This is a genomic window from Flammeovirga sp. AWQ4_249 (assembly GCF_056161045.1).
In genome coordinates this window covers 115,344-173,014 of record NZ_JBSWYJ010000008.1, presented here as the reverse complement: position 1 = coordinate 173,014, position 57,671 = coordinate 115,344, and the positions used below count along the sequence as shown (strand labels likewise).

Below are 57,671 nucleotides of genomic sequence, written 5' to 3'. Positions count from 1 at the left end.
TAAAGTGGCTGAAAATACGCCAAACGACCCTGAAAAATTACACTGGCATTTACATAATAAAAAAGTAAATGATGGAAAAAATAACAATGAGGACGTTCATTTCTTCAAAGAAATCATTGCTGAAATCAAAGACTTTAGTGGTTTAGTAATTGCTTCTCATGGTAAAGGTAAAGCAAATGAGGGTGAAGTATTCAAAAAATACTTAGAAACTCATCGTAAAGATCTTCATAATATCATCATTAGTGAAGTAGAAACTGACGAGCATGAGTCTGAAAAGCAAATGCTTGCTAAAGTTGATCATGCAGCTTTACTTACTCACTTAGGGTAATCTGTTTTAGCACACAACTAGTTTTCAATATATATAGATTTGTAGCGTACAGACGTGTTAACCAAATCGACTGTATTAAGCAATGCACAAAAAAAGCTCATACATCTTCGGATCTATGAGCTTTTTGTTTTTATCTAATCGAGTATCACTTCTTTGCCTTCGATATTGACAAAGACTTTTTTTCCATCCTTAATCATATTAAATAGATAGTTGTGGCCGCTTACTCTGCTAAACCCTGCCAAGTCATCGTATTGAAAATCAGCAATCATTTCTCCTTCAAGAGAAATTAGTCCCCACTTATTTTTCATTTTAAGTGGTAAGATTCCTTCAATGACACCTCTTGGCCAAGTACTTATTTCATCAAATTCAAAGTCCGTAATCATTGTACCATCATTTTTCATGATGGCCCATTTTCCACCTTCAGCCGTATCCTTATCATATGTACGTTTGAATTTGCCTCCTTTATTAGCAAATACGATATCGGTATCTTCTATCACACGGATAAATGAGTATTCCATTGGAAATAGTTCCTTTCCTGTAATATCAATAACTGTCCAAAGATTATTTTGAGAAACAGCTGTGCGATAACCTGACAAAGTATACCCTTCATCATACTTGCAAGGTGCAATGACTTCTCCTTTATAATTGATGTAACCGATTTTCTTATCTTTTTCAACAATACTAACACCAGTTTCATAAAAAGGTCCCATTGTTTCGAATTGAGGTTGGAATACCATTTTATTTTCCAAAGTAATAGCACCCCAAAGGTTCTCTACTTTTACTGGAATAAGCATTTTAGTATGTAAAGGATTGAAAAATTCAATATCATCATATTTCAAAGGAACCACTATTTTTCCATCCATGGCAAGAATACCCCATTTCTCTTCCTTTTCGACAAGAATGTATTGGTTTTCTTGATGTACTTCTAATGTAGAATATTCTGGTAAGATGATTTCCTTTCCTTCACTATTAATTAAACCAAAAGCATTATTTTGTTTTACTTTTTCAAATCCATTTTCAAAAAGGTCTATCGTAAATTGGTCACCAATTTCATCGTAATTAGCTTTCACAACAACGTTATTGTTTTGATCTTTAATGCCTTTTTTATCCTTTTCGGTAAAGATTTTATATTTCGAATTTTCGTTATCACTTCCCCAATCATCATCCTGCGCAAAAGTCATTTGGCAGATGAGTAGTAGCATAGAGAATGTCAATTTAGATAGTCTAGTCATCTTAATTAGAATAATTTATAAAAATGATGAAATGTAAATGTATCCTAATTAATTGAAATTCCAAATTGTTTATGAAATATCGCTAATAAAAAATGAATTAGTATTCAAAATTATACTAATTCATTGTTATAGATCTCTAATTAATTGGTTTATAATGTACTAGGTCTAGGGAAATTAAGGTCTGCAATTTCACCTTTTGGGTCAAATAACAAATAGCGAGGAATTGTCTCAATCTGGTATTGTTTATAACGTTGTGATGTATAACGATTGAGTATTCTAAATTGAGGAATGATAGATTTTTTTACTTTTTCATTGGATTTCCAAGCTTCAACATCATCTTCGATGGATAAGGCGATGACTTGTACGTTTTGCTTATTTTCATTCTGGTACTTCTGTAAGTAAGGAATCTCTTTAATACAAGGAGCACACCATGTCGCCCAAAAATCTATCAATACTTTTTTACCTTTATATTGCTTTAAAACTTCTGCTAATGTAAAAATACTGCCTTCTTGATTTTCTATATATAAATGCTGACTATTCATCGTCAAATTATATTTGATCGTTTGTTCCTTTACATAAATTGAATCTTTTGTGTAAGCTTCATATAAAGCCAAGTACTCTTCTACACCATCCAATTGGTTGGAAAACATGGATTTAAAGGTGTTTCTTAATAACAATCTTTTTGATCTTGGTGGTATATTTTTATTCTTTAAAATATTATCAAAAGTAGTTCTAGGATCTAAAGTACTTCCTTGTTTGAAACGTAATAAAGCTACATTTTCCCTTCTTGATTCGATGGTATTCAAAACACCAACAAAATTTTGATAGCTTTGAAAGTTGATTTCCTCATCATTCATCAAAGAATAAACCATCTCTTCATCAATGCTGATATCCTTTTTAAAATAACTTGCATTATTAGCATTTAAGATATTCTGATAAGTCAACAAGTTTGTGTAATAGTCTTTATAAGCTTTGATATCTTTGGCTAGTTTTGGATCTGTTTCCACGAATTTATCAAATTGTAAAAGAGCATTTTTATAAGTAATTTGATACGCTTTCATTTCCTCTTGTAAAGTATCTAACGGTATAAATTCCTCCTCTTTAAAAACAGCCTTAAAATCGTTAGGATCTTGTGCATAGAGTTCGTTCTTTGTGATATTCCATCCATCGTATAACAATGTTGATACACTAAAACCATCCTCTCCATTTTTACTAATTCTACTAGGAATATTTCCTATAAAATTAATGTACGGATTCAATGCAGGGAATTGTCTACTAGTCATCTTTGGGTATTCTTTATCATCCAAATTTATATCCAAAGTATCCCCTTTTTTAACAAGAAAATAAACGTTTTCAAGGACTTTGTAATGATAATTAATGTCTACATAGTCTCTTCCATTGGCAGGAATTATCAAAGTATCAATTTTTCCTGTTGGCATAAAAGGAATTTTATTTAGTATACTATCAGTGTAATGTAAAACACCATTTACATTTTCATCTGTTGTAGTTCTTCTACCTGATGCGTACTCGTACCAACCTGTGTAATTTATGTGGTGAAGAATCAATACGATATGATCGGGTCGTTGAGGCTCAACATTCTGAGATTCTTGTGTCTCCTCCATTTTAGGCTGACAGCTGAAGCAATAAAGGCAAGTCAGTAACAGTAAAGTTTTTGATATTAATTTAAGCATTTTGGTAATAGTTAATGTAGATTGAAAAGTTCAGCTAATAGACCGATAATAAATGAGTTAGAACATATAAATTAACGGTATTTAAATTTTAAAGACACCTTTTTTTTATTATTAACAAAAAACAAGCACTGAATACTATCCAATGCTTGTTCAACTTAATCACGTAGAACTTGCGCTTAGTTACGCAATAACCAATTCAAAATTATTGACTGCTGTCTTAATAATATCTATACATTTTAGAAGTTGACTTTTATTGATGACTAATGGAGGTGCAAAGCGAATGATATTACCATGAGTTGGTTTTGCTAACAATCCATTATGCATTAATTCATAACATAGTTTTGTGGCTAAAGACCCTTCCTCTGTATCATTGACCAAAAGTGCATTTAATAGACCTTTTCCTCTTACCCCTATTAATAGGTCTGACTGATCACACAATTCCTGCATTTTATCTCTGAAAAGTTGACCTAATTCATAGGCATTTTCTGTAAGCCTTTCATCCACTAAAACATCCAACGCTTCCATCATTACTGCACAGGCTAATGGATTACCACCATACGTTGAACCATGTTGCCCAGGTTGGAAGACATCCATCACTTCAGAAGAAGTGAGTACAGCAGAAACAGGGTAAAATCCACCTGAAATAGCCTTTCCTAAAATAACCATATCAGGTTTGAAACCTTCATAATCGGAAGCTAACAATTTACCAGTTCTACCTACACCTGTCTGTACTTCATCAACCATAAATAACACATTATGTCGAGTACATAATTCTTGGGCTTTTCGAAGGTATCCTTCATCGGGCAAATAAACTCCTGCTTCACCTTGAATTGGTTCCATCCATAGCCCTGCCACATTTGGATTTTGAAGGGCAATTTCCAATGCCGATAAATCATTGTAAGGTACAATTTCAAAACCTGGCATATAAGGACCGAAATTTGTTGTTGCTACCGGGTCTGTTGAAGCAGAAATAATTGTTGTTGTTCGACCATGAAAGTTTTTTTCAACACCAATAATGATCGCTTCATTTTGAGGAATACCTTTTCTTTCGTACCCCCATTTTCTTGCTAATTTGATTGCAGTTTCATTTCCTTCCGCACCCGTATTCATTAGAATAGCACGTTCAAAACCAAAAAGATCACATAACTTCTGCTCAGCAATACCCAATTGATCTGAATAAAAAGCTCTTGATGTTAATGTCAATTTTGAGGCTTGTTTGATCATTTTATCTAAAATTCTCGGGTGAACATGCCCTTGATTGACAGCACTGTAAGCGGATAAAAAATCAAAATATTTTTTTCCCTCAACATCCCAAACATACACTCCTTCGCCTTTTTCTAAGACAACAGGTAGTGGAGCATAATTATTGGCTCCATATTTTTTTTCTAGTTCAATAGCTTCAGATGAACTCATTTTTACAACATTATTCATGAGGTCAAATTAATTTTATATGTGAAAAATAGGACTAAATATATGGGGAAAAGCTTTCTCTAAAGTTGAGATAAAAGTGAAGGGAAACCTCACAAAAGTAAGGTTTCGCTCTACGTTATCGCTTCACCACTTTTTGAATGGATTTTTGATCTCCATCTATAATTTCAATAAAATAAACTCCGTTTTGGAGTGCAGTAAGGTCTACATTATTCTTTTTTACTTTAAGCAGCTTATTTCCTAAAGTATTGTAGACTGTAATTTGTACTTCTTTGGAGTGAGAGGGGTAATAAATATTCCCTTGAGTTGGATTCGGATAGAGTATATTTTCCATCAAATCACTAGCTAATGATCCCGCAGCTTTTCTTCCTGATGAACCTGAAGAAATAACAACTGTATAATCTTCAACTTCACCATATTCAAATACATCACAAGGATAAGTATATCCATCATCGCTGTATTGCATAGATATTCTCATTCGAGTTGTTCCTAACTTTGCTGTACTCGGAACCGTAAAATTTGACGTAAAAGATCTTCTTGATTGACGATAGAATACTTCTTCCGTTGAAGCATCAAAAACTCCATCTTGATTATAATCAATCCAAACTTCAAACTTCTCTCTTGAACTTGTATTTGGATCTATAAAAATACTGTGTGAACTACCTCTTGTTAAATCAAAGGTGACGTTAGTATAATCTCCATATCCATTATTATCTCCAGAAAAGTTATAGTTTCCATCAATACCCACCTCATCTATAAATTCATAACGAGTGGAAGTTGCATAAGAATCACAATATTCTAATGCTTCAGCATTGGTTGTGACCGTCTGAATCGGAGAATAATTACTCTGTTCGCTTCCACATACACTTCTTACTCTGAAGTCATAGGTAGTAGTAGTTTCTAATCCGTTGATTGTATAATTCGTAGAAGAAACGGTCACTGTAGTCCATGAGGAAGAACCCGTTACTCTATGTCTCACTTTATATGCATCTGCTCCTGTTCCATTCCATGATACTGTAAAAGAAGAAGCTGTAGTTTCAATTACTTGTGGAGATGGAATTGAACAAACATTGGGAGGAGGTGTTTCACCACAATTAGGGGCTGATGCTCCAACAGTGGCACCTGATCCATTGATAAAATTAAATCCATTGTAACCATTTGTTGTATAAAGGTCCATCCAACCTCCTCCTGAAGCCGTTGTCCAATCCACTAAACTAAATGAATTACCATTTCCGTTTACTGAACCTTGAATGACGTAAGCTTTTACTGCGGCATTATTATTATTAAATACTAAACCCTGACCACTTGTTATCGTTTCTGGTGTAGCACAATTTCCGACCATAAAATAAGCTTTTGTGGGATATTGTGTATTGCCTCCATCTCCATATACTTTTGCGATTCCATTGTCATTAATACAGACAAAAACAGCTTCATCACAAGCTATTGCATAGCGATTTTGATCATTTTGATCTGCTATTGTTCTTGCTAATAAGCCAAATGCTCTACCATATCTGTTTTCATCATTAGTACCATGAACTCTATCCAAATGTGTATCTGTAATTACATTAGTAAGCCATGGGTTTTCTAAAAAGTCATTATAGAATAATGAATTGGAAGTAAATGGATGGTAGGGATCATTCAAAATTTCAGAAGATAAAATACCTGAAGATGCAGGAGCATAGTAAGCTCCTCCCATTATTGCCATCCCTGCAGAAGTACCACCAATAGGCACTTTTTTTACATTAATCAAATAGTTTAATGCTTCTTCTACAGCTGTTCCTTTCCAAAGATCCATGTATTCTCTTTGATCACCGCCAGCTATAAACAATGCTTCTGCATCTCGAATATATTGTGCAACTGTAGCATTATTTGCCGCATTTCTTGTCGTCACAGAAAGTTCTGCTGCAGCGCTCAAATCACTGCCAAAATTACTCCACACCCATGAGGCTTGTCCTCCTGTGCCATCGGTTCTTAAAACCAGATAATCTCCACCATCCGATTGGTCTACAAACCATTGGGTAGCATTGACCTCTCCATCTCCTCCTACTTCTGCTCCACCAACCAACATCGTTCCTCCAAGAGGTGTTACATTTCCATGACTATTCCATGTCCCTCCTTCTAATGAGAAAGTAAAACCTTGAGCCATTAAATTTGTCGTACAAAATGATAGTAAAATCAATAGAAAAATTTTTTCTAAATGGTAATAATCGTTTTTCATAATAGTTAAAGTTTAAGTAAAATGAATACATTTAGAGTTTTGGGATGTCATTCTAAAAGAAAGATGTGAGCTGGTAATTAAGTAATAATAAATGAATGACATAATTTAATTCTAAAATGTAAATTAATTTATCTGTAAATGTTTAATGTCTTTTGAAATAGAGAAATAGTTTTTTCGTCATTATAAAACGTTAAAGTAAAGGGGACCAATTAATAGAATACCTGCAGTAGACATTAGAATTAAAAGTAGTGGAGCCATCCATTTCACCCATATATTATATGGTATTTTTGCTATTGATAAAACGCCCATTGTTACCCCACTAGTGGGAATAATTAGATTTGTCAGTCCATCACCAAATTGGAATGCTAATACCGCTACTTGTCGAGAAATTCCTAATAAATCACTCATTGGAGCAGTGATTGGCATTGTGAGTGCAGCCTGTCCAGATCCAGAAGGTAAAACTGTATTTAATGCACTTTGGAATAAAAACATGGCTTCTGCTGCTGCATAACTTGGCATTCCGTCCATTAAATTTGTGATGGAATAAAGTACGGTATCAATGATCTTCCCTTCTGTTGCTATAATTAAAATACCTTTGCAAAAAGCAATCACCATTGCAGCAGTCATCATCTCTTTTGCTCCTTTGATAAAACTTTCACTCATTTCATTCGCATTAATCCCCGCGATGACACAAGAAATAAAGCCTATCACAAAGAATAGGGCTCCTATCTCTGTCATGTACCATTGATATTTAGAGACACCAATGACCAAAGTGATGATTCCTAAGAGAAATAAAGTAAGGATAACCGCTCTTTTTGCATTGAAAGTAACGGATAAAGTACCCTTATCTTCCTCTATTAATTTCGAAGAGGTTGAAAACTGAGAGGTTGGATTATTTTCAATTTTTCGGATGTAAAACATAATGTAAGCCACTCCGATAAAAGTGAAAATAAACCATATAAATAAGCGGTATTCCCAACCACTAAAGAGTGGTACTTCTGCAATTGCTTGTGCAATACCTATAGTAAAGGGATTACTGATCGCACCTGCAAAACCAACTCCTGCACCAACAAATGGAATTGCGACCCCAACTATTGGATCGAGTTTCAATGCTTTTGCCATTGGAATCGTAATCAATATAAAAATGAGAACTTCTTCTGACATTCCGAAAGTGGCTCCAGCAATTGAAAAACAAACGATAATGAAAGGGATAAGTATCTTTTTATAGGTCGTATTTTTATTACTCCAGAATACTAATTTCTCTAACCCCGCTTCTATCGCTTGTGTTTTTGTCAACATACCAAATGCACCACCTACAATAAATATAAAAGCAATGATTTCTGCTGCTGAAACAAATCCTTTTATGGGTGCTGTGAAAAAAGAAATAATATTTTGTGGCTGACTTTCTACCTCATGATAGGTATTTGGTACCAAAAGCGTTCTGCCACCCACAACCTCTCGTTGGAATTCACCAGCAGAAATCACCCATGTCAAGACAATGAAAAAGAGTAAAATACATGAAGTGATGACAAGTGTATCAGGTAGTTTTTTCATACCACAAAATGTTTATTTCTGAATATTAATTTTCTATGTATAGTTATACTATTACTTGAAAATGGCAACGTTTAGTTTTTCATCACCGTCGGTTGTCCACCCTCTATACATTCCTTCTGAATTAAAAGAAAGCTCTATATTTCCATCTTTATCGACAGCAATCACACCACCTTCACCTTGCATTTTGACAAGCTTATCGTGCACCACTTTATCTGTTGCCTCTTTCAATGAGTTATTAGCAAATTCCATATAAGCAGCAATATCTCTTGCCACTGTTGCTTTCAAGAAAAATTCACCATAACCTGTACATGAAATGGCACAACTTTCATTGCTTGCATAAGTGCCTGAACCAATTACAGAACTATCTCCCAATCGTCCATATCTTTTGTTGACCAGACCTCCTGTAGAAGTTGCAGCTGCGAGATTTCCATCTTGATCCAATGCTACGGCACCAACAGTTCCGAACTTTCTTTCACCATCATGGTCCACCAACATTTGATTGGTTTCTCTCGCCATCAGCCATTGTTTATGTCGAGACTCTGTAAAGAAATATTCATCTTCAACTTCTTCTAATTGGTGTTCTCTGGCAAAATCTAACGCACCAGCACCATGCATATACACAAAGTCTTCGTTGTCATGAATTTTTCTTGCTAATGCAATTGGGTTTTTGATATGACGAATTCCAGCTACTGCACCTGCTTCTAAATCTTTACCAGACATAATAGAAGCCTCCATTTCAAATGTTCCATCATTGGCAATAACAGCTCCTTTGCCTGCATTAAACAAAGGGCAGTTTTCTAAAGCAACAACTGCAATTTCAACGGCTTCTAAAGCAGAACCTCCATCACTTAGGCATTTTCTTGCCGCATATAATACACCTTGTAATGCCTCATTAATTTCTTTTTCTTTTTGTGGAGTAATTTCTGAAGGCAGTAACGTTCCAGCACCCCCGTGAATAGCAAGGGCAAATTTATTTTTTGTATGTTCCAATTTCTTATAGTTTTATTTTTTCACCGCTACTTAAAATACTGATTGACATTTTCTGAGCTGATATCTTGGTTTTAGTAGTTTGTATTTTTTTTGGTTGCTCAACAAGTATCACCTGACTTTCCCCGATAACTGTTGCTATTTTTCCTTCAACAAGAATAGCGGTAGATTCATCTATCCCAATACCTTTTAAATGAGGATGTTCAATCACAGCTGTAAATAGTCGATTATAACGACTTCTTTGAATAAAATGTTGATCGATCAAAACAGAAGTCAGTAAACCTAATCCAGTACTATAGATTAAATTATCTCTCTCAATTGTTCTTCCTGTATCATCATACTCTGGATAATTCTTTTCATCACCCGTAATCATCACTTTACTCATCACCGCTGCTCCAGCACTTGTTCCAGCAATCATCCCACCGTTTTTATAGCATTGATGAATCGCGTCATAAATTCCAGTTCCATCGATACGTTGCATAAAACGATTTTGATCACCACCAGTAATATAGATCAAAGAGGCCTTTTGAAGAGAGTCTAAAGCCGTCTTAGAAAGTGGGTTTTCAGAAGAATAAAATGAATAAGTGACATTGTCAAATCCTAATTTTTTAAATTGTTGGACTCCATAATACCCTGAAGTATCTGGCTCTGCACTTGACATCGTCAGTACGATTCCATATCCCTCTTTTAATTTTGCTTCATCAGCCAACCTTTGTACTAATGCAGGTGGTCGCTTGCCTCCTCCAATAATAAAGAGTTTACCTTGTCCAAAAAGTGATGTGGATAATAAACTTATGAGTATAAAAAGTCCTAGATTTTTCTTATTCATCATTATTTGTTTTTTTCCCTCCCTTCATTGCTGAAGGGAGGTTTTTTCAAATTATTCTTATTAAAATGACTTAGTATAAACCTAACCCTAAAGCGTAAGGTCTTAATGTTTTTGCTTCACCAACTGTGGGTGCATTATTGATGTCTAATACCACTTTTGGTTCTGTCCCATCTAGGTTTGCACACCAGATTTTACCATCAGTTCCATCATCGTTTGCTCCTCTATCTGTCCAGTAAATTTTCTTTGTAATTGGATCAGCAATTGTACCCCAAACAAATTTTTCAGGATAATCTACAAATTCATTTTTAGCTCCAGATTCGATATCATAAATAGTACCTTTATATGTTGCATAATCAAAATAGTACAATTTACCATCAAGGAATGAAATATCACCTGCATCAACACCTTCTACGATTTCTGTTAAACCTGAACCATCTAAATTAACTTGGTAAATACCTCCACTAAAGTCATAAGCATCATTAGCAAAGTAGATCACTTGATTTTCTTCATCATAAGTAATACCAAGAGGTAAAGAGCCTTCTAAGTAGCCAGTATTTGTACTGAAAGTTACTAATTCTTTTAAGTCTGTACCATCCAATGCAGAAGTATAAATTCCTCCATCAGCACCCCAGTATAAACGTCCTTCGATAACTTTCACACCTGCTGGGTAATACATCATATGTTCTTTATCTCCTAAGTCTGCAACATTCAGTAAAATTGATTTTTCACCATTTGCTAATGCATTGTATTGATACATTAATTCGTCTGCTTGATCTACGACATAAAGATTTTCATTATCCAAATCAGCGACAATACCGTATGGTTTGTTATGATTTTCACCGAATGAAAGAATAGTAGGAGTTTCCGCACCATCCAAAACAATCATATGAATTTGACCTGTTGCTCTATCCGTATAGTACAATGTAGGTTTCTTACCACCTAGTGGGTCTTTAATGATAACTTGTTGTACTAAAGTATCTGCACGATCATCATCAGATCTTGCAATTAATGTAACATCATATGTACCAAATTCTTCGTACGTAAACTCAGGATTCATGTCTGTTGATGTTGCGCCATCATACCCAAAATCCCAAACATAAGATGTTGCCGCAATTGATGTATTTGTAAAGTTTACAGTCGAAGGTGCAACACCTTCATTGGATAATTCATAAGAGAAGTTAGCGACTACACTTGCCAATGCAGGCAATTCTTCTTCTTCAGTACAACTTGTTGTTAGCCCTAAAAATGATATTGGTAAAAATGCTACCAATAATTTTAAAATTAAATTCGAATACTTTTTCATTATTATAGAAGTAAATTTAGATAAGTGATTAGATTGTATTTTTTATATAGTATTTTAGTAACCAGGATTTTGGTCTGATACTGAAATATTTGTGTTCGTTTGAATTTCTACCAAAGGAATTGGATAAAGGGTTGCATTTTGAGAAATACCCAATGTTGAAGATGCTTTGTTTGTTCTCACAAGATCTGACCATCGGTGTCCCTCGAAGCAAAGTTCCCATCTTCTTTCCTCTAAAATTGTCGCAATCGGATCACTACCAAGTGCCGTTAACGGTGTAATTGCTCTATTACGAACTGAATTAATCGCGTCTAAGATTTCTGTCTGAGCACCTAAACCATTAATGTTATAAAGACATTCTGCTTTGATTAAATACAATTCAGCTAAACGTAAAATGATGATCGCATCTGCACCACTTGCCGAATCTTGATATTTCGCTACCGTTTTACTTGTTCCTGATCCATCAAGTGTTGGGAAATCTTGGAAAATAAAGGCTGATCTTAAGTCATCTCTTTTGTATGAATTAGCGAGTCCATTGGTATAACTAACTTCTCCTCTACCTCCCAAAGAAACAGGTGATAAATAATAAGACATTCTATTTCTGTCTTGAGAAGAAAAACTTAATTGGAAGATAACTTCTGTATTTTCATCTTGAAGAAAGACGTTACTAAAATCTTCCTCTATGGCAAACTCACCACTTTCAATGATTTGATTGGCATAGTTTAATGCATTCTGAAAATGTGAAGTACCCTCTTGATTTGTATTCTGAAGGTAATTTCCATAATACATTTCTATTCTTGATTGCAATGCAATGACAGCAGCTTGACTTACAAAATAGTTTCCTTTATCTAAGCTAATATTTTCAGCAGCTCTATTTAAATCCTGAAGTACAGCATTGTACACTTCTTCTACAGTGCTTCTTGGTGTATTTACATCATCCATCACACCTTGTGTTGATTTTATTTTTAATGGAACTCCTCCAAAAAGCTTTAATAAATCAAAGTGTGCCAAAGCTCTTAAAAAATAGGCTTCACCCAAAGCATTATTTTTTTGTGCTTCATCCATCTCAATCAATGCCCCTCTTTCGATAATGTTATTGGCATTATTAATCGCACTGTAAGCTTGAGACCAAAGACTCTCAACACTAGCATTATCACTTAAAATTGAATGGTTTTCAAATTGTTGATAATCCAATGATGTTCCTGTTCTTCTCCCATCATTGGCAGAAAGTTCACCTAAGATATATAAGTCTCTGCCATAATAAGCATCAGACTGAAATTCATTGTATAAACCCATCAGTGCTGAGTTCAATCCGCTTGCATCTACGATGGCATCTTCTGCATCAATGGAAGCAACTGGATTTACATCTAAATTACTTTCACATGACATTGAAAATGTCATTAAAAATAAGCCTGCTATATAATTTAATTTTTTCATGAATCTGTTGATTAGAATGACACATTGATACCTGCTGTATAAACTCTAGCATTTGGATAAGTGAAGAAATCTGTTCCCATTCTTACACCATCATCCCCTGCATAATTTACTTCAGGGTCCATTCCAGAGTAGCCTGTTATTGTAAATAGATTTTGTCCTGAAACATAAAGTCTCATTCTCTCTACAAAGATTTTCTTCGTCAAAGCTTTAGGTAAAGTATAGCCTAAAGTGACATTTTTTAATCTGAGATAAGAGCCATCTTCTACAAATCTACTTGACGCTCTATTATTATTATTAGGATCATTAGCTGTTGCTCTTGGAACATCTGTAACATCTCCAGGTTGCTGCCAACGGTCTAAAATGGCTGTGGTCTGATTGTCTTCTCCTTTCATTGATTCTAAATAAACTCTTGTACCATTATAGATATCATTGCCTATTGAGTATTGTAAGAAGATGTTTAAATCAAAGTTTTTGTAGTTGATTGTATTTGTAAATCCACCAAATAAATCTGGATGAGGATTACCAATTTTTGTTCTATCAGCAGTTGTAATTTCTCCATCTTTATTGACATCTTCAAAAACGATATCTCCTGTTGAAGAATCCACACCAAGGGCATTATAGCCATAGAAAATACTAATTGGCTCCCCTTCTTCAATGCGGTTATTTCCTCTACCGATATTATCAATAGGCTGTCCATTGTAAAGCTTCATGACTTCGTTTCTGTACGTTGACATATTTAAAGTTGCTTTCCAATTAAAATCTTCTTTCCTCACTACTTCATAACCGATGAGTAATTCAATCCCTTGGTTTCTCATTTCTCCAATGTTTGAGATTACAGATGAAAAACCTGTTGTTGGTGGAAGTGGTCTGGATAATAACATATCAGAAGTATATTTCTGATAAACTTCAGCAGTTACGGTCATTCTATTGTTCCAGAAGCCTAAGTCGATGCCAAAGTTGGCTTGTTTTACGGTTTCCCATTTCAAATTCTCATTAGGAAGTTGTGATGGGCTAATACCTGGCTGACCATTATAATCAGCGCCAGAACCATATAATGCCTGATATCTAAAGTCGCCGATCGCATCATTACCCGTCAAACCATAACTACCTCTTAATTTAAAATCAGAGAAAGTGGATGAATTTTTCAAGAAGTTTTCTTCAATTACTCTCCATGCTATAGAAGCAGATGGGAATGTTCCATACCTATTGTTGGTACCGAATTTAGAAGAACCATCTCGTCTTACGCTGAAAGCAAAAATATACTTATTGTCGTAGCTGTAATTGGCTTTTGCAAAGAAGGAGTTCAATCCTCTTTCTAAACCATAGCTGTCTGCCTCAATAATTTCAGCGGCTGAAGTGATATATTCAAATTCAGGTCTTGAGAAGTTTTGCCCTCGGATATAGTTGCTTCTATTTTGATAACTTTCTGAACTAAATCCAGCAAGTATATCTATTCTATGTTTATCAAATGACTTTGCATATTGTAATGTCGCATTGACTGTGGTATTGATAGAAGTATTATTGGCACTAAAACCTAAACCATTATAAGAGGCTCCTTGTCTAGTTGTCACTGGATCATAACTATGTTCTACTAAGTTATAATAGTCAAACCCTACTTGTGTCCTGAATGTCAGGTCATTAAGAATTGCTATATCTAAATACGCGTTTCCTAAACCTCTATATGTCATTGCTTTGTTAGTTGCTTCCGTTCCAATAGCTACAGGATTGGCATACGGCCCATCCTCATTGTAAGATCCGTCCTCATTGTAGACTGGAAAAATCGCTGGTAATGAAAGAGCATTTGGTAATGGACCATTTAAAGACTGATCCCCTTCAATTCTATTATTTTCAGACATACCAAATTGTAAACTTGTTCCTAATTTCACACGATCAGAAAAGTGATGATCAATGTTTGCTCTCAAGTTTGTTCTCTGGTAGCCACTACCAATGATGATACCTTCTTGATTGAAATAATTACCTGATAAATAAAAGCTTGTTTTCTCATTTCCTCCTTGTAGCGATAAGTCGTAATTCGTAATTGCGGCTTGACGAAAAATTTGATCTTGCCAATCAGTATCATAGGCATAATTATCTATGTATTCTTGGCTGTATTTGTCAATACCCAATTGATCATTTTTGAATTCAAACCATTGCTGTTTATTCAACATGTCATACTTCTTATAGACTTCTTGAATACCTGCGTAAGCATTAAAATTAATTTTAGTTTTTCCCGTAGATCCTCTTTTGGTTGTAATCAAAACTACACCATTCGCGGCTCTTGAACCATAAATTGCAGCTCCAGCACCATCTTTTAATACGGTTAATGACTCGATATCAGAAGGTGAAAGATCAGATAAGGCACTAATTGTTTGTCCACTAAAACTAACTTGTGAACTATTTTCTGTAATTACTGGAATTCCGTCTATTACATATAAAGGTTGATTGGCTGCATTGACTGAACCAACACCTCTAACTCTCACAGACAATGCACTTCCGGGAGTTCCAGAATTAGAATTTATCTGAACACCCGAAGCTTGTCCTGCTAAAGCAGCATCTAATGTAGCAACTGGTAAATCTTTTAAAACTTCACTATCTACTTTCTGTAAAGAAGAGCTTAAAAGTTTTTTACTTTCAGAAGAATAACCAACGACTGTTACCTCTTCTAACTCTTCCAAATCTGTACTTAAAGTGACATTTAGGATAGAAGCCTCTCCAATAATATGTTCTTGTGAAGTCATACCAATATGGTTAAACATCAACGTTTTTCCTTTATCTGTCTCTTTTAATAGGATCGTGTATTCTCCATCAAGGTTTGTAACAGTACCGTTTGTCGTTCCTTTAATAAAAATAGTAACGCCAGGAATAGGTGTTTTATCTAAATCAGAAATCACCTTTCCTTTCAGTGTAAATTCTTGGGCATATACGTGCTCAAAACTACACAACAATAGAATACTTATTAAAAGTAATTGTATGTATTTCATAATAAATAAAGCTCGGGTGCTTAAATTTTTAGTTTCTTCTTATTTTAAAAGTATGTTGATGACCACTATTTATTTCATGAATTTTAATCAATAATAATGGAGTGTCAACATCTGATAATTTGACCGTAGTATGATTTGTCGTCACATTTTTTAAAAGTCTCCCTTGTAGATCGTAAACGGCGATCATCTTGGGCGTATTTTGATCAAAAAATAGTTTATTATTTCGAAAATCAACACCAAAATCATTCGATGGGAGGTTGGAAATAATATCCTTAAATTCTGGAATATATTCCTTGAAATTCTTAGTACTTAAAATTGTACTATTTTCATAAAGTACATGAGAAATAATTTCTTCATACCCTATGATATTTCGATTACTATTTGCTTCTGAAAAACCACTCGAATTATTTTCAAACAAAAGTGCTGAAGAAGGACCTCTATGTTGAGCAGTATAATGATTTTCAGAAGGAATTAATTCTAATTCAACCCCTTTAGGAATACCAATAGACCAATTTAGTTCTTGTTTTATTAAACCTTCCTGCAATAGAGCCACTGTATTTTCAGTGTAATCCGATTGATCAAATAGTGAAGTAGTTAGTATGGTATTTTCAAGAATATTTAACCCTTCATTATACCTTAGCCTACCTGTATATGCAGCATCACTAACGGTTTTTGCATTTGAAGAATAATAAGATCCAATATAAGAAATAGCGTCACCAAATACATGTACTTTTGTAGCACTGCTTTTCATACTTTCCCATACCCAGTGTAAGGCAGAATCTTCATTTTTAAACTCTGATAGCAAAGCACTCTTAAAAGGTAATAAAACAATTTCTTCAGATTTAATTATCTTATCTTTTAAAGTAACCCAATCTGCATTTTCAAGCTTATTAGTATTGAGTATTGTTATATTTTCTGGCAATTCATCTTCCACTATTGAGGATGTCCCATCTGTCACAACAATCGTATTTGTTGTAATCTCTGCTACTTTTTCTTTGTACTCAGCATGACCATAAAGCACGACATGGTTTTTATATTGATCAATGTTGTCGGCAGTACTTTCATTTTCAAGAGTTAGCTTTTTCTTTTCATTTAGATCGTATTTTTGCCCTTCAATACAACTTACAACGGATGTATTTTGCAATTGTAAAGGCAACGTTGCATCAATGTTATGCGAGTTATTTAATTTTAAAAAGGAAACCGCACCTGTACCGTAAGTTGTTCCTATTTTATCTTGGTCAATACAAAGCGCTGTTTTATCATCCACACCTATTCCTAATAAGTTATCAGGATAATTTCCCAAATCTAAGTAAGCTAACATACTGATCAAGCGTACAAGTCGTCCTCTTTCAGCGAAATGTGTATCTACAACTGTATTAGGTAATACATTTAAAAAATCATCTTTAAATGTAAAATACTTGGCAGACATGTTCGTCAATCCATCTTCAGGATATAAACTTCCTCTTTCTGCAGTATAGACAATAGAAGATAAGATGGCCATTCCTGCAGATGTTCCTCCTAATACAACTCCTTCCTCTATTTTATCAGATAAGAAAGTATGGAAAGCTGAATTCTTATAGTATGTATAATATTTATTTTGATCACCACCTTTAAAGAAAAAGGCGGTATAGTCCTCTAATTCAGCCATTAGCTGTTCATTATCAGACGCTTCACGATCGATTTTAAAGTCCTTTGCATCTACTGCCCCTAAAGAAATAAAATAGTTCTTTAGCCAGTCATCTTCTACATCTGCATAAGAAATAATTGCTACTTTTTTGTTTGAAGACTGATTTACGAACCATTGATAGGGTACGTCAGACCAACCTCCTTTTGCTTCACTTCCTCCTCCCACTAACAGTAATGGAGTCTCTTGTGCAAAAACGGATGTAAAAAAACATGTAGATATAAGGACTAGTAGAACTGTATAGTAATACTGTCTCATGAATCTAAGATGAATTTATGAATAAAAATGAGAGATATTAAAAAAAGTTTGTTGATTTGAATCGATGATCAACAATTAAAAATAGGTTGCAAACCTTGTAAACCTAGATCTTTACAAGTTGAAATGCTGTGCGATATGTTTGCTATGAATTTTCTCATTTTGCTATAAGCTTAACGCAATAAAATAAATAAATATTAACGAAGCAATAATTTATTCTATTTTTTACAGATCATTTAATAAACCCTTTTAAAATTATGAAAATAACAAACAACACACTTTTGGATAGATCATTCGTGAAGTGTCTTCTTTCTATCAATAATTGCATATTTGGAAACTTTTTTTAGCATAAGATCGTCATTGCATATGTAGTACTTAAATATCCAATATCATGGCAACACGAGTTGAACTAATTCAATATGTTATTGATGAATTTCAAAAAACAATCAATGACTTTCATAAAAATAGTGAGGAGTCAATAAAAAACACAATTGATTCTAATGACACAAAATTATATGAAAGTAATACAGAAGATGAAATAAATAGTATCACTATTGCAAATAGTAGTATTGATGCTTTGACAGATAATATTCAATCCTTAAAAAAGAGTTTAGAACAAGAGCATACTGAAGATAAAATTAGAGGAGGTAGTGTCATCGAGACGGATGCTATGTTCCTGATTTTAGGCACTAATTTTCCTCCATTAAAATTTAATGGAAAACAAATAAATGGTGTAGCTCCTGATGCTCCCATTTATAAAACAATGATTGGGAAAACCTCTGGCGATGAAATTACCTTGGGTGCTCAAAAAGTAAAATTTAAGCTGCTCGCTTAAAATGATAAAGCCATTCTAACAGAAATTAGAATGGCTTTATTTATTTAAAGATTTGGTTTATAATCGTCCTGCCAGCTATCTGTATTCAAATCATAATTATAAGATCCTATTACTTTTGCAGTACTCCAACCCGAAAGATCTTGATTAAATGATATTGCTCCTGAAAATATATATTCCAAAAATAAAACGTTAGAAATATCCCATGCACTGATATCGCCATTGAATGAAGTTGCTCCTAAAAACATATCTCTCATAAATACAACACTAGATACATCCCATGCACTGATATCGCCATTGAATGAAGTTGCTCCTGAAAACATACCATCCATTGCCACAACATTAGAGACATCCCATGCACTGATATCGCCATTAAATGAAGTTGCTCCTAAAAACATATCTCTCATAAATACAACATTAGAGACATCCCATACACTGATATCGCCATTGAATGAAGTTGCTCCTGAAAACATACCATCCATTGCCACAACATTAGAAACGTCCCACTGATCTAATGGCTGATTAAAGGCAGTTGCATTTACAAACATTCCGTGCATATTTTCTACATGAGACACATCCCAATTGTTAATATTTTGATTAAAAGAAGATGCATCCAAAAACATATAGTGCATCGATGTAACATTCGAAACATCCCAATCTTCAATTGAGCCATTTATATTGGTAATCCCTTCAAATAAAGTATCCATATTGGTTACATAGGTAGTAATAATCTTTGATACATCTTGATCTGATTGTATGTAATCTCTGATCGTATTATTATCAACCACTAAATAATCTATTCCATCAATATCCACAACATCACCCACTTTATAGCTTATACCAGGTTCTTTTGAATCACAACCAAACAATAAAGTAAATAAGAAAATAAAAAGATAATTATAGTTTTTCATCAGTTTGTTTTTTTAGTTGTTAAAATTAGGCAAATATCGCTCATCAAAAAGACCAACTGAAACAAAGTTATCATATTCTGTCACGTTACTTACATCCCATAAAGAAAGGTCTTGATTGAACAGATCAGCTCCATGAAACATATCAGACATATAAATTGCACTACTTACATCCCATGAAGAAAGGTCTTGATTGAACAGATCAGCATCACGAAACATACCAGACATATAAATTGCACTACTTACATCCCATGAGGAAAGATTTTGATTAAAACTTTTACTGTAAGAAAAAATTCCTGCGAAATTCTCAACTTTGCTAACATCCCATGAAGAAAGATCTTGGTTAAAGTTCTCAGTGCTTGAAAAAGTAGAACCCATACTTTTGATATTTCCTGTTTCCCAGTTTGAAAGATCACCATTAAATGAAATTGCATAATAAAATAATAAATCTAGAGACGTTACTTTTGGAAATTCCCAATCTGACAAATCTTGATCAAAAGATAATGCACTTCCAAACATACCCGTGATATTTTCTAAATTATCCAATTCCCATCCATAGAGTGGTTGGTCGAATGAAGCGGCTCCAAAAAACATATGCTCCATATTTTCTACCTTTCGAACATCCCAATTATTGATATGTTGATCAAATGAAATTGCACCATTAAACATATACCCCATGTCTGTCACATTCGAAACATCCCAATTTTCAATTTCTTGATCAAAACCAACTGAGCCCTTAAACATAGCATGCATAGAAGTTACATTTGAAACATCCCAATTAGATACAGATCCATTAATACTATGATAACTTGCAAAAAGACTATCCATATTGGTTACATGAGTTGTAATCACATATGTTACATCTTTTCCTTCCTCAATGTATTCTCTTAGTAATTCATTATCAACGACTAAATAGCTTTCTCCCTCACGTTGGACTGTATTGCCAACGATAAGATCGTCTCTAATAATGATTTCTTCCTTACAGGAAATGAGTTGAAACAATAGTAGTGCACAAAGCAGTAGTTTAGTAAATTTCATTTTAAATAATAGATTGATTCTTAGTTTAAATGATCAATTTACATTATTTATTTGAGATGTAACAACTCTAATCAATACACTAAACGTCAATTACTATACACTTTCCTAATTCTCAATAACTTATACATACTATGGTCTTTGTAAATACATTTTAAATATGTAATACTAACTTACTTTCTCAGGTTTATCATATTTGATAATAAAATAATTTGCGACTAAGATAAACCCTGCCCCTACTAAAATTGACCATGTAATCGGTTGACCAAAAAAGATATAGGCAAGAAAAGCACCGCAAACAGGTTCTAAAAGTAATATTATTCCTGCATCCACAACAGGCACTTTTTTGACGCCTTCGAGGTATAAAATAGGGCTGATTGTTTGAGTGATTATACCATATAAAAGCATTAATCCCCACAACTCAATAGGGAAATCTACAGAAAGATTTGTCAAAGAGGGGTCAGATGTAAACTGTTTCATCAAGGGTAAAGAAAGTAAAATAAAAACAACGCTAAACAGACTTCCTGAGAAACTAGTATTGATTGGATTATTATTTCTTGCCACAAGATTTCCACCTTGAATCACCCAACCTGAAAGTACTAAACCTCCAAATAATGCGACTAATATTCCTGATATACTTCCAACCGCATGAAGATCCCAAGGGTTGACCAAAAACAGGATACCTATAACTACGATGACACAGGCAATTAATCGAACTTTTGTAATTTTTTCTTTGAAAAAAAGGCGTTCAAAAAGAATAGTCCAAATAGGTTGAGTGTATAATAAAAAACAGACGACAGCAACAGGTGTTCCTAAAATAACAGCTCCAAATTGGGTCAAGTTGATTAAACTTGTAATGAATCCATAGAGAATTAAATGTCCTATATTCTCCTTTTTGAAGCCATATTTTTTATTAATCAATATAAGTGTTCCATAAATAATAATGGTTGGTAAAACGGCAAAAATCGCGATTTGATAGAGCGACAATCCTTTTTGTGAGAAATAGTCACCACCAAAGACCACTAGACCATTAATGATCCCCGAGATGATTTCAAACCCATAATATTTTTTAGTATTCTCTGCCATTCTTAATCCATTTTGTGATTTTCTCTATAATCAGAGGGAGTTTGACCCGATGCATTTTTAAAAAATCGAGTGAAGGATTGTATTTCTTCATATCCACATTGATAAGCTATTTCTGAAATGGTATCGTCTGAAGATGACAAACGCATTTTACTAAAATTAAGGCGGGATTCTAGGATCATTTTGTTCAATGTTTGCCCCATTTCTTTTTTATAGTAATACGAAAGTGATTTCACAGAAACTTTTAACTCATCCGCAATATCTTGTACATTGTATTTGGGATATGCGAAGGCTAATGCTTTGACTTTCCCCATATACTCTTTGTCCATTTCAACAACTGACGCTACTTCTCCTTGATTAATATATTCAACCAAAGCGATATTGATTAGATTGGCATATGAAGAAATTTTCCACACATTCAATGCACTATTATCTTCTTTAATTTTAAACATCAGATTAAAATTATCATCAATAAATCCTCCTTTTGACAATTCAGAAGTAAAAACATTATTGATCGTTGCATTAATCTTTACATCATCAGGATTAATAGTCACATATTCTCTAAAGTTTTTGTATAAGAAAGTATCGATAATATGATACCTCCCTTTTTTTAACCAAATATGCGTTGGCTTAAAAACGTTGGCATGTGTAAATATTGAAAAATGAAATTCTCCTGTTTCTATATTTTTTAATATGAAATATCGTGCTGCACTTTTTTGAGCTTCATCTGTCAATACCACAGGTGTATCTTCCAAAATAACAACATCAATAATTGCCGTTTTATACCATACATTGAGATAAGCGATAACGGCATCCAATGTAAAATTGGTTTGTTCTACTTTTACTTTATTGTAAGGCTCTTTAAAAGGGTCAAACCTTTTGACATCTAGTTTTAACAGTGCTGTGTCTCTCATTTCAATACTTCCTACATGATAGATAATTTAAGGAAGTTTGGAGAGTTATTTCCCCTTCTATCAACACTTTAGCCTTTGTGTATAATTAAAAATTAAAAAGAATCAATTTAGAATAGATGAATCCCAAAGAATCGATGTAAATAATTTTTAAATATTACACTTCATCTTTACTCCAATATCCTTAACTTACTACGGAATTTAAAACAAACTTCATGGAAAACGATATGATCAAAGGACTTGAAGATGCTTTATCCCATAGTCCTAACAATAGTCAACTTCGAAAATTACTAGCTGATGCTTTATTAGAACATAAAAGATATGAGGAAGCATCTCTTCATTACCAAATGATTGTTCCTTACAGCGAACAATTCCCAGACTTATTATATAATTTTTCTACAGTGTATTTCCATTTAGAAAAAATGGATATGGCGATCGTAATGCTAGAGGAATTAATTGGTAAAGAACCTCATAATATCAAGGCATTAATCTTACTTACGAAATGCCTGATCAAGGAAAATTCTATCGCTGATGCGATTACCTATTATACTAAAGTACAAGAAATTGATCCTACTTTTTCTGATGAAGAAATAGATAAACACCTAAAAGTGAGTGATCAAGCAATGGATGAAATTCATTCTATTCTCGAAAATCACACTCCCAAAAGTCAGGTCTCTTTCAAAGATGTTGGTGGAATGGATAAGGTGAAAAAAGAAATTGATCTTAAGATTATAAAACCTATCCAAAATGCTGACTTATATAAGGCTTATGGTAAAAAAGTAGGCGGAGGAATATTATTATATGGACCTCCTGGCTGTGGTAAAACATATATTGCTAAAGCCACTGCAGGTGAAGTCAATGCAACTTTCATGCATATCAGTCTTAATGACGTACTGGATATGTGGATGGGTAATAGTGAAAAAAATCTTCATGAGATATTTGAGACCGCTAGACAACAAACTCCTTGTGTATTGTTCTTTGATGAGATCGATGCTTTAGGTGCAAACCGTTCAAATTTCAAAAATTCTTCTGGTAGAAATATCATTAATCAATTCTTGCAAGAATTAGATGGTGCAGAACACGATAATGATGGCTTATTAATATTGGGGGCTACAAATACACCATGGCATCTTGATCCTGCATTCCGTAGACCTGGTCGATTTGATCGTATTATTTTTATTCCACCGCCAGATGAAGCCGCAAGAGAAGAAATTCTTAAACTAAAATTAGAAAACAAACCTACAGGAGAAATTGATTATCAAAAAGTAGCCAAAAAATCTGCTGAATATACGGGTGCTGATATAGAAGCGGTAATTGATATTGCAATTGAAAGTAAATTAGAACAATCTTTTGAGGTTGGTATACCAAAACCGATTGAAACAAAAGATCTTTTAAATGGTGTCAAAAGCCATTCTCCTACAAGTAAAGAGTGGTTCGTTTCGGCAAGAAATTATGCCCTCTTCTCAAATGCTGCAGGTATTTATGATGATGTATTAGACTATCTAAAAATTAAGAAATAATGGAAGAAACTATTGACAAAGGCATTTATAAAATTCAGACTTTACTCGAACACAATCGCTTTAAAGAAGCTGAAAAAGAGATAGAAGAACAACTAGCGATATACCCTAATTTCTCTATTTTACAAATGTATTACGCTGAGACTTTATTACAGCTTGATAAATTTGAAAGGTGTGAAGAAGTAACAAAACAAGCTTTAGGGAATCATGCAGATAATACACAGTTGATGTATATCTTATCTCGTTGTTATGTGTCAACAGATCGATATGATGATGCTCTTGTGGAGATTGACAGAGCAATAGAAAATGAACCAGAAGGTGCGGACTATCATGCATTCAAAGGTCAGATTTTTCTATTGAAAAAGGAATTTAAAAAAGCCTTAGAAGAGGCCAATATTGCTTTGAGTCTTGATGCACAAATAACATTAGCATTGACAGTAAAATCAACGGCTTCTATCAAATTGGGTCTTGAAGACGAAATGCAACAAAGCATTGAAGACAACTTATACTTCAATCCTGAAGATGCCAACTCACATGCAATGGCGGCTTATAATTTATTGGAAGCCAAAAAATATAAGGAAGCTTTAAAACATGCAGAAGAAGCTATGGCGATTGACCCTAATAATGAGATGGCTCAATATGTAATTTTGGAAGCATTAAAGTGTAGACATTTACCCTACAAATTATTTTTCCAATATATGATGTGGATGTCTAATATGACAGGAGGTAAACAATGGGGTTTTATTATTGGTTTTTATGTTTTAACTCAACTATTAGATGAACAAGCACAAAACTACCCTCAACTATCTTATATCATAGGACCTTTATCTTGGATTTTGGTACTATTTGCATTGTCAACTTGGGTAATGGAACCTCTAAGTAATGCAATGCTTTTGTTGAATAAATACGGTAAATTTTTATTAAAAGAGGAAGCAAAAAAATCAGCTCGACTTGTATTGGTTTGTATTGGAATAGGTATTTCTTTGATATTGGGTGGAAATATTATCGATATAAATTATCTCATTACCGCAGGTATTGTCTCTGTCGCTATGATGATTCCATTTAGTAAATTTATGGATCTCAAAAGTGATGTTCTTTACGTTGCAGGCTTGATTATTACGATAATCATGGGAATATATGTTACTTTTACTTCATTTGTTAGTGGATATACATTTACGACTCATTTTCAATATTTCTCATTCAGTATACTTGGTATGCAATTTTTAATTAATTACTTAATGACTAAGAAATAAGAAAAAGGCCGATCGGAAAATACATCTGATCGGCCTTTACTATATTAAATTGATGACTATATGTTACAATAAGCCTGCTTTTTTCATTTTCATTGCCTTCACTAATTTAGGACTTGGAAGGATGATCATAAGGTTCACTCCTAATTGCCATTTGTTGTTTTCCATTACATCTGGACGAATAGCATTGTAATTACAAACAACACTTGCATTGACAGGTAATTTGCCTCCAACTTTAAACATTTGTCCTACTCCAATCCCAAAAGGAACTACCCAATCTTGATCTCCAGGTAATGTTTCATCATACATAATCACTGGTGAAGAAATAATCTGTGTACCGCTTTTAAAAGTATATGACAACATATATTGAAGCATGGCACTATTGGTAGCATCTCCACCTACTCCCCAAGTTGGTGAAGCATTAAATAATCCCATAAAACCTTTGTTTTTATAGACGCCAAGTAAAGAAACCCCTACTCCCCAATTATCATCTCCATATCTTTTATTTTCATAGGTATTGGTATTCATCAATACAGATGGACCACCACCTAAAATTAACGAACCCTCTCCTATTTTAATTGGTTTTGTTCCTGATAATATCATTTGGTATTGCATATTACCATATGCTGTTGTTCCGTCTCCTCTAGAATCTACTGGTAAGATCACTCTATTGATCATTCTCACTTTATCACCAATCGTCAGTGGAACCATAACGTTATTCATCAAGATATTTGAATTTTGATCTCCGAAATTGGTAATATTTTGAGAAAATATTTTGTAAGCATTTGCCATTGGGTTGTTAGCGATTTGAGCTAAAGCTTGTTTATCAGATGAACTCAATGTTTGTGTTGTATCTTTCACTGTTTGAGCCATAACTAGATTACTGAATAGCAAGAAAAATAATAAATGTAAGCGTTTCATAAGTTTGTGTTTTTGATTGATCGTTTTTGATGATACAAATGTAGTAGGTTATTTTTGTTTGTGGATTAACATTTTTTCAAAACGATTTAACAAAAAGTAAAATGGGTAATTTAAGTTAAATGAGGAGTAATTCTTAAATAAAAAAGGAAATAAATTTTGTTACACTTCTACCATTATTGATTTACAAATAAAAAAGAACCCTAGATTTCAAATTTTCAGAAATCTAGGGTTCAATTATTTTAGTAAAGAAAAACTAAGCCGCTTTCTTTTTGCTTTTCGCTTTCGCTTTTACTTTTTTATCTTTCTTTTTTGCTTTTGCTTTTTTGTCTTCTTTCTTTTTCGCCTTTTTCTTAGCCGCTTTTTTATCAGCTTTCTTTTTGGCTTTTATTTTTTCCTTGACCTTAGCCGCTTTCTTAGCTTCTTTTTTCTTGGCTTTGATTTTAGCCGCCTTCTTTTTGGCTTTTAACTTTGCCTCTTTTTTCTTTTCAGCAAGTTTTTTATTCTTCTTCTTCAAAGCTGATGCTTTCAACTTGACTACTTTGGTCTTTTTCTTTTCTTTCTTCATAATTAAAAAATAAACAATGAAACAAAATAATGAACTACACTTTACTGTGGACTACTAAAAGCATACAGTACTTAACACTGTATTCACACTGAGTTGATTAATTAATATTATGTTAATATACGATTAATATTTTAGAAATGCGATTTCGGTACTGTTAAAATTAGAATAAGGATCAATGGAGTCATTTGTTTCAAAGGTCTATTTTAATTGGATAGACAAAATAAATTTTCGAAATTATTCATTCATCAATCTAACTATTTACAATATGAAACTAGGTGCTTTTTCTATCAGTCTCACCGTTAAAGATTTAATGGCTTCCAAAGAATTCTATGAAAAATTGGGTTTTAAGGTCTTTGGTGGTAGCCAAGAAATGAATTATTTAATTCTCAAAAATGGCAATGCATTAATAGGCCTTTTCCAAGGAATGTTTGATAAGAACATCCTTACATTCAATCCTGGTTGGGATGAAAATGCTCAAAATATTAATGATTTTGATGATGTAAGGGAGATTCAGAATAAATTAATGCAGGAAAATATCTCCTTAATTTCTAAAGTAGAAGAGAATACAGAAGGTCCTGGAAGTATTATGCTGACTGACCCTGATGGTAATCAAATACTTATTGATCAACATCGTTAGCAATTGTAGGGATTACTTAATAATAATATCAAGTAATCGCTTTTCTTGTACATAACGAAGAAATTATTGGAATTAATTTTGCATTTATACTTTATAATAAATGCTTAGTACTGAAAATAGTTATGACCAATAGTCATATTCCCCCTCTATTTTCTATTTTTAATTCTAATTTTTTTAAAGATGAAACGATCATTATTAACGACTGTACTTTTATTCTTATCATTATCTGCATTTACTCAGATAAATTTCAAAGGCTATGTCATTGGAAAAAGTGTACCCCAAGACAAGGTAGCGAGTACTAAAATGTCATTTGCAGGACAATATGGTCACTTCGAAGCACAGGAAAATGCTGATGGTGTTATTTATGCCATCACATTTAGACCTCAAAAAAGTGGTCAGCCTACGTTATTGACCAAGTCTGAAATTCAAAAATTTATCACATCTCTCAAACATTACTTTAGAGTAGATATGAAAAGAGAAAGTGATGGAAAAGATGGCGTTTTTAAGGGTAATCACAATGGATGTAAGTTTGTATTAAATTACAACCACAAACAATTCAACAATGGAACTTATTATCATATAGATCTAAAAATCTATAATCCACAATTTGGTTCTATCTAATTGAGAAAGCCTTCATAAGTTACTATTTGTGAAGGCTTATTTTTTTGTAAAAAAAAGAGGTGCCAAATTAATGACACCTCCCGGAAAGCGTTCTTTCCTTTTTTGCGCATGCGCACTTAGGCAGAATACTTCGATATATTTTGATTAACCAACGATCAAGTTGATTAATGATAATGCTCCGATAACATACATTGCAACAGGCAATTCTTTGGCTTTTCCACCAACGATCATAAGGATGCAATACGATAAGAATCCAAAGGTAATACCCATTGAGATACTATACGTCAAAGGCATCATAATAATTGTTAAGAAAGAGGGAACAGCTGTTAACATGTTGTCAAATTTCACATGTTTGATGTTCATGAACATATATACACCTACCATTAATAACGCTGGTGCTGTAGCATATGAAGGAACAACTGTCACCATTGGCGCAAAGAATAATGCACAAACCATAATCAATGCTGTAAATACAGAAGCTAACCCTGTTCTCGCTCCACTCGCAATACCTGACGCTGATTCGATAAAGATTGTCGTTGTACTTGTTCCTAAAACTGAACCTACAACAGTTGTTGCAGCATCTGCTTCTAAGATTTTCTCTAAGTTAGGTACCGTACCGTCTTCTTTTGTCAAACCTGCTTGATTTGAACAAGCTATGATAGTAGATAAAGAATCAAATAAATCTACAAACATGAATGAGAAGATTGGACCAATGAAAGCTAACTTCATTGCACCCATGATATCTAATTTCATGAATACAGGTTCGATTGATGGTGGTAAACTTACTATGCTACCTGGCATATCAACATAACCAAACAGCATACTTGTAACTGTAATGAATACAATACCAATCAAAATACCACCCGTCACCTTTTTATATTCTAAGAATGCAGTAAGGATAAAACCAATTAAGGCAATAATTAATTGTGGAGTAAATGGCCCTAACGATACTAAAGTCGCAGGATGATCTACAATTAATCCCATGTTTTTCATTCCGATAAAAGTAATGAAAAGTCCTATACCAGCTGTAACGCTTATTCTAAGTGACAATGGAATTGCATTTGCAATTTTTTCTCTAACACCAAGGAATGTCAACAAGACAAATACAATACCCGATATAAATACAATACCTAAAGCTGTTTCCCAAGGTACTTCCGCTCCTTTTACTAAAGTGAATGTAAAAAATGCATTAAGACCCATTCCTGGAGCCATAGCAAATGGCATTTTACCCCAAAAAGCTGCCAATAATGTACCTACGATAGCTGCTAATAAAGTAGCTGTAAAAAGGGCTTCCTTATCCATTCCCGCAATCGATAAAATATCCGGGTTGACAAAGATGATATAAGCCATTGTAAGGAAAGTGGTTAAACCTCCAATAAACTCCTTACTGACTGTTGTATTATGTTCTTTTAGTTTAAAAACTTTGTTTAAGAATTCCATGATGTTAAAATACTGATGCTAAACTGTTTAGTTGGCGAAAGTAAACAGAATTACACTTTGTGTGGAATGATTTAATTGATTTGGGTAAAAGAATTGAATCTTTTCGATTAGAATGATAATCTAACACAAGGTTGAGGAACAAATGCACTCATTTCGTTTTCTTTCAACTGTTTGTTGAAGTGCATGTAAATGTCCACACCAATCTCTAATTTCGAATTCTTGTCGTTTTTGAAAACAGTATTTCTACCTACGTCAAATAAGAAACGAGTTTGTGAGATAAAGTCAGCACCATAGTAAGTTACACCGAACTCACCTTCTTGACTTTTGTGATCAGGAATTAAATCGAAGAAACCTTGCATTCTAAAGCCTAACTTTTTCCAAAGTGGTAAATCGAAAACACCTGTGAATTGCACAGCGTCTTGATTGAAGTTATCTGTACGCCAGTAAGTCGATAACTTTAAGAAACCACCTTTTGGAGCTTTGAATGTAAGACCCACACCGGCTAAACCTGCAAAGTAGTTATTTCCAAAGTTGATTTGACCGTCTAATGACACATCAGCAACTGGACCAAATGAAAAGTCTTTTCCAGTGATACCACCAAGACTTAACCATGGTGAAACCTCTGAATACAAACGATACTGCTCTCTAGCGCCTTCGTCTTCAATTGGGAAATAAAAACCGTTGGAATGGAATCCGTTTGGTGCAGCCATATAGTTTACAAAACCATATACACCACCCCATTTGGTAACAGTAGTGTGATCTAAAGTGATAAGATGCATATCACCACCTTCTGTGTGAGTACCTGTCGCATAATCAGTGTTATTAAAACCGTAAGCGTACTCTAAAAATGTACTCGAAAAGTTTTGTGCTTGTGTTTGTGAAGATGCAAACAAGCAAACCATCATTAAGAAAGGAAGTAAAAGTTTCTTAGAAACCATTGTTATAATAAATAAGACGTTTTTTAAATCACACAGAATTTTTCTGCATGGGCAAGCAGATGGTAATCGCCAATACATCTGTCTTTGCGGTGCAAATATGCATCATTTAAATTCACATTTACAAAGTGTAGTTTTACACTTAAAATAGCATTAACATTTAATAATTGAAGACATTATGAATAAACCTTCAATTAGATACTGATATTGAGACTTTTAGGTAGAAATTAAATGATTTGTAATAAATGTTAAGTGTAGTAACCTTTTTGGATATTACTTAAAATATACCTTGAAATCGGCTTCATAAGACTTAGAAGTGATGAAAATCTTTTGATCTGCCTGATACAACTGATCCACTAAAATCCAGTCAGCAATCGTTTCCCAAGATTGAGAAGATATGATTTTATCTGCTTTGTAGGCTTGATCCACAACATAGACCTTATAATCCGCCTTATACTGTTCCGTTACTATAAAAACTTTAGGTTTGGGTGTAATATTTTCTCCTTCTGAACTAAAGCAACTCATGAAGAATAATGGGATCGTGAAGGCAAATATTACAATACTTTGGGGTAATGAAAATCTCATATCTAAAGGATAATTAACCAGTTAATGTGACAAAAATACAAAATTAGAAAGAGTAAAAATCTTAAAACACAAAAAAGTCTATTCCAAGCAGTGAAATAGACTTTAAAAATTAATTAGTATTTAATGTAAATGTGAATTACACATGCGCATCGTTGGATGTATAATCACTTTTCCATCATCATTTATCTCTACTTTATTTCTATCCATTAGAAATGAAAGTGCTTCTTCTTTTGGAAAAGGTATACCTGAACATGATGAAAAATTGATGTCTTCTCCCCATTTATTAGCGATTGAAAGGACTAAATCATCTGGAGAAAACTTTCCATCATTTTCCTGTACAAGGAATATAACCTCGTGTATATGTGCAGTATTCATCTTCATATCTTTTTTATAATCGTTGACAAAGGTATTAAAAGATAATTTAGTCTTTTATTTGATTTACATATATTAATCATTTTTTCTAAAAATTTTTATGGAATTGAATAAAACTTAAGTATCTACTAATCTGTTAGTTCATTTTAATAGGCAATCTTTGACTTTCTATTTTAAGGATTAGATTTTAACACTATTTTTTATTATTATTAAAATATATATAATTTTGTAATTGTTCAAACAAGCAAATAAACTGTGTGACAGAAATGAAGACTTATTTTTTAATATTATTTTCTTTACTCACTACCGTCTCTTCATTTGCACAAGATATGCTTGTTCCCTACTTAAAAGGAGGTAAATATGGTTATTTATCTTCCTCAACTAAAAAGCTTGTAATCCCTGTACAATTCGATCATGCTGAATTGTTTCATGGTAAATTAGCCTATGTAGAAAAAGATGGGGAATTTGGTTTTATCAATGCGAAAGGAGAAGAAGTAATCCCTATTGGGAAGTATGTAACTACTTATGAAGAAGCACCAAGATTTCATGATGGCCTATTGGCGGTTGTGAGAGATAAGAAGTTTGGTGTAGTCAATGAGGAAGGCGAAGAGGTTATTCCTTTTAAATACGACTATATCGGTAAATTTTCTGAAGGAAAAGCAGCCGTAGGTCTATTGAAAGTATCTACCGATTACAATTTCAGAGTTGAAAACTATAAAACGCTGAACATTGGTCCTATTTCCAAGGAAATGACCTTCACCACAAGAAACTCACTGCACAATACAACAGATGAAAAGTGGGGAGAAAGAGGTGATCTAACTTATGGTTTTATTAATACTAAAGGGGAAGTTGTTGTACCTATCATCTATGGCAAAGTAGGTGATTATTCAGAAGGGTTAGCACTTGTTGTGAAAAATGCTTTTTTTGGTAAGGCAGGCTATTTTAATCATGAAGGAAATATAGAAATCGCAGCTCAATATATTGAAGCACATGATTTTAAACATGGTTATTCGCATGCTAGAAAAACAAACATGTACGACAAAAACTTGATTGCAAGTAACTACGAACATGTCTATGTTTTAAATTCACCAGATGGTATCATTGATAAAAAAGGTAAACTTATCCTTCCAACTATTCCCATTGATCATTTTTTAGGTCAAAATAAAAATGGGTTTATATTAGAAAGCTGGGATGATCGTGTTTGTTTTTCTGATTATCAAGGTAACATTAAAATACCATTTAATGAAGAATATATTCATGGTATTGTCAATGAAGAAGGACCTATTGCCTTTTTAAAACAAGACAGTACGTATGAATTTCATGATCCAAATACTTACGAGATCATTGAAAACGCATTGTTGGTCGACAATCTTCAACCTTGTCAAGACGGTGTATTTATCTATTCAGATCATACCACACATTTGTATGGTGTATTGAGTAAGACACTTACTTCTAAGGTTAAGCCGAAATATGATATTATTCTTCCTTTTGAAAATGGATTTGCAAAAGCATTGCGTTCTAGAGGAAGTAAAAGAATTACTACTAAGTTTTTCTTTATTGATAAGAGTGGTTTCGAATACGTAAACCTCCCTCACAATTAATATTGAGCTAAAAAATAGATATTAGAAAAACACTATTTTATAAAACAATAAAACCCAAGTCTTAAAAAGACCAGGGTTTTATACTCTCTCTGTACTTATCTATAATATGTCTAAATCTTACCTTATTAACACTAGCAGTATAGACTTAGTTCCAAAAGGGCAAAAAGAGTTGTATTTTTTTTATATTTACTGCATATAATGTGTTATTTGAGCCTCTTTTGTGGTATCTCCTCCTCCATTTTTGAAATAATTTCCTGAGGATGCTTATTTATAGCATTAATAGAAATGTTCAATTTACAGAAAATCAATCCACAAAAAACTTCTATACTTATCTTTTGGTATAGAAAAAACCTCTTCTTAGATAAATTATAATTACATCACAAAAAAGACCCTATCGCTGATAGGGCCTTAACAATCAAAACAGTTAAATAAATAAATCTTGATACAAGGTTATCTATTTCTTCAAGTAATACATCATTAAAACGATCTCAATTCATCATATCATTGACACGGACCTCAACCCGTGCCAGGTAGACAGTAGTTTATAGTTGGGTTAAATCAATTTTTTTATTTAACTGGTTTAATTTGTTTACACTCTAACAAACGGATCTTTTTTCTTCATTGATTTCCCAATTCAGACCAAAAAATTCCCAATAATTGACACCTAGATGTTGTTAACCTAAGCAATGTAAATTATTTAAGAGATTTTCACTTAATGTACTTTTAGAAGATCACATCCTTTTAAATACATCCGTTTTAGTCAGCTACAATCTAATATAAAATCCTCTATGAGTATTCATTTCAATGAAATGATGAGCTATTTATCAATTATCAGTCATTGAAAATCAATTATAAGCTGATAAAAGAAATAGAATCTTTTTAATATTGAAGTCTAACATAAGAAATGACATGAATACAAAAAGATTTTTTTTAATAACAACATTACTCCTTTTCTCTGTATTAACTTTTGGCCAGAAAAAGCAAGGAAGAAAACCTCCAGTAGATATCAAGATTCCTCAAGGTCTTGCATACAAAGAGTTCAATTATGTAGAGGGTGACACGACAAGAGCAACTCAAATGTCCGTTACTTATAACCAAAATAGTAAAAAGAAGAAAAGACCTGTTATCGTCTTTATTCATGGTGGCGGTTGGGCCAAAGGAGATAAAAGTGATGTCACTTGGAAAGCTTTTAATGTTGCAAGAAAAGGCTTTGTTGGTGTAGCTATTAATTACCGTTTGATTTCAGAAGCTCCTTTTCCTCAATGTATTGAAGATGTAAAACATGCTATTCGATTTTTGAAGTCTAAGGAAGGTGAATTACCTATTGATGTAGATTGTATTGGGGTGTGGGGATATAGTGCTGGTGCTCACTTAGCTTTGATGATTGGTCTTTCACCTGAGGAAACATTCAAAAATGATGCATATCCAACGTATACTTCTGCTGTGAAAGGTGTAATGGTTGTTTCTGCTCCTACGGATTTTGTGGCTAGAGCAAAACAAGGTTGGGGAAGTAATTTCTTAAGTGCAGAACAGTTAAAAGATCAGCAGTTTTTAGAAAAAATCTCTCCTGCTTATCATGTATCCACATCACAAATTCCTGTTACAATGATTCATGGTACTGCAGACGATATTGTAAAACCTTTTCATTATGAAAATTTTCAACAGGAATGTGATAAAAAAGGCGTGAAGAACTTCAAATTTACCGCTTTTAAGGATGGAAATCATATGTTCGCATTCAAACGAAGAGAAGAGGTAAAACCTATTTATGAAGCCTTTTTAAATTCTATTAAAGGAAAAACTTTATAAGTAACTCACACAAAATTAATGAAGTCCATTTTATGATATAATTTTAATGAAATGGGCTTTTTTTATTACTTCAAGATGCGATAATTTTGGTAGCGAAATGAAATAAATATTTTTTTAAATGAAACGACTAATCATAGGCCTTGTAGCACTTGGCTTTTTTTCTTGTCAACAACAAGAGACAACAAACAAACAATATTCTTCTTTTCACCCGGGTGAAGTTTGGTTGGATAATCAAGGTAAACATATCAATGCCCACGGTGGTGGAATTCTATCGAAAGATGGAAAATACTATTGGTATGGTGAACATAAAATTGAAGGCAAAGCAGGCAACAAAGCACAAGTTGGTGTACATGTCTATTCTTCAGAAGACCTTTACAATTGGAAAGATGAGGGAATTGCATTAAAAGTAGCTACTGATTCTACTTCGGATATTGCTAAAGGTTGTATTTTAGAACGTCCAAAGGTGATTTTCAATGAAAAAACACAAAAATATGTGATGTGGTTTCACTTGGAATTAAAAGGCAATGGCTACAAATCTGCACGTTCAGGTATTGCGATAGCAGATCATGCAACAGGACCTTTCACTTATGTAAAATCTGTTCGACCTAATCAAAGTACATGGCCGTTAAATGCACAGGAATTTCATAAAGAACCTGTAGGCACAGAAATTCAAGAGCATTATTGTGGTGGAATTGGTTGCCTTCCGAATCATGTAGATTCGCTTAATATCCTTGGACGGGATTTTGAAAAAGGACAAATGGCCAGAGATATGAACTTATTTGTAGATACAGATGGAAAGGCCTATCACATTTATTCATCAGAAGAGAATAGTACTACACATATTGCTCAACTGAGTGATGATTACCTTTCTTATTCTGGAAAATTCACAAGAGTTTTCCCTAACAGATATATGGAAGCACCAACAGTCATGAAAACTTCAGATGGAAAATACTATTTCATTGGTTCTGATTGTACGGGTTGGGATCCTAATGCCGCTCGTTCAGCTGTAGCGGATAATATTTTAGGAGAATGGCAAGAATTGGGCAATCCATGTATTGGAGAAGGTGCAGACCTTACGTTTAAGTCTCAATCTACCTATATCATTCCTGTACAAGGCAAAGAAGATGCTTTTATTTATATGGGTGACCGTTGGAATCCAACTAATGCCATTGATGGTCGATATATTTGGCTTCCAATAGCAATAAAAAAGGATAAATCATTAGAAATTTCTTGGAAAGAAGAATGGGATCTTTCTACATTCTAAGAAGTAAAAAACAAAAAAATAGCCTTAGGTCTTTCATCGAACTAAGGCTATTTTTTTATACAATCGAATAGAAAATATTATTTCATTTCGATGATATTATAAATTAAGGCTGTTGCTTCGTCGCTGCAATTACGATTTCTCTAACGTTCACACCTTGTGGTTGATTGTAAGCATACCAAATAGCGTTGGCTATATCATTAGGATGTAATACTCCACCCATTTCTTCTTTCCAAGCATCATAGCCATCTTTGATTTCTTGAGAAGTTGTATGAGATAGTAACTCCGTTTCTACCGCTCCAGGTGCAATAGTCACCATTCTTACATTATCTAATGCCGCTTCTTCTCGAGCATTTTCAGTAATAGCGTGAACACCGAATTTTGTACCACAGTAAGCTGCATGATTAGGGAAAGTCTTACGACCTGCAATAGAACTAACGTTAATAATTGTCCCTGATTTTCTTGCTCTCATCCCTGGCAACACCGCTTGCATGCCATTCAACACACCCATGATATTGACATCAAACATTTGCTTCCATTCTTTTGGATCTTGCGTCGCTAAATCACCTAAAAGCATAACTCCGGCATTATTCACTATCGCATGAGCAGGACCAAATTTACCTTCAGCATCTTTTACCGCAGCTGCAAAAGTTTCTGTTTCCGTAACATCTACTTTCGCACAAATTGTATTCGGCAAACCTAATGCTTCTACCTTTTCAATTCTTCTTGCGATTAATAATAATGGAAATCCCTTCTCAGAGAATAATCTTGCTGTTGCTTCTCCAATTCCTGAACTTGCCCCTGTAATAACTACTAGGCCTTTCTCATTTTGCATGGTTAACTATCAATTGGTTTCTATAAAACACTCTACCAACAACAAAGTGTTATCGGTAAATATAATTATCTATAAAATTATAAAATACAACGATACTATTTCAACCTTGTTACAATATTCTTGAAGCATTAAAATTTATTGTCAATGTATTGCTATTCGTCCATTTCTAATGGATAACTAAAGACTATACCTTATACTTTTTTGGAATAGGGAAAGCATGAGTATTAGGGTAAATTTGTAGCATACATTAAACATAAAGACGAAAGATATGAATTGCTTAACACATGACAAATTGGTTATTATTGGTGGCGGTGGAATGATCGGTTCTAATATGTTACAAACAGCTTTAATGCTCCAACTTACAGACAATATTATGGTTTATGATCCTTATTTACCCGCTTTAGAAGGTGCGGTGGAAGAAATGAATCATAGTGGATTTGAAGAGATTGATATTCAATTTACAAATGATATTGCAGTTGCATTAAAAGATGCAGATTATATTGTTTCTTCAGGTGGTGCAGCCCGTAAAGCGGGTATGACTCGTGAGGATTTACTTAAAGGAAATGCAGAAATCGCAGCACAGTTGGGTAAAGATATCAAAGCCTATTGTCCTGATGTAAAGCATGTAACTATCGTTTTTAATCCAGCGGATATCACTGGTTTAATTACTTTGATATATTCAGGACTAAAACCCTCTCAAGTCAGTACATTGGCGGCCTTAGATTCTACACGTTTGCAAAGCGAATTGGCAAAATTCTTAGGTATTCCTAAGAAAGCTATTCAAAATCCACGTACATTTGGTGGTCACGGTGAGCAAATGGCGGTATTTTCATCGACTTGTAAAGTAGAAGGAGTACCGTTAGATCAGTTGATAAATGCTGGAAGAATTTCTGAAGAAAATTGGAAAGAAATCCAACAAAAAGTAACCCAAGGCGGTAAAAGAATTATCGAATTAAGAGGACGTTCTTCTTTCCAAAGCCCTGCCTATCTTTCTATTAAAATGATCGAAGCAGCTATGGGTGGTAATCCTTTTACATTACCTGCGGGTGCTTATATTAATGAAGGCAACTTCCAACATATTTTAATGGCTTTAGACACTACAATAACAAATAATGGTTTAACAATAAATATCCCTAAAGGTACTACTGCTGAAATGAACGATCTACAAAAAAGTTATGGTCATTTATGTAAACTAAGAGATGAGGTAATCGAAATGGGAATTTTACCTCCTACTGATCTATGGTCTTCTATCAATGGTAATTTATAAAGTTTGAAGCCCGGAATTAATTCTGGGCTTTTTCTTTAAAAATGTTTTTGTGCTTCAGTTTGTAACTCGCTTATGAATGTTTGCATTGGAGCATTTACTTTTTCCAAAGAGTTTAATATAGCTATTCTTGATTTATATTACTCTGGATATAAATTACTAACATCAATCTTAACTTTACGAATTACAGATTATTTCTTTTAAATATTCACATGCTTCTGTTTCATTCTCAAAAGAGACTAAACCTGATTTTTGACCTTTTTCAGAATAGTATACTTCCCACTTGCCCTTTTTAGCTTCTCTAATACAATAGGCTTCATTAGGATATTCATGACTAAAATTGATCATATTAAATGGATAACCTCTATCGATAATGAATTGTTTAAGGTCATTAATGTTCATTGCTTTTATTATTTATTCAAATTAGAATACTCCTATTTTGTTTCTAAAAATTGAAATGCTTATCAGTTTGTAAATTTAACCATATAAGAATTTCTCAATAGTATTAATCCATAATTACCTTTCTAAGGTACTGCATAAGTATATAATACATCCCAATCACAACCACCGGTAAGACAAGAGAGGATAGCCATAAGAGTAAAAATCCTATTTTTCCAAAAGTGCTTAAATCTTGGACAGGGCTTTGTTGAACTATAACTTTCATCATTGTATAACTATTACCATCATCACAAGGTTAGTATATGTTTTATGATTACTTAAGAATATATTTAGTGATAAATAACCTATTAGAATAACCGTTATAAAGATTAATAAATTTTTCTTGGTTTGTTTGTTTTGCTTAATTAGTCACTTTGAAAATGTAAAACACCATAAATGTTGGCAAGTATAGTTGTGTTTAAATATTATAAATTAAGATTAAATCGGTTAAATGATTTCCAATATTTATCCTTGTAAAGGTCATAAACTATCTCTTCAGAATCCTTGTATTTTTCTTGAAAGGCATATGCTATCTTTGAAGATTTTCTAAAATCTTTACAGGCAAAATAAATTTCTCTAAGATTGTCAGCAGATTGTCTACCGATGTATAAATTGCCATCTATTTCTTTTAATTCCTCATGTAACTTATCTTCCATTACGTCAAGCTTTTTATAAGTTTCCTTATCGGGCATACCATTCGTTGATTCACCATTATATTTAATTTCAATGCTTAAAATCCAAGGGTGAGATGCTTTTCTATCCCATTCTAGCAAATCTGTATTAATTGTAGCCGTTAGTTTTCTTCCGTTTTTTAGTGTCGCATTTAAAACTGAAAATATATCCGATTCAGAACTTATTCTTATTCCGTCATATTTCTCAATAAATTCTTTTTGTCTCCAGATGATGTAGTCTTTTAATTTCCTAATCGGAATTAATTCATTTGTAGCATTCTTCTTTGTTTGGAAATCCAAGTTGTCAATAATATCAATGAAATTTAATTCCCCTAAATAATTGTCTAAGAAAATATAAGTCCCGTTAATTATGTCAGATCTGTTTTCATCATCTAAATCAGTATGTACAATAACGATATCAATGTCATCGGGAAATCTTGCATCTTCATTAGGATAAAAACTTAAATTATCTTTGTTGAATTTCAAACCAGCCATTCCAATTTCAACATTTTCAATATCTGAGGCAGGTTTTAAAGCTGTAAACCTCCAATTGTCAAGTTGTGGAGCAGCATCAATAAGTTCTTCTGTGAAGACTACATTTTTAACAGATCCATCAGGTGTAATTATTAATTCAGCAGTATGATCATCATACATTCCTGCTAGAAAGAAAAAATCTTCTTTTAACTCATCAAGTTTTGGTGTTAATTTATTAAAGAATCTTTTCTCAATATCATTATGCAATTTTACAATCTCAAAAAAATCTTCTTCGTATTTCACGAACCAATCCCAAAAATCTGAATTCGTTTCGATAGGTTGTTCTTTTGTTCTAAAAAAATTTTTAATGAACTCCATTCTATTAGCCCTCTTATTATTTTGTTGTAATTAACAATACATCTCCATCAAATCTTCTGCAAAAGGTAGTATTATTATTCATTTTTTCCGAAGAAAGAATTTCTAAAGATTGAATTGAATTTGAATCAATTTTAGTTATCTCTTTTAAATTGTCATTTAAAGGAATACCGTCAATAATTATCAAACCAATTTTCTTTTTATCCTAACTTCTTTGACCAGTGTATAAGCTGTCCAAATTTAAGTTTTTGAGTTCTAAAATTTCAGTCGATTTTCGTTGAGTAATTTTGAGTTCTTTCTTTTGTTTATAAATTCTGACACTTGCAATATTGTCTTTATTAAGATATAACGTCTCTAAATGAACCTTTTCATTAACTACAAATACTTTATAGTCAACTGAATATTCTTTTAATATTTTGTTTCGATCATATTTAATATTCCGATTGGCACAACTGTAAATTAAAGTCAGTGTTAGCACAAAAATAATGTTCTCATTTTAATTATTTTATCAAAAAAAGTGGTTATAATATTCATTGCCTATTTAATGAACAGTTCCTAAACTAAGAAAAATATGAACTCAACAATGCTATAAATTATTTATTTGTTGAATGCTTAAACTACTAATATTCATTATTTTATTTTTATATATTGGTTTTGATCTAAATTTGAAAGCATGATTTCGTGTATCTGTTCCTACATGGTAAATATTAATCCCTTTTTTAACAAAATACGAATATAATTTATTCATACTATTTAGTTTTCCTGTAGTATAAAGTGAGTCAGGGATTATAACATAATACTCATCAGGAATATATACTGTATCTGGAAAAGAGAGTAAATCATGCATACCTAAATTTGAATAATTTTCAATACTATTCTTAATGAATAAGTATTTGTAAGAATCTGATATTGGTACTTTCTTAAACTCATTCATTGCCGAATCTTTACCATATAAAATGGTAAGAAGTTCATATTTATTGAATGGTTTTTGATTAAGAGAATCTGAAATATTCTCTAATAGATATTCATAATGTTTATTCGATGAATCTTGATATCCCATTCTTTCGAGACTCAATACATAAAAAAGATGATAGTAAGATGACTTTGGGATTGACTTTGATAATTTTTGAAAAAGTTGTACCGTTAAACTATCATTTCCATTATTGTATTCAATATTTATTTTACATTTTATTCCATAAATATTAGTAGAATCCATTTCATAAAGTCTATTCACCAATAATTCATAAGTTTTATCATACTGATGATTTGAGGATAAACTATCGATCTTGTGAACAAGAGATTTAATTGTATCTTCTTTATTTGTCGTTTGTTTATTACAGCTAAATACGATAAAAAGTAATGTTGTCAGAAGTGTATAATTCATTTTGGTGAATATCATAAATACTACATTTGATCTAATTCTGTAAATACCATTATGGCATTATTCTCATTAGTAAAAAAATACCTCCAACTTATCATAAAAAATTAGTTTACTAAAGAATAGTTGGAAGACAATGTAAGATAGATATTGTGAAATTGTAATGCAAAATTCAAAAGTTTTTGCAAATCAAATTTAGTGAGGGATATTAAAAAATAATTCAAATAAAGACCTTCCGAGTAATCGAAAAGTCAATCCTAATTTTCTCCTACAAATCTGCATTTCATGGCTACACCGCCATTGTTCACCTAGGGCTTAATTTTTAGATCAAGCCAAACTAAGGCCTAATTATTATCGTTTGGTGAATAATTTATAACATAACTAGTACTACGTCCACCACTTGATTCTTTCAACATGATTCCTTTTTTTATTAAATCTTGTATATCTCTCAAAGCAGTATCTTGAGAACATTTACAAATTTTACCCCACTTTGTGGTCGTTAATTTACCAGTAAACCCATCCAATAATCTATTAACCATTTTTTTCTGTCTTACATTCATAATAGTTTGTGAATGTAACTTCCAGAACTCAGCTTTCTGTAATACTTTATTTAATGAAATATAGGTACTGTCAAATGAATTTTTTAGACAATCTAAAAACCATATTATCCAATCTGTGATATCTGAAGACCCTTTTTGGGTTTTTTCTAAAATCTCATAATACGCATCTCTCTCTTCCTTTATTTGAGCAGACATACTATAAAACCTTTTTACGCTATTATCAGATCTAGCTAAAATCATATCGGTAATAGCTCTAGTAATTCTTCCATTACCATCTTCAAATGGATGTATTGTGACAAACCATAAATGTACAATAGCTGCCATTAAGACCGGATCTGTCTCTTTTTCATTTTCAATCCAGAGGAGAAGTTTATCCATTTCTTTGTTTACTCTATCAGCACTTGGAGCTTCATAATGGATAGTTTCATTTCCGATAGAACCTGATACTACTTGCATTGGACCTCTTGAGTCTTTTCTCCAATCTGCAACTACAATTTTATACATATTACTCCAACCTGTTGGAAATAGAGCGGAATGCCAACCAAATAGTCTTTCTTTTGTTAAAGGTGTATCATATTTTTGGGTTGCATCTAACATCATTTCAACGATTCCATCAATATGCCTTTCAGAGTTTACAGCTCCAGCAATATCAATTCCAAGTCTTCTAGCAATAGATGAACGTACTTGTTGTTGTTCTAATATTTCACCTTCAATCTCAGACGATTTAATAATCTCAAGAGTCAATGTACTTAACATAGCTTCTTTTTGGATATCAAAACCTAGAGATTCCATGCGTCCAAGAAGTTTGCCTTGTAAATTTCTTGTTTCACTAAGTTTAAGTAAAACTTTTTTTGAGTTCCATTTGAAATCAGTCCAATCTTGTCTTTCGTGTATGTACATAACTAAAGTCCGCATAATTTACGGTAAAAATAATAGTTATTCTCCGCAATTAAAATATTCTCATTAATTTATGCGGATTTTAAGGTGATAATCTCCGCATGAGTAAGTTTAATAAGATTGTTGAAATAGACTTTGATGTAAACTTAACGGTTACGGTTAATATATAAAGCGTAGCATCTCGTTAGGGGGCTATGAATTTATATATAATGTTATCACCTTTTTTTAATTTTTCCATTTTCGTCAATTTGGTATTTCGCAATTATCTGTTCGTTTTTTACCAATTCGATGTTCATTCCTTCCAATAATTTCCCTTCATAAAATTCATTATCTTTATCACTCCACTTGGCAAAATTAATCTTAGAAATCATTTCTCCATTTGGCTTGTAGGTTCTGAATTCAAAAACATAATGTCTTCCCCAGTCTCCATATTCTCTTATTCCATATTCAAGTAGAATGTAGTTAGGTTTAACTATTCTTCCATATGCAAAGTATTCTTTGGAACAAATTAAACTGTCTGTTCTCTGTTCACATCTATTTGTAATCAGTTCTTCAAATTCTGTTTTCGGCAGTAGTTTTTTTAAATTCTCTCTTTCAATCGGAACCACATTAGCACTTTCAGTCAAAAATAGAATTGAGTTATAGTCTGAAAAATCACCATTCGTTATTGAAACCGGAAAGCTTGTATAATTGTCAAATAATTTCATAACTGGATATTCGATATTAGTCAAATCTGAGAAGTTAGTATATTCAGCATTTTCAATTTTTGTCCGCTTTTCACCACAGCTAAGTATTAGTAAAAATCCTAAAGGATATATGATGTTTTTTATTTTCATTATTAATTGGTACTAACGGTTATTGTACATTGTGCTTGTATCCCGCAGGGTGCTATGATTTCATATACACTGTTGCGTGGCGTTATTTTCTCATCCAATAAACATTTTTGTCTTCTTTGTATTTCTTCCATTTAAAATCTTTGTAGAATTCCATATCCTGATTGCTCTTCTTATGACATGACATACATGAAATAGAGGAATTAATTAGCATAACATTGTCAACGGAATATTTTTTCCCATTTACTAAAGGCTGTCTAAATTTTGTAACGTTCATTTCAGCATTCTCTATTCGCTTTTCAAGAGTTTCTTTATAGTCCCAGCTTTCATATTGTGGTATTTGCTTGGCTAGGTCATAAATTTGAATGCCCTTTTTCCAATCCCCAGATTTAACTAACATATCTCCCATGTTTAAATAAAAACCTTCAACATTATGCGGGGCAATCCAACTATTCCAACATGCACGTTTTCTTTTTAAGTTTTCTTCACTTTTCTCCATTGGAAGGTATTTCTGAATCTCTGGGTTTTCCCTGTCAAACTTTTCGCAATAACATTCATCAAGTGTTTTCCATTGCCACTCTAGACCTTTTTGAAACTGCCATGTATCCTCATGCAGTTGACTTAAAACATATCCAATCGTAAAATAGTTAAACTCTTTCCATTTATGGATTGACTTTTTTCCATCAAAATAGCCCTGAGTTGAAAGTTTTTTGTCTTGTGAAATATCTGCTACTGTCATTTTTAAATCAGCCAAAAAGCCAAGTACTCTTGGATCATTAGGATTAAGTCTATAAGATTCTCCAAAATACTTTAAAGCAAGGGTTGCATGGTCTACGATAGTTGGAGGAATTGTGTCTAAATTTTGACGTTCGCTTAATGCCCAGATATGAGTAAAGCCAAGGTGAGTGACTGTTTCAAGATTATTTGGGTTTTCACTGTAAGCTGCTCCTAAATAATAGAGGATACTATCAATCTTATGATAATTACCACCATGAAAATTCATCCAAAAATACTGGTTAGCAAAATTAGAAAGTTCGGACTCTTTGTTGAGATTCTGTGAATCTTTTTTCTTGTTGAGTGTTTGCACAGTAATTGTGCATCCGGCAACCACTATAATTAAAATTGAAACAATTATTTTTCTCATATATTTTCATATTTCATGTCACACTACGATCTATGTAAAATACGTTTTAATGCATTTTTACATATTGTTATGTGGTTTTATTCCAATTTGTCTTTCAATTTCCAAATTCATAATTGGAATTATTCTTTCTTTGGGTATTAGTAGATTTTCTATATTCCCAGAATCAATATGCTCTTTTTGTTCTCTCACAAAATCTGTAATATCCTCAATGCAGACAATTTTGTGATTAGCAAAATCTTCAAGCTCTTTTCCCTTTAATCCTAGTTGAATTGCTCTTCTATCTAATTTTTTCCCTAAGTAATCATGGTCTGGATCCCACTGAAGTCTGACGTTTTTTAGTTCTAATTCTTTACGCCACTGTTCTTCGGTTGAATAGATTTCTTTTTTAAATGAAGAGAATACTGATTTTTGCAAAATTTTTTTAAAATCATCTTTTTCTATCCAAATCGCTAGGATCCTTTCTTGATTCTCTTTTTCAGCCCAACCACTCCTATACATCATCCATAAAAAATTTGGCTTAATCCAGCTCATTCTTGTAAAGCTGAATTCTTTTCCTCCAAAAGTTTGATTTTCAACAGCATAATCAGCAATACTTGATTTATAAGCCTGATAAACAACAATATACTCTTCAAATTCTTCTTCTAATTTACCTGTATTATGATTACTCACATATGATCTATGAATAAGTTTATTACCCAAAATTTGTTGTCCGTATTTGGGTAATATTTGTTGTGATATAACATACTTTTCAAGTGGAATATGAAATGCTCTACGAGATACAGCTCTTAACACTTGCCCTTTTCTTTGCAGTTCTTTTTCCCAATTATCTAACCTTTTCTTTGCAAAACTTGAAATTATTTCATTTGCTTTATCTGCAATGTCTTCTAAATACACTTTAGCTTCTTCTGTACCTATATCTGCAAGTGCCCAAGTACACTTTCTTTGAAGTGGGTATTCATCATCCCAACTACAATACTCAAAATTTGAGAAAGCAACTTTATATAATGATTTAGCCGTAATTGGGTTTTTAGAATACTGGAAACTTCTTGCTAGATCCTCATGTCTTGTATGCCAGTCTGATTCAAAAATTTCACACATTAAGGTCAAAATTTCATTATCTCTTGGGTAATCGTAAATGAGACTGTATCCTGATTCTTCTACCGCATTAGAGTCTTTTGCTGAGATTATCCTCTTAATTTCTTGTAAATCAGATTCTCGTTTTTTCATCTTCTTTTCATTGATTGAAAGCATTTTTCCACATAACATTAAATAAACACAATGGTACAATAACATAGATTTTCTCATTATTATGCCATGGCATTTATTCAATAGAATCAAAGTTATCATTTACGTATTAAAATACCTATATGATAAATAATTATTTTTAGTTGTATTACAAATTATCTCATCAACAATTTTAGTACTTACATGAGTATATTATGGTATTGTTTCATCTAATTCAATTTTCTTCTATTTAATAAGTAAAGAGTAATATTTGCTAAACAATTTCACTTATACCTAATAGTAGACGCCAGAAAAATGGGCTAAACACAAAAAAGCTAGCAATTTCTGTGGTCATTGCTAGCTTTTCTTTGAATATATATTTGACTTTTTAAATCTCCGTAAATATAGCTTGAAGGTCTAATGGATCATTCATTTCTTTTTGCAACTTTACAAGTTTCGCAAAAAGCTCTGCTTTTTTTTCTTGGTATTCTGGAAGGTCTGCAAGATTGACCATTTCTTCTTTGTCTTTTTTCAAATCGAACATGTACATCTTTTTAATCTTAGGATAGATCAATAATTTGTAATCATCCGTTCTGATCATTCTTTGTAAATCAGTTAAATAAGCACCATAGATAGCATCATATGACTTTTCTTTTGTACCCTCGATCAATGGCATTAAGCTATTGAATTCTACATACTCTGGCTTTTCATAGTTGGCTAAATCCAATGTTGAAGCCATCACATCTTGTAAATAAACATCCATATCCAATTTTTTATCTTGAGGGATGTTCGGTCCAATCACATATAATGGTACTCGAACGGAATGATCATACAAGTTTTGTTTGCCTAACAAACCATGTTTACCCATCGCTAAACCATGATCTGCAGTGTAGAAGATGTAAGTATTTTCTAATTGGTTTGTTTCTTTTAGATGCTGGATGATACGCCCGATTTGAGCATCCATATGAGAAAGAATCGCGTAGTATTCTTGCTTGTGTACTTTTACAGAATATTCTGTTCTTGGAAAGGGAGCTAACGCTTCGTCTCTAACCGAAGGACCACATCCGATTTCTACTTTGTTTGGATATTCTGGCTGGAAAGATTTTGGAGTAGAAATGTTTTCAACAGGATATATATCTACATACTCTTTGGGTGATTGTCTTGGATCATGCCCTGCATTAAAGGCTAAATACATAAAGTATGGGTTTTCCTTATTTTTTGCAGCATCAATAAACGCAATAGCATCGTCAGCTAAGACTTCACTCCAGTGTTTTCCACCTTCCCAATAGCCGCCTTTTGTTCTGTCCCAAGGCAACCAAGATTTATCGTTTTTATCTTTTGGCCTAGCGTAGCCATTGGGCATTAAATGTTGGAAGTCTTTTCCGGCTGCTACTGCATCTCTGATTTCGTAAGTATGTTTTGTAAATACCCAAGCATCTTTTGGCATACCTGGACGTTCGTGTTGCACATGATTAAAGACTTTTCCAGAAGGAACTTTTACGTGCCATTTTCCAGACATGTAAGTCTCATAGCCGGCATCCTCCATCATCTGCGACCACATCTGTCTGTCTTCTACTAATTGCTTATAATTTTCATCACTCAACTTATTCGCGTTCCAAACAAAACGGCCAGTATTTAGCATCGTTCTACTCGCTTGGCAAACTGCTGAAGTCCATGCGCCCATATTGTAGGCATGTGAAAAATTTACACCACTTTTGGCAAGTTTATCTAAGTGTGGAGTTCTGATTTCTGTATTGCCATTTGCCGCTGTAGTTTCAAAACATTGGTCATCAGCAAATAGGAAAATAATGTTTGGTTTTTTTTGTTGTTCTACCTCTGTGGAAGAAACACTTTGTTTAGTTTTACAAGCCTGAAAAGCTAGTAAGCTAAGAAGAATAAAAAATGATTTTCTCATGGTAAGTATTATTTTTCTGAAGTAAAATTCACTCCAGCATTTCATTTGATACGTTGAATAAAGACGTTCTTAAAAAGGGTAGTCACACACCAATTCAATCTTTATATTACAACCACTTTATTTTTGAGTGCAGTAATTACAGTATCGAAAGTCATTTTTTTTTCATTGAATTCAAACCTATAATAATTCTCCCCCCTGTATTTGCAAAAAATTACCCCTTAGAAAAAAATATTCTTTACTAAAAGGCCTAAAAACAGGGTTTTGAATGATTTTATCAGAAATAGTTATTCATTAATTATCTCTACTTGCAACAAATTAATAGACGTCGAAAATCAATATTTGAGGTGATTTATGGATTAAAATTCCTTTTCTTCTACTGAAAGCGTCTTTGAATACCGACTAAAGTCACTTACCTTTTTTTTCTTCTTTTTAACGGTAAAACCTGCTTTTTTGAAACTTTGAATAATCAATAAAAAATCATCTTCCTGATCATATTCTCCAAAAGAAAGATCTTTGTATTTTAAATCAGTTTTATCATAAATTTTAATGATCAAATTAAACTTTGAAAATTCCTTCATGAAATGCACATCATAAAAATATCGTTCCTGAAACATCACTTCTTTTACATTCTCAAAGGTTACTTTTAAGATGTTATTTCCTGTAAAATCATGAGCAAAGATCACCTCCGTTTCACCAATACAAACTCCTACTACATGTGTATCATCAATGGCTTTTGAAATTACATAAAATAAGGTAGGAAAGAATAAAAAGAAAGCTCCAATAATAAAGGAATATCTATATCCAACAAATAAAGATAAAAGTAAAAACAGGCTATAAATCACTTCTGAAAAATAAGGGAGTTCAATTTTAGTTTTACTTTGTTTGTAGGGGAAAATCAAGTCTTTATTTTTCATGACTAGTCCTCTTTATGTTTTACCACATTTAAAATTTCATGAAACGCATCACTTATGGTTGGATCTTCTGTTAAATTTAATCCTTTCAATTCACATAATTCTTGAAAGGTCTCTTCAGGCGTTATTTCTGCTAATTCTCTTATCTCAGTAGTACGCTCTACCTCTTGTAATGACATCTTATTTTCGACACCAATTTTTAGTACTTCAATGGTTAATTCATCAATAAAATTATAGATATGATAAATCGGATTTTCATCTAGTTTAGCATCTGTAATCAGCACCTCTACCCATGGCGTCAATTGATGCTCTCCCTTACTTATTTTTTCGAGTTCTAAAAGGCAATAATCAAGGTTACCTTTTACTTTCGTAATTGTTCTGTATACAGGAACATCTACCCGATTGATCTTAATTTCTTTTTCTTTGGTGTCAATAATCACCACTTCTTTGTGATGTTTTATCTCACTGAAACTAAGCATATAAGGGGAGCCAGAATATCGAATATGATCATATTTCACTTTTTGTGCTCTATGAAGGTGTCCTAATGCAACATAATCAAATATCTTTGGAAAATCATCTGCACCAATATCACCCAAGCCTCCGGCAAAAACAGAACGCTCACTTTCAGACGTAGATGTCTCTCCTCCAATAGCAAACAAATGTCCTAAACCGATAACAAGTGTCTTATCATCTGACAGTGCTTCACATGCCTCACTTGCTTTTTGATAATGTTCAATTAAAGCCGTTTTATATCGATCTTGAAGATTTTCAAAAGTGGCTCCAGAAGTTGCTTTCCGAATATCTTGATCTCTCAAATAAGGCACAGCGGCGACCACCAATTTTTGTCCATCTATTTCAAAACCAAAAATCTCATCATTGATATCTTCAGAAACCTTTCCGACAACATTGATATTTAGAAATGTCAAAATATCTTTTGGTGCATTTAATCCAGAAGCACTATCATGATTTCCACCTGTAATCACAATATGTTTACAATCCGTCTTAACTAAATCTGTGAGGAATTTATAATACAGTTTTAGGCTAGAACCAGAAGGTTGAGGCGTATCAAACACATCACCTGAAATTAATACTACATCTATTTTTTCTTTATGAATCAAATCAACCATCCAATCAAGTGTTAAACCTTGTTCCTCTATCTGGGACTGTTCGTGAAGGCGATTTCCAATATGTAAGTCTGCTGTATGTAGTATTTTCATGATGCACTTTAATTTATAGTGAATATGAACAAAAAAACGCTCTTAGAAAACTTTTTTTGTCGTTTCTATTCTAATCTTCTCTCACAGTAATAACTTTAGACATTTAAAACTGAAAGATGAACATTTAGCACTCTTTTTCTAAGACTTTTTATAATAAAATAAGCTAGTAACAGTAAAAAAACCGTTACTAGCTTTATTATATTCTTTGGCAATTAAAATCGTTTTTTATGGCTTACGACTTGTTTTACCATTTTAGAAAATGATTTATCTTTTCTTCGTCTTTCTGCCTCAGAACTTGAAAAGTGTTCTTGTTCTCGATTCAATTTATGGTAATTTTCCAAAGCTTCTTCTGAAATAATTCCTTCTTCAACGGCTTCGATGACAGCACAACCTTTTTCATGTTGATGTGTACAATCTCCAAATTTACAATCTTCAGCATATTCTTGAATCAATGGAAATGTATCTTCTAATGCTTCAGATGAAGAAGCAATACCTACCTCTCTCATTCCTGGATTATCGATAAGTATACCTTCATTTGGCAAAAGGATTAATTCACGATGTGTAGTGGTATGTTTCCCTCTATTCGTCCCTGATCCAATCTCTAATGTCAACATTTGTTCCGTACCTAAAAGCAGATTGACTAAAGTAGATTTTCCAACGCCAGAAGATCCTAGGAAACAATATGTTTTTCCTGATTTTATCATGGAACGTAAAAGATGCACACCTTCAGTATCATTCAACTTAGTAACCATCAAATCTAATTCAGGAAATCTTTCTGCTAGAGAAAGTTGATAGTCCTGCAACGTCTCTTGATCTATTAAATCCGCTTTACTTAATATAAGAATAGGCGTAATTCCTGCATCATAACACAAGACTACATACCTTTCTATTCTATTAAGATTAAAATCACGATTGGCTGAAGTCACGATAAAGGCAAAATCAATATTTGAGGCGATATATTGCACCTCTCCACTTCTACCAATTGCTTGACGTTTGATACTGTTATTTCTGTGAAGAACTTCTTGTATTAATGCTTTTTCTTCATCAAAAGGCATAATCTTTACCCAATCTCCTGTCATGGGAAAATCACTTCTTTCTTCAGCCGTAAAACGTAAATGTCCCATGATTTCAGCATCAAAAATGCCCTTTTCATTTTGGACGATATAGCGTTCTTTATGCTCTGTTATCACTCTTGCCCATTCATCTCTAGTAATGTCTGGATGTGCTGATTCAAGTGAAGAATTAAAACCTAATTGTTCTAATGTTATATTTTTCAATGTCTTAATTATTTGTATGATTTTTTGATTTAATGTATCTAATATTCAGATATAGAAAACCGACAGGTACTCTTAGGAAGTACCCAACACAAGTTGTGGTAAGAAAAGTTGTACCTGCCGGTCTATGCCGAGATCAAGTACACCACAGGTAAGCTATATGTGTTTCTTTTTGTCATACTTTACAAATGTGTCATGAATAAAGCAGTAAAACAAATTTCAATAAATTTATTAACATTTAGACTATAAAAAAGAGTTTGCGAATCAATTGATAAGCAAACTCTAAAACTATAGGTGAATATAAGTTAAACGAATGTTAGTGTCTTACAAGTCGACGAGAGAATTGTCGAACTTGTTTTAGTATAGATAAGCACATTTTATGCTCAATGATATATTTTTATTGGAATAATCTATCGTAATATTTATCCCACAATTCTTCTTCTTCTAATGAAGGGAAATTATACCTTGTACTACTTGAAACCATTAAGGAAGTAAAATAATATGTTCCTTCAATAAATTCTTTTTTATCATGTATATCCCCTCTAAAATCTTGACATAAGGAATGAAATAGCTCATGTACAATCAGTTGACATTCCATATGTACAATACCTAACTTCTTGCTCTTAGGATTAATTTTGATGTCACGCATTACATTAGATTGTCCATGTACATGTGTGGCCAATGAACTATCCCACATGATCTTCACTCTTCTATTACGAAAAGTATAATTATGTTTTTCTGCTTCCGCAATAAACCTTTCAACGTGTTGATGAAATATGGAAATCAAATCATCTGAGGCATATTCAACCACTATATTTCGTGGCGACACACTCATGTCTACATATGCACATGCATTCATTAAAAACATGGACACAATGATTGATAGTATATTTATAAATCGGGTCAAAAGTACAGAATTTATTTGTTTAGGCTTAATCAATAATCAAATGTAGTTAGAAGAAAAATGATTAGCAAATATTTAACAATTTAAAGAAACTAGAAAAGTGTTAAATAATTAATCCTTACTTAAAATTGAAATAACTTTTTCCGCCAAAGGAATATCAGCTGGAGCTAATGAATAATCCAATAAATTTTCTACTTGTACCCAACATTGTTCGAGATGTTCGTTTAATTGTAAATTCCCTTTTAAGATTGTTGCAAAATAAGCATGAATGTCTATACAAAAGTCATCATATGTATGTTTATTAGAAGCAATAAAATTACCTATTTCAACCTCTATGGTTAGTTCTTCTATTAATTCTCGACGCAATGAAGTTTGATGTGTTTCCCCTAATTCTACTTTCCCTCCTGGAAATTCCCATAATCCTCCTTGAGATTTGTGTAAAGGACGCTTTGCTATAAATATTTCTTGATCCTTGTTTAAAATCACACCTGCTACAACAGTTAGCATATTCTTTTTAGTTTAATATTAAATTGTAAATAAAAATGCTGAATCGAATAGTATCAATTCAGCATTTCTATTTAAAATATTACTTTTATTCATCTAATAGAGACATTGAAACTTTATAAATTTCATATTTCCCTCTTTTTCCTTCTGGAAGATGAATTTGTGAAGTTGTAAAGAAAATTTCTCGATGTAAATTCTTCGCAAAAGAATCTGCCCAACGTATCCTGTCATCTTTCAAAAGATGGACAAGTTTTCCCTCTTTAGTATAAACATTTATTCCATTAGACTCTAAACCTCCAAGCCATAGGTTTCCTTGTCTATCAAACAACATTCCATCTGTCGCTGGAATTTCTGCTAACTTTTCAACAGCATCTTCTACTTGTTGAGTAGAAAGGTCTTTATTGAGCAGTACGTCTGTTTTAATTCTATATAATGAATGTGACGAAAGAGCAATGTAATATAAATAAGCATTATCAGGTGTTAAAGCAATACCGTCAGAAGCAATTACATTTTCCCATTTGTAGCCATCACATACTAAGTGATCCACTTCAGCATTGACACTTTTATTTCCTGTCAATAAACGACGAGATTCACCATTATCAATATCCAATACAATAATTCCTCCGTGTCCTGAATCAGTGATGTAAGCAATATCTCTTTCGATATCAATTCTCACATCATTGTAATAAGAGTCCTGAAAGAAATTTTCTTCTGGGAAATTATAAGAACGAATTAATTTATTTTCACTCAAATCAAAAGCGTATAAAACGGGACCTCCGTGCTTTACACCTTTAAATTGTTTATTATTCGTATCTAAAACCCAAAGTCTGTTTTTACCATCACAAACTACACTTTGTACAGCGTGAAATGAAGAAGCACCCGTAGACGCGTTCCACATTTCTGAAGGATACGGTACTGCTTTCCCATTTACAATTTCAGCAACAGACATAGGGATTCTATCCGACCAAGCTGGATAATTGACAAATATTCTTTTGTTTTTGCTCACCGCAATACCTGTCCATTGATTTTCAGATGAGGCAATGAGTGTAAGTGGGTCAACATCTTTTTTTTGATTGTCATGAGAAGATTGTGATTGACATCCCCACATCAATGTAGCAGTCAATACAATACTTAGCAGAGTTATTTTATTTTTCATCTATTAAATTTAGTATCGTTTGTGAAAACAAAGCTAAAAAACTAAAAGTAAATCTTAAAATTACCATTTCAGAAATGATATAAGTTTAGAATAATTAATAATTATTTAATCTCGGCAATACTAAAGTATTGAAAAGTACAATACTTAAAAAGTATTATTTTATATACATGTATGATTTCAAAATAAAATATCAAAAAGGCAATTCATCCTCTTTAAAAAATTGAGGATAATCACTTTTTGATGTAATTATATTAATATCACAGACCACACTTTTCTCATTAACATCTTTCGCTCTGCAATATTCTATTATTCCTTCTTTTCCTGAATTGATTAAGAGTACATTTCCTGCATTAATTGGATATTTCAAAGCTGAATCGATAGGTTTTATTATTCCTAGAACTCTTTTTGATCTGGCAAAATAACTAATTACAAAACGAGAATCATCAGAAGGTTTATCCTGAACTAAAATCACTCTATTGGATAAACTTGCCAATACTTTTGAGGCTTCGATGTATTTATATTCATCAAAAATAGTTTCAGGTGGAAAAGGAGAAATAACACATTCTAAATTAGAATGATAGATGTCATTAGAAGGCAAGTATACCTGATCTATGCCTGAAGAAACGACCTCAATTAAAAAGCTATCTTTTACTTCCTTAAATATATTACCTACCCCTTGCTGATGCATGACAGCAGATACAATTTCTTCTTCGTCAGTAAATTCAGCTAGTTTTTGACTGATAATCTGACCATGTTTATCTGGAGTTTTTGAACCAATAATCCCAACAGTATATTCATTTAGTAAAGTCACATTGCCAATAACATATAAAATAGGCCATAACTCACTAACTTCCTTTATTGCTGCAGGATAATTTTCATTTAAAAAAGAAATCGGCTGTATCTCATACTTCTTACAATTTTCTATAATTGTTTCTGCTGAAGCAATTCCTTTTTCAATATCCTCCAACGTCACTTTATTAATTCGTTTCGTCTGTTCAAATATATTTGTTATCGCCTCTCGTACAGTTGTACTCTCCAAACTTTCTTTTTGGATGATTTCTGCAGAACGAAAAAGGAATTTTGGTCCAAATCCTTTGATATTTAATATTGACAAAACAAGATATTCTATCATTTTTCTAAGAATGTTAATTTACTTTCATTAATAATGTAATATTAAGGCGTTTTTTTTACTTTTTTCTATGAACTAATAAAAAAAAGGTATTATATTGCACATGGGTAAAGAATCATAGGTTAGTCACCTATATAAAAAAACTAGTTGGAATTATTTCCGACTAAAAGCATCTCGATCTTCGGGATGCTTTTATTTTTTTGTAAACTCATAGATTTTACCGTCCTCAGTGAAACCTACTTTTCTAAATAAGTTTTCAGAATCTTCTGAGGCTTGTGTTACAACTGTTTCCACTTCCAACATCTTTGCAAAAGTAATTGCTTGTTCAATCAATTTTTGACCGATACCTTGATTTCTATTTTCTATCATGACGGATAAGTTGTAGATACCTGCAGTTTTTGATGAGAAATCCACAAATAACTCAATCACACCCACTACTACTCCATCTTCATGATAATTCAATAGAATTGTATCTTTTCTCTCTAAAATAGTTTGGTGAACATTATTATAATAGTGAAGTACATTCACATCAAAAGGATCCCAATTATTAGCAATGACAAATGCATTATCAATAATATCTTGTCTATTTTTGACTAACGTAATTTCATCATAAGCACCTGAAGTCAATTGATCGATTTTAGCGGTAAAACCTTTATTAACTCCTGCCTCAAGCACTTCTAATGTATTGAAAATGGACTTAACCTCATCTGTCAGATTATTTTCTGCAATCCAAATACATGATTCTCGAAGTCTATTGTCATAAAATTTCAGTGCTTTATCTAAGCCCTCTTTGGTTAACTTTTTGGGATCATCAATATGAATCACATTAAATGTGTCTGCTTTAAGACCACTATCTATGTAGGAAAGGCCTTCTTCTTCTAATACCTGCATAATGTTACAGAAACTTGGAAGATGAGCAGCGTGTAATGAGAAGTTTTTATCTATTTCTTGTATCATTTTCTTTTTTTTCACAATGTTAGCTTTTTCTATGTTGCGAATCAAAAAAGAATAGATTTGTTAGGAGTCAACTTTAAAACATTAAAGGGATTGCATTATCCATACTTTCCATGAAACTATAGATTTTATTTCCTAAGATTGAGCGTTGCACCTCTTTTGATTGTTGCTCAAACTTAGCATAATTAGTTGCATTGGACTTTGTGTAGGCAAAATTTACAGGCCTAGTCATTATTTGGTAAATAAATAGCATAACACCTAAGCTAAACACCAAACTAGTCCACCTAAATTTATGAGGCATCCATTTTTTTGGTAATAGATTAAGTAGTATGTTGATGATTATGACAGATAGAATGATCAATACCAAATCATAATTATTCCACCACCATATATTTCCAAAACCACCAATGTATTGAGTACTTGGAAAAAATAGATTTACGCCACCCCAAGCACTAGCAGGAGTCGGCATATCTTCTAATAAATGCCCTAGATAGCCAAAGAAAAAAGCAAGATAAAATAAAGGAAAAGAAGATTGTTTTTTGAAAAGATAAACTGATTTATTTTTTATCATCCACCCAATACTAAATAGAGTAAGAATCAACAGAGGTGATAGTATAGAATGTAGTGCAGCATGATGAGAATACCAGAATTTTGAAGAATAAATTACTCTACCACTATTTTGTAGATTGAACAACACTCCAAAAGTTGTATCAAACTTAGACCAATAAGAAATTGCATCTAAATCAGGAAGTGCACCTCCAATACTTCCTATCAAAATGATAAGCGTTTTTGTTTTCCAATCACCTTTGGAAACACTTGCAGCGACTGTTCCAACGGCAGTACCTGTAAGTGTATGTGAAATAATATCCATTCCTTTTTAGTTTACTTTTCAGTCTGTAAGTTAAGTAATGAATCTTAGAATATTTCAATATCCACTTATAAAAGAAAAAAAACACAATAGCGTATTGTCTATTGTGTTTTATTTATTATAATGCTTTCGCTTTTTTATCGATTATTTTTTGTTTCGAGAAACAAGATGCAGGCAATCCCGATTCATTGACCAATAGAGGTACTGCCCTACTATTCCATCCAAATCGAACATATTTAGGTTTTTTGATCTTATCTAAATCTAGAATAACTATACCTTTTTCTACTTTAGCGGTAACTGTCTGGAATTCGAGATCCTCTCCACATATTTCAAAATCACCTTGATCGCCGTCTGCAAAATTTAGACCTTCATTATGTTTAAAGTAAACATATACTTTCTTACCATCTTTGATGATACGATCTAATTTAGGAGATTCTACTGTTTCATTTTCGATCACTTTATAGTGTTTCTTTAAAGCTAATTTAGAAAGACGAATACCAATGATATCTTTTATTTCAGCATATAAATCATAAACATCACTA

At 32.7% G+C, this 57,671-nt stretch carries 50 protein-coding genes (2 of these 50 cut by a window edge); 10 read left to right on the top strand and 40 right to left on the bottom strand.

Annotation, left to right across the window (positions count from 1 at the left end):
• On the top strand, nt 1–328 hold the 3' portion of the coding sequence (locus ACXAHM_RS09020; RefSeq protein ID WP_474960101.1) for a hypothetical protein. The gene continues 77 nt to the left of window position 1, outside the view; 328 of the gene's 405 nt are visible here — the last part of the coding sequence; its start codon lies off the left edge, out of view; its stop codon occupies nt 326–328.
• Nucleotides 329–462: 134 nt separating this feature from the next.
• On the opposite strand, the gene ACXAHM_RS09015 is transcribed toward ACXAHM_RS09020, so the two are convergent.
• The 11 genes from ACXAHM_RS09015 to ACXAHM_RS08965 all read right to left on the bottom strand — a co-directional run bounded on the left by ACXAHM_RS09015 (nt 463) and on the right by ACXAHM_RS08965 (nt 17,927).
• Entirely contained in the window at nt 463–1,560 is a 1,098-nt protein-coding gene (locus ACXAHM_RS09015) for a WG repeat-containing protein (RefSeq protein ID WP_474960100.1), read from the bottom strand.
• Between the two features lie 149 nt (nt 1,561–1,709).
• On the bottom strand, nt 1,710–3,182 hold the full coding sequence (locus ACXAHM_RS09010; RefSeq protein ID WP_474960099.1) for a TlpA family protein disulfide reductase: 1,473 nt from the start codon (nt 3,180–3,182) through the stop codon (nt 1,710–1,712).
• Nucleotides 3,183–3,431: 249 nt separating this feature from the next.
• Complete coding sequence (rocD, locus tag ACXAHM_RS09005; protein WP_474960098.1) at nt 3,432–4,682, bottom strand: ornithine--oxo-acid transaminase; 1,251 nt, start codon at nt 4,680–4,682, stop codon at nt 3,432–3,434.
• A 115-nt stretch (nt 4,683–4,797) separates the two neighbouring features.
• The gene (locus ACXAHM_RS09000) at nt 4,798–6,897 is read right to left on the bottom strand and encodes a GEVED domain-containing protein (protein WP_474960097.1); all 2,100 of its coding nucleotides are present in this window, start codon (nt 6,895–6,897) and stop codon (nt 4,798–4,800) included.
• A 180-nt stretch (nt 6,898–7,077) separates the two neighbouring features.
• Complete coding sequence (locus ACXAHM_RS08995) at nt 7,078–8,451, bottom strand: YfcC family protein (protein ID WP_474960096.1); 1,374 nt, start codon at nt 8,449–8,451, stop codon at nt 7,078–7,080.
• Nucleotides 8,452–8,502: 51 nt separating this feature from the next.
• Nucleotides 8,503–9,441, bottom strand: coding sequence for an isoaspartyl peptidase/L-asparaginase family protein (locus ACXAHM_RS08990; RefSeq protein ID WP_474960095.1), 939 nt, complete (start codon nt 9,439–9,441; stop codon nt 8,503–8,505).
• Between the two features lie 4 nt (nt 9,442–9,445).
• On the bottom strand, nt 9,446–10,270 hold the full coding sequence (locus ACXAHM_RS08985) for a cyanophycinase (protein WP_474960094.1): 825 nt from the start codon (nt 10,268–10,270) through the stop codon (nt 9,446–9,448).
• 67 nt (nt 10,271–10,337) lie between these two features.
• Complete coding sequence (locus ACXAHM_RS08980) at nt 10,338–11,570, bottom strand: PKD domain-containing protein (protein WP_474960093.1); 1,233 nt, start codon at nt 11,568–11,570, stop codon at nt 10,338–10,340.
• A gap of 54 nt (nt 11,571–11,624) precedes the next feature.
• Nucleotides 11,625–13,004: a RagB/SusD family nutrient uptake outer membrane protein gene (locus ACXAHM_RS08975; protein WP_474960092.1), complete on the bottom strand. Its 1,380-nt coding sequence runs from the start codon at nt 13,002–13,004 to the stop codon at nt 11,625–11,627.
• An 11-nt stretch (nt 13,005–13,015) separates the two neighbouring features.
• Nucleotides 13,016–15,985, bottom strand: coding sequence for a SusC/RagA family TonB-linked outer membrane protein (locus ACXAHM_RS08970; protein ID WP_474960091.1), 2,970 nt, complete (start codon nt 15,983–15,985; stop codon nt 13,016–13,018).
• A gap of 28 nt (nt 15,986–16,013) precedes the next feature.
• A complete protein-coding gene (locus ACXAHM_RS08965) occupies nt 16,014–17,927 on the bottom strand; it encodes a cyanophycinase (RefSeq protein WP_474960090.1) in 1,914 nt (637 codons plus the stop codon).
• A gap of 388 nt (nt 17,928–18,315) precedes the next feature.
• On the opposite strand from ACXAHM_RS08965, the gene ACXAHM_RS08960 reads away from it, so the two are divergent.
• Nucleotides 18,316–18,759, top strand: a complete 444-nt coding sequence (locus ACXAHM_RS08960) for a hypothetical protein (protein ID WP_474960089.1) — start codon at nt 18,316–18,318, stop codon at nt 18,757–18,759.
• A 44-nt stretch (nt 18,760–18,803) separates the two neighbouring features.
• Here ACXAHM_RS08960 and ACXAHM_RS08955 read toward each other — a convergent pair whose 3' ends face one another.
• From ACXAHM_RS08955 to ACXAHM_RS08940, 4 genes are all read right to left on the bottom strand, one after another.
• Complete coding sequence (locus ACXAHM_RS08955; RefSeq protein WP_474960088.1) at nt 18,804–19,667, bottom strand: BspA family leucine-rich repeat surface protein; 864 nt, start codon at nt 19,665–19,667, stop codon at nt 18,804–18,806.
• A 12-nt stretch (nt 19,668–19,679) separates the two neighbouring features.
• Entirely contained in the window at nt 19,680–20,702 is a 1,023-nt protein-coding gene (locus tag ACXAHM_RS08950) for a BspA family leucine-rich repeat surface protein (protein WP_474960087.1), read from the bottom strand.
• Nucleotides 20,703–20,867: 165 nt separating this feature from the next.
• Entirely contained in the window at nt 20,868–21,785 is a 918-nt protein-coding gene (locus ACXAHM_RS08945; RefSeq protein ID WP_474960086.1) for a DMT family transporter, read from the bottom strand.
• Between the two features lie 2 nt (nt 21,786–21,787).
• On the bottom strand, nt 21,788–22,696 hold the full coding sequence (locus ACXAHM_RS08940; RefSeq protein WP_474960085.1) for a helix-turn-helix domain-containing protein: 909 nt from the start codon (nt 22,694–22,696) through the stop codon (nt 21,788–21,790).
• 212 nt (nt 22,697–22,908) lie between these two features.
• Here ACXAHM_RS08940 and ACXAHM_RS08935 point away from each other — a divergent pair, with 212 nt between their 5' ends.
• The gene (locus ACXAHM_RS08935) at nt 22,909–24,213 is read left to right on the top strand and encodes an AAA family ATPase (RefSeq protein ID WP_474960084.1); all 1,305 of its coding nucleotides are present in this window, start codon (nt 22,909–22,911) and stop codon (nt 24,211–24,213) included.
• Entirely contained in the window at nt 24,213–25,463 is a 1,251-nt protein-coding gene (locus ACXAHM_RS08930; RefSeq protein ID WP_474960083.1) for a tetratricopeptide repeat protein, read from the top strand. Before ACXAHM_RS08935 ends, ACXAHM_RS08930 begins: the two co-directional genes overlap by 1 nt.
• Before the next feature lie 63 nt (nt 25,464–25,526).
• Here ACXAHM_RS08930 and ACXAHM_RS08925 read toward each other — a convergent pair whose 3' ends face one another.
• Together ACXAHM_RS08925 and ACXAHM_RS08920 are read right to left on the bottom strand one after the other, a co-directional pair.
• Nucleotides 25,527–26,381 (bottom strand): hypothetical protein, encoded by an 855-nt coding sequence (locus ACXAHM_RS08925; RefSeq protein WP_474960082.1) that lies wholly within the window; start codon nt 26,379–26,381, stop codon nt 25,527–25,529.
• 253 nt (nt 26,382–26,634) lie between these two features.
• Entirely contained in the window at nt 26,635–26,946 is a 312-nt protein-coding gene (locus ACXAHM_RS08920; protein ID WP_474960081.1) for a hypothetical protein, read from the bottom strand.
• A 265-nt stretch (nt 26,947–27,211) separates the two neighbouring features.
• Here ACXAHM_RS08920 and ACXAHM_RS08915 point away from each other — a divergent pair, with 265 nt between their 5' ends.
• Together ACXAHM_RS08915 and ACXAHM_RS08910 are read left to right on the top strand one after the other, a co-directional pair.
• Nucleotides 27,212–27,583, top strand: a complete 372-nt coding sequence (locus ACXAHM_RS08915; protein WP_474960080.1) for a VOC family protein — start codon at nt 27,212–27,214, stop codon at nt 27,581–27,583.
• A gap of 180 nt (nt 27,584–27,763) precedes the next feature.
• Entirely contained in the window at nt 27,764–28,204 is a 441-nt protein-coding gene (locus ACXAHM_RS08910) for a hypothetical protein (RefSeq protein WP_474960079.1), read from the top strand.
• A gap of 144 nt (nt 28,205–28,348) precedes the next feature.
• Here ACXAHM_RS08910 and ACXAHM_RS08905 read toward each other — a convergent pair whose 3' ends face one another.
• The 4 genes from ACXAHM_RS08905 to ACXAHM_RS08890 all read right to left on the bottom strand — a co-directional run bounded on the left by ACXAHM_RS08905 (nt 28,349) and on the right by ACXAHM_RS08890 (nt 31,539).
• Nucleotides 28,349–29,644: an NCS2 family permease gene (locus ACXAHM_RS08905; RefSeq protein ID WP_474960078.1), complete on the bottom strand. Its 1,296-nt coding sequence runs from the start codon at nt 29,642–29,644 to the stop codon at nt 28,349–28,351.
• Nucleotides 29,645–29,751: 107 nt separating this feature from the next.
• The gene (locus ACXAHM_RS08900) at nt 29,752–30,582 is read right to left on the bottom strand and encodes a hypothetical protein (RefSeq protein WP_474960077.1); all 831 of its coding nucleotides are present in this window, start codon (nt 30,580–30,582) and stop codon (nt 29,752–29,754) included.
• A 270-nt stretch (nt 30,583–30,852) separates the two neighbouring features.
• Complete coding sequence (locus ACXAHM_RS08895; protein WP_474960076.1) at nt 30,853–31,164, bottom strand: 7(1) septoil knot domain-containing protein; 312 nt, start codon at nt 31,162–31,164, stop codon at nt 30,853–30,855.
• Between the two features lie 120 nt (nt 31,165–31,284).
• On the bottom strand, nt 31,285–31,539 hold the full coding sequence (locus tag ACXAHM_RS08890) for a DUF2492 family protein (protein WP_474960075.1): 255 nt from the start codon (nt 31,537–31,539) through the stop codon (nt 31,285–31,287).
• 263 nt (nt 31,540–31,802) lie between these two features.
• On the opposite strand from ACXAHM_RS08890, the gene ACXAHM_RS08885 reads away from it, so the two are divergent.
• The 3 genes from ACXAHM_RS08885 (at nt 31,803) to ACXAHM_RS08875 (ending at nt 36,207) form a co-directional block, all read left to right on the top strand.
• Entirely contained in the window at nt 31,803–33,137 is a 1,335-nt protein-coding gene (locus ACXAHM_RS08885) for a WG repeat-containing protein (protein WP_474960074.1), read from the top strand.
• A gap of 909 nt (nt 33,138–34,046) precedes the next feature.
• Nucleotides 34,047–34,943, top strand: coding sequence for an alpha/beta hydrolase fold domain-containing protein (locus ACXAHM_RS08880; protein ID WP_474960073.1), 897 nt, complete (start codon nt 34,047–34,049; stop codon nt 34,941–34,943).
• A gap of 118 nt (nt 34,944–35,061) precedes the next feature.
• Complete coding sequence (locus ACXAHM_RS08875; protein ID WP_474960072.1) at nt 35,062–36,207, top strand: glycoside hydrolase family 43 protein; 1,146 nt, start codon at nt 35,062–35,064, stop codon at nt 36,205–36,207.
• A 103-nt stretch (nt 36,208–36,310) separates the two neighbouring features.
• Here the strand turns inward: ACXAHM_RS08875 and ACXAHM_RS08870 are convergent, their stop codons facing one another.
• The gene (locus ACXAHM_RS08870; RefSeq protein ID WP_474960071.1) at nt 36,311–37,039 is read right to left on the bottom strand and encodes an SDR family oxidoreductase; all 729 of its coding nucleotides are present in this window, start codon (nt 37,037–37,039) and stop codon (nt 36,311–36,313) included.
• 268 nt (nt 37,040–37,307) lie between these two features.
• On the opposite strand from ACXAHM_RS08870, the gene ACXAHM_RS08865 reads away from it, so the two are divergent.
• Nucleotides 37,308–38,306 (top strand): malate dehydrogenase, encoded by a 999-nt coding sequence (locus tag ACXAHM_RS08865; RefSeq protein ID WP_474960070.1) that lies wholly within the window; start codon nt 37,308–37,310, stop codon nt 38,304–38,306.
• A gap of 174 nt (nt 38,307–38,480) precedes the next feature.
• Here the strand turns inward: ACXAHM_RS08865 and ACXAHM_RS08860 are convergent, their stop codons facing one another.
• The 18 genes from ACXAHM_RS08860 to ACXAHM_RS08775 all read right to left on the bottom strand — a co-directional run.
• The gene (locus ACXAHM_RS08860) at nt 38,481–38,705 is read right to left on the bottom strand and encodes a hypothetical protein (protein ID WP_474960069.1); all 225 of its coding nucleotides are present in this window, start codon (nt 38,703–38,705) and stop codon (nt 38,481–38,483) included.
• Between the two features lie 461 nt (nt 38,706–39,166).
• Nucleotides 39,167–40,264 (bottom strand): DUF695 domain-containing protein, encoded by a 1,098-nt coding sequence (locus tag ACXAHM_RS08855; protein ID WP_474960068.1) that lies wholly within the window; start codon nt 40,262–40,264, stop codon nt 39,167–39,169.
• A 583-nt stretch (nt 40,265–40,847) separates the two neighbouring features.
• Nucleotides 40,848–41,645: a hypothetical protein gene (locus tag ACXAHM_RS08850; protein ID WP_474960067.1), complete on the bottom strand. Its 798-nt coding sequence runs from the start codon at nt 41,643–41,645 to the stop codon at nt 40,848–40,850.
• Between the two features lie 338 nt (nt 41,646–41,983).
• Nucleotides 41,984–43,114, bottom strand: a complete 1,131-nt coding sequence (locus ACXAHM_RS08845) for a Fic family protein (protein ID WP_474960066.1) — start codon at nt 43,112–43,114, stop codon at nt 41,984–41,986.
• Nucleotides 43,115–43,311: 197 nt separating this feature from the next.
• Nucleotides 43,312–43,932, bottom strand: a complete 621-nt coding sequence (locus ACXAHM_RS08840; protein ID WP_474960065.1) for a hypothetical protein — start codon at nt 43,930–43,932, stop codon at nt 43,312–43,314.
• A gap of 82 nt (nt 43,933–44,014) precedes the next feature.
• Nucleotides 44,015–45,073, bottom strand: coding sequence for a hypothetical protein (locus ACXAHM_RS08835; protein ID WP_474960064.1), 1,059 nt, complete (start codon nt 45,071–45,073; stop codon nt 44,015–44,017).
• A 57-nt stretch (nt 45,074–45,130) separates the two neighbouring features.
• On the bottom strand, nt 45,131–46,300 hold the full coding sequence (locus ACXAHM_RS08830; RefSeq protein ID WP_474960063.1) for a DUF4291 domain-containing protein: 1,170 nt from the start codon (nt 46,298–46,300) through the stop codon (nt 45,131–45,133).
• Nucleotides 46,301–46,685: 385 nt separating this feature from the next.
• A complete protein-coding gene (locus ACXAHM_RS08825; protein ID WP_474960062.1) occupies nt 46,686–48,212 on the bottom strand; it encodes a sulfatase family protein in 1,527 nt (508 codons plus the stop codon).
• Nucleotides 48,213–48,568: 356 nt separating this feature from the next.
• The gene (locus tag ACXAHM_RS08820) at nt 48,569–49,126 is read right to left on the bottom strand and encodes a hypothetical protein (protein WP_474960061.1); all 558 of its coding nucleotides are present in this window, start codon (nt 49,124–49,126) and stop codon (nt 48,569–48,571) included.
• 2 nt (nt 49,127–49,128) lie between these two features.
• Nucleotides 49,129–50,340 carry an exonuclease SbcCD subunit D C-terminal domain-containing protein gene (locus tag ACXAHM_RS08815; RefSeq protein ID WP_474960060.1) on the bottom strand — a complete coding sequence of 404 codons (1,212 nt, stop codon included), beginning with the start codon at nt 50,338–50,340 and terminating at the stop codon, nt 49,129–49,131.
• 212 nt (nt 50,341–50,552) lie between these two features.
• Complete coding sequence (gene rsgA / locus ACXAHM_RS08810) at nt 50,553–51,617, bottom strand: ribosome small subunit-dependent GTPase A (RefSeq protein ID WP_474960059.1); 1,065 nt, start codon at nt 51,615–51,617, stop codon at nt 50,553–50,555.
• 394 nt (nt 51,618–52,011) lie between these two features.
• The gene (locus ACXAHM_RS08805; protein ID WP_474960058.1) at nt 52,012–52,449 is read right to left on the bottom strand and encodes a hypothetical protein; all 438 of its coding nucleotides are present in this window, start codon (nt 52,447–52,449) and stop codon (nt 52,012–52,014) included.
• 180 nt (nt 52,450–52,629) lie between these two features.
• Nucleotides 52,630–53,025, bottom strand: a complete 396-nt coding sequence (locus ACXAHM_RS08800; protein WP_474960057.1) for a (deoxy)nucleoside triphosphate pyrophosphohydrolase — start codon at nt 53,023–53,025, stop codon at nt 52,630–52,632.
• An 85-nt stretch (nt 53,026–53,110) separates the two neighbouring features.
• On the bottom strand, nt 53,111–54,178 hold the full coding sequence (locus ACXAHM_RS08795; protein ID WP_474960056.1) for an SMP-30/gluconolactonase/LRE family protein: 1,068 nt from the start codon (nt 54,176–54,178) through the stop codon (nt 53,111–53,113).
• A 190-nt stretch (nt 54,179–54,368) separates the two neighbouring features.
• On the bottom strand, nt 54,369–55,310 hold the full coding sequence (locus tag ACXAHM_RS08790) for a DNA-processing protein DprA (protein WP_474960055.1): 942 nt from the start codon (nt 55,308–55,310) through the stop codon (nt 54,369–54,371).
• A 189-nt stretch (nt 55,311–55,499) separates the two neighbouring features.
• Nucleotides 55,500–56,264, bottom strand: a complete 765-nt coding sequence (locus tag ACXAHM_RS08785) for a GNAT family N-acetyltransferase (protein WP_474960054.1) — start codon at nt 56,262–56,264, stop codon at nt 55,500–55,502.
• Nucleotides 56,265–56,337: 73 nt separating this feature from the next.
• Nucleotides 56,338–57,132, bottom strand: coding sequence for a metal-dependent hydrolase (locus tag ACXAHM_RS08780; protein ID WP_474960053.1), 795 nt, complete (start codon nt 57,130–57,132; stop codon nt 56,338–56,340).
• Nucleotides 57,133–57,247: 115 nt separating this feature from the next.
• On the bottom strand, nt 57,248–57,671 hold the end of the coding sequence (locus tag ACXAHM_RS08775) for a sialate O-acetylesterase (protein WP_474960052.1). 983 nt of this gene lie beyond the right edge of the window; 424 of the gene's 1,407 nt are visible here — the last part of the coding sequence; its start codon lies off the right edge, out of view; it ends in the stop codon at nt 57,248–57,250.

Excerpts from the sequence above, each read along its gene's own strand:
- ACXAHM_RS09015 (WP_474960100.1), bottom strand. The coding sequence starts at position 1,560 with ATGACTAGACTATCTAAATTGACATTCTCTATGCTACTACTCATCTGC.
- ACXAHM_RS09010 (WP_474960099.1), bottom strand. The coding sequence starts at position 3,182 with ATGGAGGAGACACAAGAATCTCAGAATGTTGAGCCTCAACGACCCGAT.
- rocD (WP_474960098.1), bottom strand. The coding sequence starts at position 4,682 with ATGAATAATGTTGTAAAAATGAGTTCATCTGAAGCTATTGAACTAGAA.
- ACXAHM_RS09000 (WP_474960097.1), bottom strand. The coding sequence starts at position 6,897 with ATGAAAAACGATTATTACCATTTAGAAAAAATTTTTCTATTGATTTTA.
- ACXAHM_RS08995 (WP_474960096.1), bottom strand. The coding sequence starts at position 8,451 with ATGAAAAAACTACCTGATACACTTGTCATCACTTCATGTATTTTACTC.
- ACXAHM_RS08985 (WP_474960094.1), bottom strand. The coding sequence starts at position 10,270 with ATGATGAATAAGAAAAATCTAGGACTTTTTATACTCATAAGTTTATTA.
- ACXAHM_RS08980 (WP_474960093.1), bottom strand. The coding sequence starts at position 11,570 with ATGAAAAAGTATTCGAATTTAATTTTAAAATTATTGGTAGCATTTTTA.
- ACXAHM_RS08975 (WP_474960092.1), bottom strand. The coding sequence starts at position 13,004 with ATGAAAAAATTAAATTATATAGCAGGCTTATTTTTAATGACATTTTCA.
- ACXAHM_RS08970 (WP_474960091.1), bottom strand. The coding sequence starts at position 15,985 with ATGAAATACATACAATTACTTTTAATAAGTATTCTATTGTTGTGTAGT.
- ACXAHM_RS08965 (WP_474960090.1), bottom strand. The coding sequence starts at position 17,927 with ATGAGACAGTATTACTATACAGTTCTACTAGTCCTTATATCTACATGT.
- ACXAHM_RS08960 (WP_474960089.1), top strand. The coding sequence starts at position 18,316 with ATGGCAACACGAGTTGAACTAATTCAATATGTTATTGATGAATTTCAA.
- ACXAHM_RS08955 (WP_474960088.1), bottom strand. The coding sequence starts at position 19,667 with ATGAAAAACTATAATTATCTTTTTATTTTCTTATTTACTTTATTGTTT.
- ACXAHM_RS08950 (WP_474960087.1), bottom strand. The coding sequence starts at position 20,702 with ATGAAATTTACTAAACTACTGCTTTGTGCACTACTATTGTTTCAACTC.
- ACXAHM_RS08945 (WP_474960086.1), bottom strand. The coding sequence starts at position 21,785 with ATGGCAGAGAATACTAAAAAATATTATGGGTTTGAAATCATCTCGGGG.
- ACXAHM_RS08940 (WP_474960085.1), bottom strand. The coding sequence starts at position 22,696 with ATGAGAGACACAGCACTGTTAAAACTAGATGTCAAAAGGTTTGACCCT.
- ACXAHM_RS08935 (WP_474960084.1), top strand. The coding sequence starts at position 22,909 with ATGGAAAACGATATGATCAAAGGACTTGAAGATGCTTTATCCCATAGT.
- ACXAHM_RS08930 (WP_474960083.1), top strand. The coding sequence starts at position 24,213 with ATGGAAGAAACTATTGACAAAGGCATTTATAAAATTCAGACTTTACTC.
- ACXAHM_RS08925 (WP_474960082.1), bottom strand. The coding sequence starts at position 26,381 with ATGAAACGCTTACATTTATTATTTTTCTTGCTATTCAGTAATCTAGTT.
- ACXAHM_RS08920 (WP_474960081.1), bottom strand. The coding sequence starts at position 26,946 with ATGAAGAAAGAAAAGAAAAAGACCAAAGTAGTCAAGTTGAAAGCATCA.
- ACXAHM_RS08915 (WP_474960080.1), top strand. The coding sequence starts at position 27,212 with ATGAAACTAGGTGCTTTTTCTATCAGTCTCACCGTTAAAGATTTAATG.
- ACXAHM_RS08910 (WP_474960079.1), top strand. The coding sequence starts at position 27,764 with ATGAAACGATCATTATTAACGACTGTACTTTTATTCTTATCATTATCT.
- ACXAHM_RS08905 (WP_474960078.1), bottom strand. The coding sequence starts at position 29,644 with ATGGAATTCTTAAACAAAGTTTTTAAACTAAAAGAACATAATACAACA.
- ACXAHM_RS08900 (WP_474960077.1), bottom strand. The coding sequence starts at position 30,582 with ATGGTTTCTAAGAAACTTTTACTTCCTTTCTTAATGATGGTTTGCTTG.
- ACXAHM_RS08895 (WP_474960076.1), bottom strand. The coding sequence starts at position 31,164 with ATGAGATTTTCATTACCCCAAAGTATTGTAATATTTGCCTTCACGATC.
- ACXAHM_RS08890 (WP_474960075.1), bottom strand. The coding sequence starts at position 31,539 with ATGAATACTGCACATATACACGAGGTTATATTCCTTGTACAGGAAAAT.
- ACXAHM_RS08885 (WP_474960074.1), top strand. The coding sequence starts at position 31,803 with ATGAAGACTTATTTTTTAATATTATTTTCTTTACTCACTACCGTCTCT.
- ACXAHM_RS08880 (WP_474960073.1), top strand. The coding sequence starts at position 34,047 with ATGAATACAAAAAGATTTTTTTTAATAACAACATTACTCCTTTTCTCT.
- ACXAHM_RS08875 (WP_474960072.1), top strand. The coding sequence starts at position 35,062 with ATGAAACGACTAATCATAGGCCTTGTAGCACTTGGCTTTTTTTCTTGT.
- ACXAHM_RS08870 (WP_474960071.1), bottom strand. The coding sequence starts at position 37,039 with ATGCAAAATGAGAAAGGCCTAGTAGTTATTACAGGGGCAAGTTCAGGA.
- ACXAHM_RS08865 (WP_474960070.1), top strand. The coding sequence starts at position 37,308 with ATGAATTGCTTAACACATGACAAATTGGTTATTATTGGTGGCGGTGGA.
- ACXAHM_RS08860 (WP_474960069.1), bottom strand. The coding sequence starts at position 38,705 with ATGAACATTAATGACCTTAAACAATTCATTATCGATAGAGGTTATCCA.
- ACXAHM_RS08855 (WP_474960068.1), bottom strand. The coding sequence starts at position 40,264 with ATGGAGTTCATTAAAAATTTTTTTAGAACAAAAGAACAACCTATCGAA.
- ACXAHM_RS08850 (WP_474960067.1), bottom strand. The coding sequence starts at position 41,645 with ATGAATTATACACTTCTGACAACATTACTTTTTATCGTATTTAGCTGT.
- ACXAHM_RS08845 (WP_474960066.1), bottom strand. The coding sequence starts at position 43,114 with ATGCGGACTTTAGTTATGTACATACACGAAAGACAAGATTGGACTGAT.
- ACXAHM_RS08840 (WP_474960065.1), bottom strand. The coding sequence starts at position 43,932 with ATGAAAATAAAAAACATCATATATCCTTTAGGATTTTTACTAATACTT.
- ACXAHM_RS08835 (WP_474960064.1), bottom strand. The coding sequence starts at position 45,073 with ATGAGAAAAATAATTGTTTCAATTTTAATTATAGTGGTTGCCGGATGC.
- ACXAHM_RS08830 (WP_474960063.1), bottom strand. The coding sequence starts at position 46,300 with ATGAAAAAACGAGAATCTGATTTACAAGAAATTAAGAGGATAATCTCA.
- ACXAHM_RS08825 (WP_474960062.1), bottom strand. The coding sequence starts at position 48,212 with ATGAGAAAATCATTTTTTATTCTTCTTAGCTTACTAGCTTTTCAGGCT.
- ACXAHM_RS08820 (WP_474960061.1), bottom strand. The coding sequence starts at position 49,126 with ATGAAAAATAAAGACTTGATTTTCCCCTACAAACAAAGTAAAACTAAA.
- ACXAHM_RS08815 (WP_474960060.1), bottom strand. The coding sequence starts at position 50,340 with ATGAAAATACTACATACAGCAGACTTACATATTGGAAATCGCCTTCAC.
- ACXAHM_RS08805 (WP_474960058.1), bottom strand. The coding sequence starts at position 52,449 with ATGAGTGTGTCGCCACGAAATATAGTGGTTGAATATGCCTCAGATGAT.
- ACXAHM_RS08800 (WP_474960057.1), bottom strand. The coding sequence starts at position 53,025 with ATGCTAACTGTTGTAGCAGGTGTGATTTTAAACAAGGATCAAGAAATA.
- ACXAHM_RS08795 (WP_474960056.1), bottom strand. The coding sequence starts at position 54,178 with ATGAAAAATAAAATAACTCTGCTAAGTATTGTATTGACTGCTACATTG.
- ACXAHM_RS08790 (WP_474960055.1), bottom strand. The coding sequence starts at position 55,310 with ATGATAGAATATCTTGTTTTGTCAATATTAAATATCAAAGGATTTGGA.
- ACXAHM_RS08785 (WP_474960054.1), bottom strand. The coding sequence starts at position 56,264 with ATGATACAAGAAATAGATAAAAACTTCTCATTACACGCTGCTCATCTT.
- ACXAHM_RS08780 (WP_474960053.1), bottom strand. The coding sequence starts at position 57,132 with ATGGATATTATTTCACATACACTTACAGGTACTGCCGTTGGAACAGTC.